The sequence below is a fragment of the Thermodesulforhabdus norvegica genome (genome assembly GCF_900114975.1).
In the GTDB taxonomy this organism is placed as follows: domain Bacteria; phylum Desulfobacterota; class Syntrophobacteria; order Syntrophobacterales; family Thermodesulforhabdaceae; genus Thermodesulforhabdus; species Thermodesulforhabdus norvegica.
The window spans coordinates 57672-113404 of record NZ_FOUU01000004.1 but is presented as its reverse complement, the minus strand read 5'-3'; the positions used below and the strand labels follow the sequence as shown (position 1 = coordinate 113404).

66 protein-coding genes, 4 tRNA genes and 1 pseudogene (2 of these 71 cut by a window edge) are annotated in these 55733 nt (G+C 50.3%); 38 read left to right on the top strand and 33 right to left on the bottom strand.

Annotation, left to right across the window (positions count from 1 at the left end):
- The 20 genes from BM091_RS07680 to BM091_RS07595 all read right to left on the bottom strand — a co-directional run.
- Nucleotides 1–908 carry the 5' portion of a glycosyltransferase family 4 protein gene (locus BM091_RS07680; RefSeq protein WP_093394743.1) on the bottom strand. 235 nt of this gene lie to the left of the window's left edge, so the window shows 908 of its 1143 coding nt (coding positions 1–908); it begins with the start codon at nucleotides 906–908; its stop codon lies off the left edge, out of view.
- The gene (locus BM091_RS07675; protein WP_093394742.1) at nucleotides 909–1793 is read right to left on the bottom strand and encodes an FkbM family methyltransferase; all 885 of its coding nucleotides are present in this window, start codon (nucleotides 1791–1793) and stop codon (nucleotides 909–911) included.
- The gene (locus BM091_RS07670) at nucleotides 1777–2835 is read right to left on the bottom strand and encodes a glycosyltransferase family 4 protein (RefSeq protein ID WP_093394740.1); all 1059 of its coding nucleotides are present in this window, start codon (nucleotides 2833–2835) and stop codon (nucleotides 1777–1779) included. The genes BM091_RS07675 and BM091_RS07670 overlap by 17 nt, the downstream gene beginning before the upstream one ends.
- The gene (locus BM091_RS07665; RefSeq protein WP_245735316.1) at nucleotides 2832–4322 is read right to left on the bottom strand and encodes a flippase; all 1491 of its coding nucleotides are present in this window, start codon (nucleotides 4320–4322) and stop codon (nucleotides 2832–2834) included. The genes BM091_RS07670 and BM091_RS07665 overlap by 4 nt, the downstream gene beginning before the upstream one ends.
- A gap of 221 nt (nucleotides 4323–4543) precedes the next feature.
- On the bottom strand, nucleotides 4544–4744 hold the full coding sequence (locus BM091_RS14490) for a type II toxin-antitoxin system HicA family toxin (RefSeq protein ID WP_342745460.1): 201 nt from the start codon (nucleotides 4742–4744) through the stop codon (nucleotides 4544–4546).
- 51 nt (nucleotides 4745–4795) lie between these two features.
- Complete coding sequence (locus BM091_RS07655) at nucleotides 4796–5104, bottom strand: type II toxin-antitoxin system HicB family antitoxin (RefSeq protein ID WP_218148838.1); 309 nt, start codon at nucleotides 5102–5104, stop codon at nucleotides 4796–4798.
- 191 nt (nucleotides 5105–5295) lie between these two features.
- Nucleotides 5296–5790: a DUF2283 domain-containing protein gene (locus tag BM091_RS14550; protein WP_245735306.1), complete on the bottom strand. Its 495-nt coding sequence runs from the start codon at nucleotides 5788–5790 to the stop codon at nucleotides 5296–5298.
- Between the two features lie 79 nt (nucleotides 5791–5869).
- Nucleotides 5870–6034, bottom strand: coding sequence for a hypothetical protein (locus BM091_RS13915; protein ID WP_177193572.1), 165 nt, complete (start codon nucleotides 6032–6034; stop codon nucleotides 5870–5872).
- Between the two features lie 231 nt (nucleotides 6035–6265).
- Nucleotides 6266–6763: a PIN domain-containing protein gene (locus BM091_RS07640; RefSeq protein ID WP_093394734.1), complete on the bottom strand. Its 498-nt coding sequence runs from the start codon at nucleotides 6761–6763 to the stop codon at nucleotides 6266–6268.
- Nucleotides 6763–7023: a UPF0175 family protein gene (locus BM091_RS07635; protein WP_093394733.1), complete on the bottom strand. Its 261-nt coding sequence runs from the start codon at nucleotides 7021–7023 to the stop codon at nucleotides 6763–6765. Before BM091_RS07635 ends, BM091_RS07640 begins: the two co-directional genes overlap by 1 nt.
- 175 nt (nucleotides 7024–7198) lie before the next feature.
- Nucleotides 7199–7450, bottom strand: a complete 252-nt coding sequence (locus tag BM091_RS07630; RefSeq protein WP_218148847.1) for a four helix bundle protein — start codon at nucleotides 7448–7450, stop codon at nucleotides 7199–7201.
- A 3-nt stretch (nucleotides 7451–7453) separates the two neighbouring features.
- Nucleotides 7454–7597, bottom strand: a complete 144-nt coding sequence (locus BM091_RS14545) for a four helix bundle protein (RefSeq protein WP_218148837.1) — start codon at nucleotides 7595–7597, stop codon at nucleotides 7454–7456.
- A gap of 135 nt (nucleotides 7598–7732) precedes the next feature.
- Entirely contained in the window at nucleotides 7733–8137 is a 405-nt protein-coding gene (locus BM091_RS07625) for a type II toxin-antitoxin system VapC family toxin (RefSeq protein ID WP_093394731.1), read from the bottom strand.
- Nucleotides 8134–8346 (bottom strand): DUF2281 domain-containing protein, encoded by a 213-nt coding sequence (locus tag BM091_RS07620; protein WP_093394730.1) that lies wholly within the window; start codon nucleotides 8344–8346, stop codon nucleotides 8134–8136. Before BM091_RS07620 ends, BM091_RS07625 begins: the two co-directional genes overlap by 4 nt.
- Nucleotides 8347–8544: 198 nt before the next feature.
- Nucleotides 8545–8973, bottom strand: coding sequence for a type VII toxin-antitoxin system HepT family RNase toxin (gene hepT / locus BM091_RS14540; protein WP_093394728.1), 429 nt, complete (start codon nucleotides 8971–8973; stop codon nucleotides 8545–8547).
- The gene (locus BM091_RS07610; RefSeq protein ID WP_093394727.1) at nucleotides 8973–9200 is read right to left on the bottom strand and encodes a type II toxin-antitoxin system HicA family toxin; all 228 of its coding nucleotides are present in this window, start codon (nucleotides 9198–9200) and stop codon (nucleotides 8973–8975) included. Before BM091_RS07610 ends, hepT begins: the two co-directional genes overlap by 1 nt.
- On the bottom strand, nucleotides 9197–9421 hold the full coding sequence (locus BM091_RS07605) for a type II toxin-antitoxin system HicB family antitoxin (protein WP_093394725.1): 225 nt from the start codon (nucleotides 9419–9421) through the stop codon (nucleotides 9197–9199). The genes BM091_RS07610 and BM091_RS07605 overlap by 4 nt, the downstream gene beginning before the upstream one ends.
- 50 nt (nucleotides 9422–9471) lie before the next feature.
- Nucleotides 9472–9630, bottom strand: coding sequence for a hypothetical protein (locus tag BM091_RS13910; RefSeq protein WP_177193565.1), 159 nt, complete (start codon nucleotides 9628–9630; stop codon nucleotides 9472–9474).
- A 77-nt stretch (nucleotides 9631–9707) separates the two neighbouring features.
- Nucleotides 9708–9845, bottom strand: a complete 138-nt coding sequence (locus BM091_RS14095) for a DUF2281 domain-containing protein (protein ID WP_218148836.1) — start codon at nucleotides 9843–9845, stop codon at nucleotides 9708–9710.
- Nucleotides 9846–10024: 179 nt separating this feature from the next.
- The gene (locus BM091_RS07595) at nucleotides 10025–10219 is read right to left on the bottom strand and encodes a hypothetical protein (protein WP_093394724.1); all 195 of its coding nucleotides are present in this window, start codon (nucleotides 10217–10219) and stop codon (nucleotides 10025–10027) included.
- Nucleotides 10220–11045: 826 nt separating this feature from the next.
- On the opposite strand from BM091_RS07595, the gene nusG reads away from it, so the two are divergent.
- The 7 genes from nusG to BM091_RS07560 all read left to right on the top strand — a co-directional run bounded on the left by nusG (nucleotide 11046) and on the right by BM091_RS07560 (nucleotide 18876).
- Nucleotides 11046–11585 (top strand): transcription termination/antitermination protein NusG, encoded by a 540-nt coding sequence (gene nusG / locus BM091_RS07590; RefSeq protein WP_093394722.1) that lies wholly within the window; start codon nucleotides 11046–11048, stop codon nucleotides 11583–11585.
- A gap of 211 nt (nucleotides 11586–11796) precedes the next feature.
- A complete protein-coding gene (locus tag BM091_RS07585) occupies nucleotides 11797–14406 on the top strand; it encodes a [protein-PII] uridylyltransferase family protein (RefSeq protein WP_093394721.1) in 2610 nt (869 codons plus the stop codon).
- A complete protein-coding gene (locus tag BM091_RS07580; protein WP_093394719.1) occupies nucleotides 14399–15184 on the top strand; it encodes an enoyl-CoA hydratase in 786 nt (261 codons plus the stop codon). Before BM091_RS07585 ends, BM091_RS07580 begins: the two co-directional genes overlap by 8 nt.
- Before the next feature lie 117 nt (nucleotides 15185–15301).
- A complete protein-coding gene (locus tag BM091_RS07575; RefSeq protein WP_093394886.1) occupies nucleotides 15302–15976 on the top strand; it encodes a TerC family protein in 675 nt (224 codons plus the stop codon).
- On the top strand, nucleotides 15973–16767 hold the full coding sequence (locus BM091_RS07570; RefSeq protein ID WP_093394718.1) for a DUF169 domain-containing protein: 795 nt from the start codon (nucleotides 15973–15975) through the stop codon (nucleotides 16765–16767). The genes BM091_RS07575 and BM091_RS07570 overlap by 4 nt, the downstream gene beginning before the upstream one ends.
- A gap of 125 nt (nucleotides 16768–16892) precedes the next feature.
- Entirely contained in the window at nucleotides 16893–18071 is a 1179-nt protein-coding gene (locus BM091_RS07565; RefSeq protein ID WP_093394716.1) for an acetyl-CoA C-acetyltransferase, read from the top strand.
- Between the two features lie 10 nt (nucleotides 18072–18081).
- Nucleotides 18082–18876 (top strand): enoyl-CoA hydratase/isomerase family protein, encoded by a 795-nt coding sequence (locus tag BM091_RS07560; protein WP_093394714.1) that lies wholly within the window; start codon nucleotides 18082–18084, stop codon nucleotides 18874–18876.
- A 65-nt stretch (nucleotides 18877–18941) separates the two neighbouring features.
- On the opposite strand, the gene BM091_RS07555 is transcribed toward BM091_RS07560, so the two are convergent.
- Nucleotides 18942–19136: a hypothetical protein gene (locus BM091_RS07555; protein WP_093394713.1), complete on the bottom strand. Its 195-nt coding sequence runs from the start codon at nucleotides 19134–19136 to the stop codon at nucleotides 18942–18944.
- Between the two features lie 261 nt (nucleotides 19137–19397).
- Between BM091_RS07555 and BM091_RS07550 the strand changes: the two genes are divergently transcribed.
- The 14 genes from BM091_RS07550 (at nucleotide 19398) to BM091_RS07485 (ending at nucleotide 28151) form a co-directional block, all read left to right on the top strand.
- Nucleotides 19398–19475, top strand: a tRNA-Pro gene (locus tag BM091_RS07550).
- Nucleotides 19476–19542: 67 nt separating this feature from the next.
- Nucleotides 19543–20682 (top strand): hypothetical protein, encoded by a 1140-nt coding sequence (locus BM091_RS07545; protein ID WP_093394711.1) that lies wholly within the window; start codon nucleotides 19543–19545, stop codon nucleotides 20680–20682.
- A 9-nt stretch (nucleotides 20683–20691) separates the two neighbouring features.
- Nucleotides 20692–21396, top strand: a complete 705-nt coding sequence (locus BM091_RS07540; RefSeq protein ID WP_093394710.1) for a DVU0298 family protein — start codon at nucleotides 20692–20694, stop codon at nucleotides 21394–21396.
- Nucleotides 21351–21833 (top strand): tRNA adenosine(34) deaminase TadA, encoded by a 483-nt coding sequence (gene tadA / locus BM091_RS07535; RefSeq protein WP_177193571.1) that lies wholly within the window; start codon nucleotides 21351–21353, stop codon nucleotides 21831–21833. Before BM091_RS07540 ends, tadA begins: the two co-directional genes overlap by 46 nt.
- Before the next feature lie 5 nt (nucleotides 21834–21838).
- A tRNA-Ser gene (locus tag BM091_RS07530) sits at nucleotides 21839–21934 on the top strand.
- A 23-nt stretch (nucleotides 21935–21957) separates the two neighbouring features.
- Nucleotides 21958–22050: transfer RNA gene (locus BM091_RS07525), tRNA-Ser, on the top strand.
- 34 nt (nucleotides 22051–22084) lie between these two features.
- Nucleotides 22085–23788, top strand: a complete 1704-nt coding sequence (gene dnaX, locus BM091_RS07520; protein ID WP_093394707.1) for a DNA polymerase III subunit gamma/tau — start codon at nucleotides 22085–22087, stop codon at nucleotides 23786–23788.
- Nucleotides 23775–24098, top strand: coding sequence for a YbaB/EbfC family nucleoid-associated protein (locus tag BM091_RS07515; protein ID WP_093394705.1), 324 nt, complete (start codon nucleotides 23775–23777; stop codon nucleotides 24096–24098). Before dnaX ends, BM091_RS07515 begins: the two co-directional genes overlap by 14 nt.
- A 20-nt stretch (nucleotides 24099–24118) precedes the next feature.
- The gene (recR, locus tag BM091_RS07510; protein WP_093394704.1) at nucleotides 24119–24721 is read left to right on the top strand and encodes a recombination mediator RecR; all 603 of its coding nucleotides are present in this window, start codon (nucleotides 24119–24121) and stop codon (nucleotides 24719–24721) included.
- An 11-nt stretch (nucleotides 24722–24732) separates the two neighbouring features.
- A complete protein-coding gene (locus tag BM091_RS07505) occupies nucleotides 24733–25299 on the top strand; it encodes a cysteine hydrolase family protein (protein WP_093394702.1) in 567 nt (188 codons plus the stop codon).
- Between the two features lie 14 nt (nucleotides 25300–25313).
- On the top strand, nucleotides 25314–25640 hold the full coding sequence (locus BM091_RS07500; RefSeq protein WP_093394701.1) for a hypothetical protein: 327 nt from the start codon (nucleotides 25314–25316) through the stop codon (nucleotides 25638–25640).
- An 82-nt stretch (nucleotides 25641–25722) separates the two neighbouring features.
- Nucleotides 25723–26172 carry an NIL domain-containing protein gene (locus tag BM091_RS07495; protein WP_093394699.1) on the top strand — a complete coding sequence of 150 codons (450 nt, stop codon included), beginning with the start codon at nucleotides 25723–25725 and terminating at the stop codon, nucleotides 26170–26172.
- 9 nt (nucleotides 26173–26181) lie between these two features.
- On the top strand, nucleotides 26182–27246 hold the full coding sequence (gene mnmA, locus BM091_RS07490) for a tRNA 2-thiouridine(34) synthase MnmA (protein ID WP_245735314.1): 1065 nt from the start codon (nucleotides 26182–26184) through the stop codon (nucleotides 27244–27246).
- Entirely contained in the window at nucleotides 27243–28151 is a 909-nt protein-coding gene (locus tag BM091_RS07485) for a YkgJ family cysteine cluster protein (protein WP_093394696.1), read from the top strand. Before mnmA ends, BM091_RS07485 begins: the two co-directional genes overlap by 4 nt.
- A gap of 73 nt (nucleotides 28152–28224) precedes the next feature.
- On the opposite strand, the gene BM091_RS07480 is transcribed toward BM091_RS07485, so the two are convergent.
- The 9 genes and pseudogenes from BM091_RS07480 to BM091_RS07440 form a co-directional block, all read right to left on the bottom strand.
- Nucleotides 28225–29589: a heterodisulfide reductase-related iron-sulfur binding cluster gene (locus BM091_RS07480; protein ID WP_093394695.1), complete on the bottom strand. Its 1365-nt coding sequence runs from the start codon at nucleotides 29587–29589 to the stop codon at nucleotides 28225–28227.
- Nucleotides 29590–29758: 169 nt separating this feature from the next.
- Nucleotides 29759–31357: an IS200/IS605 family accessory protein TnpB-related protein gene (locus BM091_RS07475; protein ID WP_093394693.1), complete on the bottom strand. Its 1599-nt coding sequence runs from the start codon at nucleotides 31355–31357 to the stop codon at nucleotides 29759–29761.
- Nucleotides 31354–31924: pseudogene (locus BM091_RS07470) on the bottom strand (IS607 family transposase). Before BM091_RS07470 ends, BM091_RS07475 begins: the two are co-directional and overlap by 4 nt.
- A 333-nt stretch (nucleotides 31925–32257) precedes the next feature.
- Nucleotides 32258–32542, bottom strand: coding sequence for a TMEM165/GDT1 family protein (locus BM091_RS07465; RefSeq protein ID WP_093394692.1), 285 nt, complete (start codon nucleotides 32540–32542; stop codon nucleotides 32258–32260).
- A 3-nt stretch (nucleotides 32543–32545) separates the two neighbouring features.
- On the bottom strand, nucleotides 32546–33940 hold the full coding sequence (locus BM091_RS07460) for an FAD-binding oxidoreductase (protein ID WP_093394690.1): 1395 nt from the start codon (nucleotides 33938–33940) through the stop codon (nucleotides 32546–32548).
- A 1-nt stretch (nucleotide 33941) separates the two neighbouring features.
- Entirely contained in the window at nucleotides 33942–34616 is a 675-nt protein-coding gene (locus BM091_RS07455; RefSeq protein WP_093394689.1) for an amino acid ABC transporter permease, read from the bottom strand.
- Nucleotides 34613–35374 carry an amino acid ABC transporter ATP-binding protein gene (locus BM091_RS07450; protein WP_093394687.1) on the bottom strand — a complete coding sequence of 254 codons (762 nt, stop codon included), beginning with the start codon at nucleotides 35372–35374 and terminating at the stop codon, nucleotides 34613–34615. Before BM091_RS07450 ends, BM091_RS07455 begins: the two co-directional genes overlap by 4 nt.
- A gap of 8 nt (nucleotides 35375–35382) precedes the next feature.
- Nucleotides 35383–36063: an amino acid ABC transporter permease gene (locus BM091_RS07445; RefSeq protein WP_093394686.1), complete on the bottom strand. Its 681-nt coding sequence runs from the start codon at nucleotides 36061–36063 to the stop codon at nucleotides 35383–35385.
- Nucleotides 36064–36133: 70 nt separating this feature from the next.
- Nucleotides 36134–36877 (bottom strand): ABC transporter substrate-binding protein, encoded by a 744-nt coding sequence (locus tag BM091_RS07440; protein ID WP_093394684.1) that lies wholly within the window; start codon nucleotides 36875–36877, stop codon nucleotides 36134–36136.
- A 273-nt stretch (nucleotides 36878–37150) separates the two neighbouring features.
- On the opposite strand from BM091_RS07440, the gene yedE reads away from it, so the two are divergent.
- The 4 genes from yedE to BM091_RS07415 are packed head-to-tail and all read left to right on the top strand — an operon-like array spanning nucleotide 37151 to nucleotide 39916.
- Entirely contained in the window at nucleotides 37151–38245 is a 1095-nt protein-coding gene (yedE, locus tag BM091_RS07430) for a YedE family putative selenium transporter (protein WP_093394681.1), read from the top strand.
- Nucleotides 38246–38247: 2 nt separating this feature from the next.
- Nucleotides 38248–38472 carry a sulfurtransferase TusA family protein gene (locus BM091_RS07425; RefSeq protein ID WP_093394680.1) on the top strand — a complete coding sequence of 75 codons (225 nt, stop codon included), beginning with the start codon at nucleotides 38248–38250 and terminating at the stop codon, nucleotides 38470–38472.
- A gap of 2 nt (nucleotides 38473–38474) precedes the next feature.
- Nucleotides 38475–39029, top strand: a complete 555-nt coding sequence (locus tag BM091_RS07420; protein ID WP_093394678.1) for a putative Se/S carrier protein — start codon at nucleotides 38475–38477, stop codon at nucleotides 39027–39029.
- Nucleotides 39017–39916, top strand: coding sequence for an NAD(P)H-hydrate dehydratase (locus BM091_RS07415; protein ID WP_093394677.1), 900 nt, complete (start codon nucleotides 39017–39019; stop codon nucleotides 39914–39916). The genes BM091_RS07420 and BM091_RS07415 overlap by 13 nt, the downstream gene beginning before the upstream one ends.
- Here the strand turns inward: BM091_RS07415 and BM091_RS07410 are convergent.
- The 3 genes from BM091_RS07410 to BM091_RS07400 all read right to left on the bottom strand — a co-directional run bounded on the left by BM091_RS07410 (nucleotide 39913) and on the right by BM091_RS07400 (nucleotide 44063).
- Entirely contained in the window at nucleotides 39913–42828 is a 2916-nt protein-coding gene (locus tag BM091_RS07410) for a PAS domain-containing protein (RefSeq protein ID WP_093394675.1), read from the bottom strand. The two genes, BM091_RS07415 and BM091_RS07410, sit on opposite strands and share 4 nt — an antisense overlap.
- A gap of 237 nt (nucleotides 42829–43065) precedes the next feature.
- Nucleotides 43066–43141 (bottom strand) — tRNA-Arg (locus BM091_RS07405).
- A 67-nt stretch (nucleotides 43142–43208) separates the two neighbouring features.
- Nucleotides 43209–44063 carry a deoxyribonuclease IV gene (locus BM091_RS07400; protein WP_093394674.1) on the bottom strand — a complete coding sequence of 285 codons (855 nt, stop codon included), beginning with the start codon at nucleotides 44061–44063 and terminating at the stop codon, nucleotides 43209–43211.
- A 16-nt stretch (nucleotides 44064–44079) separates the two neighbouring features.
- Between BM091_RS07400 and BM091_RS07395 the strand changes: the two genes are divergently transcribed.
- The 13 genes from BM091_RS07395 to BM091_RS07335 form a co-directional block, all read left to right on the top strand.
- On the top strand, nucleotides 44080–44538 hold the full coding sequence (locus BM091_RS07395) for a (deoxy)nucleoside triphosphate pyrophosphohydrolase (RefSeq protein ID WP_093394672.1): 459 nt from the start codon (nucleotides 44080–44082) through the stop codon (nucleotides 44536–44538).
- Complete coding sequence (locus BM091_RS07390) at nucleotides 44519–45787, top strand: HD-GYP domain-containing protein (RefSeq protein WP_093394671.1); 1269 nt, start codon at nucleotides 44519–44521, stop codon at nucleotides 45785–45787. The genes BM091_RS07395 and BM091_RS07390 overlap by 20 nt, the downstream gene beginning before the upstream one ends.
- Nucleotides 45788–46079: 292 nt before the next feature.
- Complete coding sequence (locus tag BM091_RS07385; RefSeq protein WP_093394669.1) at nucleotides 46080–46619, top strand: hypothetical protein; 540 nt, start codon at nucleotides 46080–46082, stop codon at nucleotides 46617–46619.
- Nucleotides 46620–46841: 222 nt separating this feature from the next.
- Nucleotides 46842–49046 carry a sigma 54-interacting transcriptional regulator gene (locus BM091_RS07380; RefSeq protein ID WP_093394668.1) on the top strand — a complete coding sequence of 735 codons (2205 nt, stop codon included), beginning with the start codon at nucleotides 46842–46844 and terminating at the stop codon, nucleotides 49044–49046.
- 471 nt (nucleotides 49047–49517) lie between these two features.
- The gene (locus BM091_RS07375) at nucleotides 49518–50993 is read left to right on the top strand and encodes a CaiB/BaiF CoA transferase family protein (RefSeq protein ID WP_093394666.1); all 1476 of its coding nucleotides are present in this window, start codon (nucleotides 49518–49520) and stop codon (nucleotides 50991–50993) included.
- Entirely contained in the window at nucleotides 50993–52405 is a 1413-nt protein-coding gene (locus BM091_RS07370) for a CaiB/BaiF CoA transferase family protein (RefSeq protein ID WP_093394665.1), read from the top strand. Before BM091_RS07375 ends, BM091_RS07370 begins: the two co-directional genes overlap by 1 nt.
- A 19-nt stretch (nucleotides 52406–52424) precedes the next feature.
- Entirely contained in the window at nucleotides 52425–52892 is a 468-nt protein-coding gene (locus BM091_RS07365; protein WP_093394664.1) for a hypothetical protein, read from the top strand.
- A gap of 16 nt (nucleotides 52893–52908) precedes the next feature.
- A complete protein-coding gene (locus BM091_RS07360; RefSeq protein WP_093394662.1) occupies nucleotides 52909–53145 on the top strand; it encodes a hypothetical protein in 237 nt (78 codons plus the stop codon).
- Nucleotides 53123–53404 (top strand): hypothetical protein, encoded by a 282-nt coding sequence (locus BM091_RS07355; RefSeq protein ID WP_143083119.1) that lies wholly within the window; start codon nucleotides 53123–53125, stop codon nucleotides 53402–53404. The genes BM091_RS07360 and BM091_RS07355 overlap by 23 nt, the downstream gene beginning before the upstream one ends.
- Entirely contained in the window at nucleotides 53394–53831 is a 438-nt protein-coding gene (locus BM091_RS07350; protein WP_093394659.1) for a hypothetical protein, read from the top strand. Before BM091_RS07355 ends, BM091_RS07350 begins: the two co-directional genes overlap by 11 nt.
- Nucleotides 53832–53959: 128 nt before the next feature.
- Entirely contained in the window at nucleotides 53960–55144 is a 1185-nt protein-coding gene (locus BM091_RS07345; RefSeq protein ID WP_093394658.1) for an MBL fold metallo-hydrolase, read from the top strand.
- Complete coding sequence (locus BM091_RS07340; protein ID WP_093394656.1) at nucleotides 55134–55556, top strand: response regulator; 423 nt, start codon at nucleotides 55134–55136, stop codon at nucleotides 55554–55556. The genes BM091_RS07345 and BM091_RS07340 overlap by 11 nt, the downstream gene beginning before the upstream one ends.
- A 171-nt stretch (nucleotides 55557–55727) precedes the next feature.
- Nucleotides 55728–55733: the 5' end (the start) of a class I adenylate-forming enzyme family protein gene (locus tag BM091_RS07335; RefSeq protein WP_218148834.1), read on the top strand. The gene runs 1524 nt beyond the window's last position; only the first 6 of its 1530 coding nucleotides appear in the window; its start codon is at nucleotides 55728–55730; its stop codon lies beyond the right edge, outside the window.

Genomic DNA, 55733 nt, shown 5'->3' with positions numbered 1-55733 from the left:
ATCTCAGCTACCGCGATGCCAAAGTGCTCATTTTTCATTCCGTGGATACCATATTTATGACTTGCTACGAGGTTTGCAAGGCGTTCTCTCTCAAGTCGCCCTTCGAGAAACACCCACGACGCATTTTCTTTTGCCATTTTTTCTATCTTCTTTGCATAATTGATATCCCATCTTTCGCCAACAACATGGAGATGTATATTCCACCCCAATTCCCTCACACGCTTCAGTATTCGAATAATCATATCGATTCGCTTTGAGGGTGCTATCCGTCCGATACATACAAATCCGTCTTCTCTTTCCTCCCAAGGAATCCGAGGATACTCCATTGACACTGGTGGGTAAACTACAATCGGTTCAACACCATAAGCCCGTTTGATGAGTTGTCCTGTCCACTTTGAGTTTACTAAGGTAACATTTTGTCTTATTTTGTCAACGGAAAAATGGAAGATATTTGCCGCCAGCTTCCTATAAGCCTTCTTAAGAAGCGATCGTTGAGGTTCATCTAAAAAATCATTTAAACCGCTAACTATCCCAGCCGCAACTGCGGGAGAATGGACATACTGAATCCCTCTTCGCCCGAAATCCATTTCGTAGTAAGTGCTAATACATAGATCATATTCATTGACTCTTTTTTGGAAACGGGACATCAACATAAGTCGCCTCAGATACCAAAACGCCGATGTTTTGTGAAGCCCGAATGGCAGAGGAACTACAATGGAGCGAAACTCACCCGGATCTAGAGATGTACCATAATACTGATTGATTTGTTTAACGGGCAATTCACTTGTTGAAACTACGGTAACTTCATAATCACGTTTAAGCGCTTCTAAAGTCCAAACAGCAACCGCTTCAGCCCCTCCTATCCACTTCGTTCCACTGTGTATAACGGCTATCTTAGGGCGCCCCATTTAATCCCCCTGAATCTTTGAGCAGTACAGATTTACAGACCAAGTAGGACCTTTTGCATTCTTTGCCATAGCGTAAATCTCCGAAGACTCGACCATTTCCAATCTTTCGAGCTCATCATTTATTACCTTAACTTCAAAACCTAGTGAATGTAACTTTAGGAGCAAATCTTCGACGCTTGATCCTGCCTTGTGAAGCATATCAGGATTACATTCTACAAACATTTTTACATCGCTACTTCTCTTGAGTACATTTTCCATCCCCTCTAAGGCAACCGTTTCTCCTCCTTCTATATCCATTTTTATAACATCAACCTTTACTTGATTTGGCAAAAAATCATCTAGCTTGATACTTTGGACTTCTATAGTACGTCCTGAAGTGTCACGGTGAAACAAGCTTGTGTCTCCACCGGTAACTTCATCTAAGTGGAGCCTTAAAACTCCCTCCTGATTTGATACAGCCTTTTTAACCGGCACAATAAGTTCAGAAAAGCCATTCTGCTTAATATTACGCACTAAATATGGAAAAGTACGAGGATCTGGCTCAAACGCATACACCCGCCCTCGTGAACCAACTTTCCGAGCAGCTATTAATGAATAAAAACCTATGTGAGCACCGATGTCACATACAACCATCCCCGGAGCAAGTGTTTTTTTAAAGAGTTGCATTGTAAACTTTTCATAGTAGCCCTCTTGCATTTTCCAAAGTTCACGACGATGCCAAAACGAACCAGTTAAGTATAATCCCTCTACTTTAATGGTCAGATCTCCCACAAGCGCACTAAGTACTCTAAAGAAATACCTGCCGCCTGGGAGCTTCGAAGGACGTATACCCAAGCTCCTTAGAATTCGCCCAGCCCTGTTTAGGACATCAGCTTTGTTTCTCATGTAAAACCTCCTGATAAATGTCAATAAGAAGATTTGCTATATGGTCCCAAGAGAAGTTACTTAACACGTATTCTCTCACTCCTGGCTTTGGTCCTTCCTCATAGGCTTTAAGAACACTCTTTCGGATAGAATTAATATCCATAGGGTCACAATAAAGGATACGATCTCCCAAGTACTCGTAAATAGGAGGATATCGACCAGATATCGCTGCAGTCCCTGCTGCACAAGCTTCTAGTGTTACCATGCCTAGAATTTCCCATTGACTAGGAAGCACATGAACCTTGGCTGCTGCATAGGCTGATGCAAGAAGAGGATCATCATTTTTGAGTTCCCCAACATAATGAACCCAGGGAAGCTTCTTGACCAACCGTAAAAACTCTTGTTGCTCTTCCGGATTCACCGTTTCACCTACTGGAACCAAAGACCCTATAAAAACCACATCAAGCCCCGTTCCTTCTAAAGCGTGTATAAGGCGTACTTGTCCCTTTGCACGATTAATGCGCGCGACCTGAAGGACAAAGTCACTTATGCCGAAATGTTTGATAAAAAGCTCAGGATTGGCATTAGCAAAAAGCTCTTTATCAACTCCGTGGGGCACTATTCGCACTTTCGATGTGTTAATACGGAAGCGCTTGGAAAGTTGCAGTGCCTCACTTCTTGAAGAACAAATAATTCTGTCAACGATATCATAAATCGTTTGTCGCATACGATACATAGTAGAGATTGGAATGAGAGGGTCGATGGTGCGGGCAAGATACCACTTCCATAAAGGTTTAGCCGAAAAATCGTTAGCTGTTACGACGACAGGGATGCCTCTCCATTTTGCCATTTTTATAAATTTCTCAATTTCATATCCTGCGCCAAATATGTGCAACAGATCGAAATCTTGCTCTCGTTCCCATAGATCAAGATGTAAAACTTCAATGCCTTTTCGTTCTAGTGCTTCCTTGGTCCTGGCGGCGGGAATACCTTGTGTTTCGGGAAGCGATGTTCCGTAACCTAACCACCATCTTGATGCAGGGAAAAAGAAAGCGACTTTCATCTCTTTTCCCTCCTCTCTTTCAACAAACTCCCTCCAAAAATTGTCGGATTGATCCCTGTCTTCCTATAAACCCATACCGCTAGTAAGGTGTTTAAAAGCACAATACTAATAGTGGTAGCAATAGCCGCGCCTTTTATCCCCCAAAGAGGAATAAATAATGCGTTCAAAATTACATTGGTACCTGCTGTAATACTTAACCCTTTTGTTACGTAATTTTCATATCCCGTCATAATCAAAATTATATCTGTAGGTCCCACGATTACACTGAAAAGCTGTCCCAAGCTTAGTATAGCAAGAGTTGCAGCCCCAAGTGCAAATTCCTGACCAAATATAATAACTAAAACTTGTTTTCCTGCTATTAGAAAGATGAGCGCCAAGGGCAAACCTGAGAAGACGGATAAATAAACAGCTCGGGTAATCACACGTTGCAATCGGTCCCTTCTGTCTTCGGTGGTGTATAAAGCAGAAATTGTGGGACTGATCACCGTACCTACAGAAAGGAGACCAAAAGAAATGAGCAGTGCAAGTTGAAACCCAACTTTGTAAATGCCGACTGCTTCGGCTCCCTTAATACCCCCTAGCATGAGGATGTCTGTATGGTGGGTGACTACTCCCAGAACGCCAATTCCCAGTAAAGGCAGTGCGCTCTTCACCCAAGGTCTTATTTCAAACGCTGGAGAAGACTCTTCAACGGGCTTGGGAAGGTGCTTTTTAAGCAATAGTGCCCCGGTCAAAAAGGCTATCGCGAAAGCAACAACTTGCATTCCCATTGCCAAGGAGGGAGTTATCCTTTCAGCGAAAAGGAGGTAAGCACTTGCTATCAAGAGGATGAAAAGTGTTGGTCGCACAAACAAAGCTAGCATCTGACCTTGAACAACGCGGCTAAGTCCCTGCAAGGACATTTGCCTTATCTGAAGTAGAGCCATAAGCACTAAAAGAGGTAGAGCTATAAGGAAGGTGTCCTTTGTCTGAACATCGATGCGGTCCGACAAAAACCACATACCCAAGCCCAAGAGTGCTGTCAACGTGAGAGAAGCAACCAGCACTGTCTGATCAGCAAAGTGCAGCAAGCCCCTTATGTGACCCCACCTTTCCTTCACCTGGTACGCAGCGATATTGCGGACAAGCAGCTGAGGAAGGCCAAAGGTTGCTGGGATACTCAAAAACGTGACCACTGACCACACATAAGCATAGACTCCGTAACCTGCTGCCCCAAGCATTCGCGCTAGCACCACGCTGATGAGGAAGCCGAGGCCCATTGAGATGGCCTTTAAGACCATCACGCCCACCGTGTCCCGGGCCAGGCGGAAGCGCAAACTCCCAGGTTTCCCGATCGCCCTGGCAACCGCCCTGCCCAACCGACTGCTAAGAAAGCCCTCTTCGATTCCTTTCATAACCCTCTGTATGTTAATTGCTATATTATGCCACAAGTAGACTCGAGAACCGCCCGCGGCTAACCCCACATACCCCGTGCCGATAACGGCCACCTTCAACGGTTGAAACCTCCCCTGCCCATCTTCTTGCCCTGATCCCAGGCTGAACTTCTCCACCCCGCAAGCCCAAATGCCCCGAGGCCCCGGCCCAAAGGTCATTTCCCGGGCATCGAGAAGACCGCCCATGCGCTTGATGGCGAAACCTTTCCACGGTCCTCTGGGCACATGTAGATCCTACGACCACTGAGCCCGCTTTGCCCAGCAGGAATGAGGTTTCATCCCAGCCGATTTAGTAGGTCAAGATACCTTTCACGCGAAATCCCGGCTGTGCGGAGGTTAGTTAGGATATGGGTTACCGGTACCTCACGGGGGCTTGTCTTTATCACCACCGGCCTCTTCATACCGGGTTTCGTCATGATCAAGTGGTCTCCCTTCCGCCGCACCACTCTAAAGCCTTCGTGTTCGAAGATCTTCACAAGGGTTCTATAATCAACCGGTGTTATCTTTTCGGGGCGCACCTCCGTTCCTCATTGGCCCACGGTCAGAAGTTCCGCGGCCACGGGTTGACGGGGAAGCCATGTGTCGCCCCGACGCACGAACCCGGCCTCTTCCATCACTTCCTCCAGGGTGCCCATGCGCTCACACTCCTCCAGGAAAGCCTCCACAGCTTCCTGTAGAGAAGCTCGGGCCTCGTCCAGTGATTCCCCGTAGCTAGAGACATCGAGCTCAGGTACAACACCCACGTAAAGATCCCCTTCTCGGAAGAACTCCGCGCGGTAAACCACTTTCCATTTCATCTCTATCGCCCCCAAAATTATCGCTCCACCCCAAGGCATGTAAAACCGCATGCCGGGTAAGGGATAGAAATGAGCTTAGGCTCCCGAACATAAGAAGTGCCCACAAGGTCGGCTCGTGGATCGGGCACCTCCCACGCTACAGCGACTCAATTTTCGCGGGATCTATGTCCACAAGTGACCCGATGTCCAACGTGAGCCAGGGATTCCTAGGCTCCCTGGAATTCCGGCCCTCACTTTTTGCCCTGAACTACGGCCGGGCGGGTCACCAGAAGATCCTGCAAGGGTAGGGCCGATAGTTCCAGCCGGCCAAGCTCCACTCTCCGGCTAGCCTCCTCGATTTCTATACCCACCACGTTTCCCACGGTGTCAAAGTCCAAAACAAAGCCCGGGGCAATTTCCTCCGATTCTACGCTGGGCCCACTCCGGAGACCGATGTAGAGCATATCGGTCTCTGGATCATAACTGAGACGCATCCTTTCACCTCCTTTCATGGCTTGAACCCCCGGTCGAAAAAAGGCGTTATGCACCGTTTCGCCATCCGGCTCGGTCACCACCGGGAGATACTTCCCTGCCTCTTGAATATACACCCAATATCGAACGCGGCCATTCTCTTGGACCTCCCGACGTACAGGATGGCGAAGTGCCTGTTCAACCCATTCCATCTTGAGATAAGGGCGGCGCACAAGCACGCTGTTCCTAAAATAAGCCGTTGTCTTCACTCCCACCTCTCGCCTCCTAAGACCTGGAGTCTGGATCCAGGAGATCGGCTTTTGAACATGGTGCAAGGGCACCTACATACCTGGCTCATGGATCGGGCTTTTCCGTCGTTGTAGCAATTCGATATTCGCGGGATCTATGTCCACACATAAACCGTCGCTCGATACAGGCGAGGCTTATGCCGGTGGTGAGCCCCAGGTAGCCCGTGCCGATAACGGCCACCTTCAACGGCTGAAAACCTCTCTTGCCCATCTCCCCCTGATCTCAGTGTAAAGCTCTCCACCCCGCAAGCCCAAATGCCCCGTGATCCCGGCCCGTAAGTCGAGCGTGATGAAGCCCCTTCCGCGCACCGGGAAGATCAACCGTGCGCTTGATAGCGAAGACTTCCCACGGTCCCCCGCACCATGTGGGCCTTGAGGACCCCCCGGCCCTCTTTGCCGAGGAAGGTTCGGACAAGGTTGGCTATCCTTTTAATGCATTGATTCATTTATTTAGCTCACCGGCTTCTTTCAAAACTCGCTGGTAAAGTTCAGGACTGATTCGGAATCCCGCTTTCTCCTGCAGGGCATCCAACTGCTCATGGACGCTCCTGATAAGCCCTGCTTGTTTTGCCCATATGAGTAAACCCACCGTCCCCAGGACCTTAAGGCCCAACCGCTCAGCAAGCTCTCTCGCTTCTTTTTCATCGAGGAGGACCAAGGCGGCTCCCTTCTCCTGGGCCAAGGCAATTACCTCCGCCTCCCCATGGTCCAGCTGTGCAAGGAGCACTTCCCCTACCGCTCGATTTCTCACCTCTTCCACCTCAATCCAGTCAGCGGTCGCCACCTCTTGCGCACCGGGCTCTCCCTTCCCTTCCTCCACCACCTCTCTCCAGACGGCCTTGGGGATCATCAGCTTCGTGCCCTCACACCGCTTTTGCAAAACATCTAACTGGCCGATCGCGCTCAAGGCGATCAATACCGAAGAGTTACAGACTACCATCAACCCAGCTCCCTCAAGGTCCTAAGGTCTTTTTCGAATTCCTCAAGGTCATAGTGGCGAAGGATCCCCTCTTTTCCCAAGAGCCGGGAAAACTCCCATTTGGTCATCCCGGCGAGCTCGCGGGCTTTCCCAAAGCTGAGCAGGCCTTTCTCATAGAGCCGCAGAGCCAACTCCTGCTTCAGCCTCGCTGGCACTTCGTCTCTAGGAAGCTTGAGTGATTGGACCAACTCCTCAGGTATCTCCAGGTTGAGCTTCGGCATAATGTCACCTCCTCTATCCCCAAAAGGCCGCCATCTTCATGCGCAAGGGCACCGCCTGCCGGATGAAGTTAAGTAGAGTGTTCCGGGCCAAATGGCTTCCTGTGATGAAACGTGAGACGTGAGACGTGAGATGTGAAACGTGAGAGGTGAAATGTGAGAGGTGAGATGTGAGATGTTATCGTTGTTTGGCATTCTTATTACCTCGCAGGTATTTTATCAATCCTAAAAGCTTGTATCGCTCTTTCTCGATCAAGGAAAAGATACTCCTACCGGGCAGAAAACCTAGCCTATCAGCTATGATCAGCTGGGTTTCCAATTCCGAAATTGACCCAAGGGAAATAAACAAGAACTGCAAAAATTCTTTCTTTGAGTTCCGAGCTGCTCCTTCAGCGATGTTGCTCGGTATCGAGATGGCAGACCTTTTTATCTGTTACACCAAACCGTACCTCTCCTCCTTTGGAAATTTCTGAACAATTTCATAAACTTTTACAACAAGTTCTATCCCCTCCTTCCAGACATCCAAATCCCTATGCGTCTTCACACCCCCGATCCCGTCCCTCCCCTTACTCCTCACATCTCACCTCTTACTCCTCACGCCTCACTTCTCACTTCTTACGCCTCACTTCTCACTGGGCACCGCCTGGCCCACGAGGTTAAAGAGGGTGTCTCGGGCCAAGAGGCGGCCGCTCTGAGCTCCAGTCGTGCCACCCTATCCCTCCAGTAAATCTTTCGGGGTCTTGCGCCCTCTTTCTGTCCGATCAAAGTCGCTATCGAAGCTCACGATGGTGAGGTTATAGTCAGCTGCAACCGCATATTGATAAGCGTCATCGAAATCAAGGCCGAACTGCTGTGCAGCCTGTATAATATCCTCCATTTCTTGGGCTGCGAGAGCGATGACCGTAACCCCTGCCTCGAGGATCATGTCTTTTAAGAACCGTCGGAATACCTCATGTTGCCTTCTGCGGAAAAGCAAAAGCCCTATTGAGTGGAGGGAATAGTCGGAGATGAAAAACTTATGTTTCTCGACTTGTGACAGGAGAGCTTGAGCTTCCTTGACCTTCTCTTGCTCTAATATCACTTCCAGGAAGATATTGGTATCGATCAGTAACTTCATTGCTCGCCGATCCTCCACTCCGCAATCTTGTGCTGGAGCTGTACGGAGGTATAGCGATCGCGCAGATCCCTGAGGGCTCCTGCCCAATCGAACTTCGGCTTCCTCCTGGGCCTCCTTGCCCGTTTCTCCAGAAGGAACTCCACGAAGTCCCGCACCTCCTGCTGGAGTTCGGGCGGCAGTTCATCGATCAAGTCCTTCAGTGCCCGCATGCTTTACCTCCTTTGGCCCCGCAGGAAGGCCTGTAAAATAAGCTCCCTAGACCCTCTGATAGTAGTCCACATACTCTCCCGTGATCACGATCTCAGGTACCACTCCACCGTCCGCCGGAGGCCCTCCTCCCAACCGACTTCCTTTTTGAAGTAATCACGGGCATAGCAGTTGTATCCCTGCGCGACCACACATCTCCTTCATAACAATTCCCCGATCGCCCGGACAAATTTGCGTAAGTCGTCTGGATGTCCCTGGAGGATCTCGTACATTCTATCGTAATCTATCTCCCAATACAGGTGTACCAACATGTTGCGAAAGCGCACCATCCGCTGAAGATTCCGGTTCAACTCCGGGGGCACAATTCCAGCCTCGCCTAGAATCGCAAAGCACTCGGCATATTCCTCGGGCACCCGGTGTAACCGCTGCGCGCAGATGTGAAAGCATATATGTATCGCAGCTTCTATGGCTATAAGCAAACGATAGCATGCCAGATCAAGCGCGTCCTGGTCCGCAAGGAACGCATCTTTTGGCAGCGCTCTGATTCGTTCCAGCCGCTCCAGAGAGCGTCTGATATCCCTCGAAACTCGCCTTTGGCTCCCTACGGAGCTCCTTCGGGATTTTTTCATCAAAGCAGTTCCTTAAACCGTTCCAGCGTAAGCCCTGCATCTTTCAGAATGCTTTTCAAGACCTTAGGATGAAGGGTCTTCCCCGCATGATAGGGCACAGTGACCCGTTTCCCATCTGGATTCTTGTAAATCCTGTGACTTCCGCTCTGACGGCTAAGGAAAAAACCCACGCGCTCCAAAACCCTGATCACCTCCTCGACCGTCACGCGGGGAAGCTTCTTGCTCATACCGCCACTTCCAAGGAGGTGAGGCTGATCGAATCAACCTGCGGGATCTCTTCCCCGCTCTCTAAGCGATCCAACACGTGTAGCCGTATGGCATCTTTAATGTTCTCAAGGACCTCCTCGTAGGTGTCCCCTTGGGTGTAACACCCTTGTAACTCGGGACAGAAGGCGAAATAGCCATCCTTATCCCGCTCAATCACCACCGAAAAGCGATACGTTCTCATAGTGTCCACCTTCGTCTCACCTTAGGTTCTACCCAGAGCCATAGACTCTTTTATAGTATTCCAAATACTCTCGCCTGATCACCATTTCCACCCAATCCTGATATGTGAAGCTTCCCCCCGGGAATGGATCGCAAAAGCTTCTCGACCTCACCGGCTTCATCCTGATCAAGGAGAAGTTCTAAAAGACTGTTGGTATCAAGCAAATACATAAATCCCCCCACCATTCAAGTACTTTGTGCTGAAGCTCCACAGAGGTGTATTTATCCCGGAGGTCACGCAGAGCTCCTCACCAGTCAAATTTTAACTCACCCTTCTTCGCTTTGGGCTTAGCAACTCGTTTCTCCAGCAGGAACTCCACGAAGTCCCGCACCTCCTGCTGGAGTTCGGGCGGCAGTTCATCGATCAAGTCCTTCAGTGCCCGCATGGTTTACCTCCTTTGGCCCCGCACGAAGGCCTGTAAAATAAGCTCCATAGACCCTCTAATAGTAGTCCGAATACTCTCCCGTGATCACGATCTCAGGTACCACTCCACCGTCCGCCGGAGGCCCTCCTTGAAACCATGGCAAAGCCTTTCCCCGAGCCTTGCATGGAAACAACGAGGATTCAGACCCTTTCGCTTTTCGAGAGTGTCTCTTCCAAAGTAACCCACCCTTCCTTAATGGCTCTGATAGCCCGGATTAGGTGAAGCTCGAACATCATCTCATCGCCTTCAAATTCCCGCCGGATTTCTTCCTCCAGCCTAGTAAGCTCGCCTGCGGAGAGGCCGCTCGCCCTTTTAACTTCTTCTAAATTGAACACAATCTCCTCACCTCCCTAAACCTCTGGAGGAGCCAGAATATCGATCGTCCGGGGGCCCTGCCCGGCATTGATATAGTTTACCAAAAGCCGGGTACTGCGTTTGACCGGATGATTAAAATTCCAACTAACCAGGATGCACCGCCGGGCACCGCTGCGGCAATGTGAAGGGCCTCTGCAAATACAATACTTAGACGATACAACCCCTTCCTCGACATAGAGCCTTACCCGCTTTATCATTTCATTCGGTGAGACTGAGGACCTTGAAATTTCGGGTAAGAGCGAGCAGCTTCTCCCTTAGACCGGAACGAGCTTGACGGAGTTCCTCGATGGTCAGGTCAGAGCAAAGCTTCCCGTGCCTTTCCAGGACCGGCCAGAAATCCCGCGTCCTTCGCATACGCTCAGGTATCATTTTCACCGTTGATCACATCTTCAATCCAATCCCGGTTCGGAAATACCACTCCTTTTTGTGGTAACGCCCGGGTTCTTATCCCGGTCTCAGAGGCAACCACGAGGACCGGACTTTATTGGCTACACTTCAATCCCGAGGGGATATCTGACCCTCCGGGAGATTTCCCCCTGGCGTACCACAGCATCCGCTTCTAACCTGCGGAGGAGCCGGAGCAGAGGCTACAACGTGCTCCCCCTATGTAAGCACCACTTCGAGCCGATGCTATTATATTATCAGTTAAGGCTCGTAAAGCCCGTTGTTCTTCATTTCACTATTTTGTATAGTATTCGTCTCATTATCACGAAGCATTTCGGCAGCAAAGGATAAAGTAAGGTTTTTTGCTTCGTGACAGGTGCATGTACAGGTGGAGAATATTCCATGTGGTACGTTGTTCACACTCTGGCAAGGTTTGAAAAGCAGGCCATTGCAGAGCTAATAGATAAAGGTTTCGACGTATACTATCCAAAAGTACCCGAGGGCATTCCCCCAAAGGAGCAACCTCTTTTCCCCCGCTATATTTTCATTCGCCCGACCGTTCGCATCTGCCCGGCAATCGCAAGAGAAGTGAAGGGTGTTATAAGATTGCTCGGATACGACGACGGAGGAAATCCTTTAGATGATTGGACAATTGCAAAGATCAGAAGATTTGTCCATCAGGTGAAACAACAGGGAGGGCTGTCGATTCCCCGGGCGGGAGACACGGTGGAAATCAAATGCGGTGTATTCGAGGGACTCTCTGCCATCTTCTGGGGATTCAAAAAGGGAGGACAAAGGGTAACCGTGCTCCTTAAGCTTATGGGATACAGCGTTCCGGTAGAGCTACCCGCAGAGGCAATTAAAAGCCCGCAAAAGATCAAGCTCCCAAGAAGAACACGGGGGAAAGGGCGGATTATACGAGGTGCCTATAGCCTCCTGTAGCCTTTGATACCGGCCCAAATAAATTCTTTGATCTAACAGCCAAAAACAGCTTTTCGGGGGGTCAGAGCACAACCCGTTAAAAGGGCGGCCTGCTCTATTAAGTTTCTTCGGGGGAAACGAAAAACTCGACAGCTTTAAACGGTTGGGCTATGGTCAATGGTGAATCGCTAGGGTGTCAGATAATCGCTTGTCGATCCGGAGGAACTTTAAAATGGTCCTTTACGAACACCTTGTGGATTCGCTCAAGACCCAGAGACAGAAATATGCCGACAATTTCGGCGAAGAGAGCATCACAGGGCATACCACGCTGGTGGAGATCTCGCTAATTTCGCTTTACAACCGCCTTATAAACGTGCTCGACCTTGATGCCGAAGCCTTCAGAGCAAACGGCGCCCTTGTAGCAACAGGCGATCTGGGCAAAAGCTTCATCGGCCCCCACCAGCCCATTACCCTCATATTCCTGAAAACCCCGGAATGCCGGCTCCAGGAAGAATGGCTCAGGGAAATAATCGACCCTTTGATCGAAGCCGGCTGGAAGGTCGATTACACCGCCGGTACCGTTCAGGACATCATCGCCGAAGCCGAGAAAAACATCGGGTTTTTGCAAAATCTGATCACTTCACGCTACATATCGGGAAACAGAAAGATCTTTGAAGACCTGGACGCTGCCCTGGAGGACCTTTTGAAGGGAAGAGGAGAAGAGATTGAGGGGCAGCTCAGAAAGGAATGGACTGCCGGAATGGAGCTTGTGGACAGGCCGGGAGCCTGGATGGAACCCGACCTTTTTGCCTTCCCCGGTGGAATCAGGAGCATCACGACCATAAGAACCGTTTTAAGGCTTTCGGGGTTCAGGAAGATAGACGAGGCCGTCAGAGACGGATTCCTGAATCATCGGGAAGGCGAAAATCTTCTTAAGGCCGAACGATTTCTTACAAGAGTTTTAAATGTCCTGATGTCCCTGGAAAACCGGTCTGAAAGGGTGATGGGCTTTCCGGTTCAGCGGCGGGTTGCCGAGCAACTGGGTTATTCCAATCGGGGAGCTTTTTCTGCCGCCGAGGTTTTCATGCAGGAACTCCACAGATATTTCTTTGAAACCTCGCAGACCTTAAGGCTTCTGTTTGAGAAAAAAGCAAAAATTCCCGTCTCCTATGAATCCGTCGAGCTGGAACCCGGCGTCTTCCTGCGGGACGGGCGGGTGGAGATAGACGATCAGGGTGTAGAGCTATCGCCCGAGCTCTTCGTTAGAATATTTCTCCACGCCGCAAAAAACGGGGCTCTGGTGGGAGGAAAGACTCTTGATTTGCTCAGAGGCTCACGGCACATCCTCGAAACCTGTTCGGGAAACCGCAGGGTCCTGGACGAGCTTCTCGAACTGGTCCACAGCGACTCCCCTGTCCTGCCCGTCTTTCGGCTTTTTCACGACATGGGCTTTTTGGGAGACCTGATTCCCGAGTGGAAGGGCATTCTGGGGCTTATGCAGTGCGACGGATTTCACGAATATCCCTTTCACGAGCATGCTCTGAGAACACTCCAGGAAGTGAAGAAGGTTCTCGGCGAAGCCTATCGTTCCGATGAGCCGGAACTTTCGTCCATAGCCCGCAGAATTAACGACCCCCGCTGGCTGTATCTGGCAGCCCTTCTTCACGACATAGGTAAAAGTGCAGGACGCGACCATGCTTTAAGAGGCGGGGAGATGATTCCGGCCATAGCCCGTCGCCTCGGGATGCTCCCGGAAGAAAGCGATATGGTTCAGTTCCTCGTGGGCCAGCACACTCTCATAATGGACAGCGCTTCCATGCGGGATATAGGCGACGAGGAAATGCTTGCTCACTGTAGCCTTCTTGTGGGCGATACGATTCGACTTGACAATCTACTCGTTTTGACCTTTGCCGATCTCAAGGCCACGGGAGAAAAAGCCTTCAGGAAGTGGCATCAGAGCCCCATGATCTTTCTCCACGAAAGGCTTTCGCAGATTCTTGAAAAAGGCGAACCCCGCCCGGGGTTGATCGCCGAAAGAATCGAACAGATCAAGCAGATAGTGCAGCGTGAAGTTTCCGATCTGATGGACGAATCTCAGGTTGTGGCGAGGCTCGAAGACGTCGGACCGAGATACCTTCTTTCCATGGAGCCGGCAACAATAGCCCGACATCTCAGAATGGAATGGGAGCTGCTCCACTCCCCCGAACCCTTTGTTCTCGACGTGACGGCTCAGGACAAAACCTGGACGGTTACCCTTCTGAGTGAAACCGCACCCTGGCTTCTCTTCAAGACCGCCGGACTTCTTACCCTTCACTCCATTGACATATCGGCCGCCCAGGTCTTCGTAAAGAACAACGGTACGGCCATACTCATATTCAACTGTTCCCCCACAAAAGCCGCCACAAGGCCGGACTGGGAAAGCTTCAGAGCGGATCTGAAACGCCTGATGGAGCACAGGTTTTCTCTTGACTTCAGGCTCGCAAAGCATGCGGCACTGACCAGGCCTGCGGCAGTAAATCACAGACCGGGCGACACCAGGGTGATCATCGACAACGAATCTTCTGCCCACTACACTATTCTGGAAGTTCACACCGCCGATAGAACGGGATTACTGTACCTGATAACTAAAACCCTTGCCGATCTGGACATCCGCATATACGTTGCAAAGATAACCACCCGTGGAAGCCGGGTGGCGGACGTTTTTTACATAAGAGACCATCTGGATCGAAAGCTTTCGGACTCCGAGCAGATAGAGGAGTTGAGATCTGCCCTTCTTTACTGGCTGGACGAAGCCTACCGGCAGAGTAACGAAGGTTTTCGTAAGGAGGCTGCAAATGGGTGAAAAGGATCCCGTGGTGCTGGAGAAGGACGGCCCTATCGGCTACATAACCCTGAACAGGCCCGAAAAACGGAATGCCCTTTCGCTGGAAGTAATGAAGCGAATTATTGCCATTTTAGAAGCCCTGAAGGAGGACCCGTCGGTACGGGTGCTGATTATAAGAGGCAGGGGGCCCGCTTTCTGTGCCGGTCATGACTTAACGGAGCTAACCGGAGGCGGCGATCGGGTACACCGGTTTCGAGAAATTTTCGGAATATGCTCTGAAATGATGTACGGAATTCACAGGATACCTCAGCCCGTCATTGCCCAGGTTCACGGGATTGCCACTGCGGCAGGATGCCAGCTTGTTGCGGCCTGTGATCTCGCCGTTGCCGAAAGGGGGGCTCGCTTTGCCACGCCGGGCGTAAAGATCGGACTTTTCTGCACAACGCCTATGGTTCCTCTGGTAAGGGTGGTGGGCAGGCGTCGGGCCATGGAGATGCTACTTACGGGTCGCTTCATAAGCGCCGAAGAAGCCCTGGAATGGGGGCTCGTAAACAGGGTGGTGGCCCCTGAAAACCTTGAAGAAGAAACCCTGAAGCTGGCTCACGAGATCGCCCAGTACAGCAGGGCCACAATTGCACTGGGAAAGAAGGCCTTCTACGATCAGATAGACCTTCCGGAGTATTCAGCTTACGGGTATGCCCGGGAGATAATTTCTCTAAACGGAACCTTTGATGACGCCGCAGAAGGGATCAGTGCATTTCTGGAAAAGCGTAAACCCCTGTGGAAGGATAGCTGACCGGTATTACAACAAACCTTCAATGTAGCCGACTGAAGGAAGGAAACCCCGGTGGAATTCCCTGGAGGCGATCTCTTCACCCTCGAAAACGGGGCCGCTTTAGTAACCCTTACGGCAATGGAGCTGGTTCTTGGTATCGACAACATCGTCGTCCTGGCCATCGTCACCGGGAAACTTCCGCCGGAAAGCCAGAAAAAGGCTCGTTTGATCGGACTTTCCGGAGCTCTGGTCCTCCGTATCGCCCTGCTTTCGGCAATAACGGCCATAATGAAGCTTACGACGCCCCTGATAACCCTTCTGAATCATTCTTTCTCGGGCCGGGACATAATCCTGCTTCTGGGAGGTTTCTTTCTCATCGGCAAGGGAACTTACGAAATCCACGAAAGGATTGAAAGACCCGGAGGTGTTCCTTCCGCCGGACCCGGAGCAAAGGCTTCTTTTGCCGGAGCCATAGTCCAGATCATGTTACTGGACATGGTATTCTCTCTGGATTCCATAGTGACCGCCGTTGGGATGGCCAGAAACATAGTTGTGATGATTACGGCCATTCTTCTCGCCGTAGCCGGCATGATGATTTTTGCCGGAGCCGTAAGCGCTTTCATCGACAGACACCCCACGATCAAAATACTTGCCCTGAGTTTCTTAATTCTAATCGGCGTACTTCTGGTTGCGGAAGGCTTCGGGAAGGAGATCGAACGGGGCTATGTGTACTTTGCCATGGTATTTTCACTCTTTGTAGAGATGATAAACATGAAAATTCGAAAACAAGAACCCGGGGGAGGCATAACATGAGTAAGACTTCAGAGATCCAGGATTTTTTGATGCAGCTTCTTCGTCTGAAGACCTTTCCGGTTGCGGCAAGGCTCTGCAGGGACGATTCGGAAATGCCGGAAAAAGTAAGATTCCCTTCGGCTTTTCTGAAGAAAAAAGTCACGGTCTGCCAGGCCGTAACGATGGCCCGCAACTATGGATGGACTGTGGGCATGAGAGAAGAGGATTTTCAGTGCGTTCCTGCGGCAATAGGGTTTGGCTTCTCAGGGACCGATAATCCGGGAGAAGCCATGGTCGAGCTTTTCTGTAAGGTGGATTTTTCACAAAACGCCGAATCGGGATTGTCGGAAGTGGAATCGATGGCCCTGGCATCGAAGGGAGAATTCAGGAGCCTGCTTTTTTCGCCTCTGGCCAGAGCATCCTTCGAACCTCAGGTATTGATTATCTACGGAAATGCCGCCCAGATGATGAGAATAGCCCAGGCCTGGTCATACTCAACAGGACGCCGCGTATCCGGAAATTTCGGCGGTAAGGTTGAGTGCGTTGAATACCTGGTAAAACCCTTAAAAAACGGAGACGCCACAATTGTTATCCCCGGGAACGGAGAGCGCATATTTGCCGGGACTCAGGATGACGAACTGGTATTCGCCGTTCCCTGGGAGCAGGTCGAAAATCTGGTGAAGGGTCTCGAAAGGGCCGGAAAGGCAATCGGTGCAAGGTATCCGATAACGCCCTATGTGAACTACGAACCCCAATTCCCGCCGGTTTATTCGGAAATGGGAAAGCGCTTCGGTGCCGTTTTTAAAGAATAGCCCGGAAATTAACAATTCGCCCGAGTCTAACATGTTTTGATTCTGGTGAACCTTTGTGCTAAAAGTCTCGTGTATTTTGTCAAAGTCCTGCGAGCTTCACAAACCCGTTAAAAGGAGGGGATCTGATGACGAGGGCCGTTATAGCGACTGCCGTCAGAACGCCTGTGGGGAGTTTCGGAAAAACGCTTGCATCGGTATCGGCCGTGGATCTGGGAGTGGTTGCTCTTAAAGAAGCACTGCGGCGCATCAACCTGACGCCGGAGATGGTTGATGAAGTGATACTGGGAAACGTTTTGCAGGCCGGACAGGGGCAGAATCCGGCACGTCAGGTTGCCGTAAAGTCGGGGATACCCTACGAAGTGCCGGCCTTTACGGTTAACAAGGTGTGCGCTTCGGGGTTGAAGTCAGTGATACTGGCTGCCCAGGCCATCATGGTTGGTGAGGCGGAAATAGTGGTCGCCGGGGGAATTGAAAACATGAGCCAGGCTCCCTATGCCGTCCCCAAGGCCAGATGGGGTCATCGAATGGGAGACGGAAGTCTTGTGGATCTGATGATCTTCGACGGGCTCTGGGATATTTTTAACGGATACCACATGGGGATCACGGCCGAAAACGTTGCCGAGCGATTCGGGATTTCAAGAGAGGAACAGGATCGGTTTGCCCTCAGAAGCCAGCAGAAGGCAGAAGCCGCGATAAAAGAGGGCAAATTCAGGGAAGAAATCGTCCCCGTTACGGTACCTCAGCGCAAGGGGGATCCGATAATTTTCGACACCGACGAACATCCCCGATTTGGAACAACCCTTGAAGCGCTTTCCAAGCTCCCGCCGGCCTTTAAGAAGGAGGGAACGGTCACGGCGGGAAACGCCTCGGGAATAAACGACGGAGCCGCCGTAGTTATCGTAATGTCGGAAAAGAAGGCATCGGAGCTGGGTATCGAACCCATGGCACGGATCGTATCCTATGCTTCTGCCGGTGTTGATCCCGCGATCATGGGTACCGGGCCTATACCGGCCAGCCGCAAGGCTCTCGAGAAGGCCGGATGGAGCGTTGATGATCTCGATCTAATAGAAGCCAACGAAGCCTTTGCCGCTCAGGCCATTGCGGTGAATCGCGAAATGGGCTGGGACGTTGAGAAGGTCAACGTAAACGGGGGTGCTATAGCCCTGGGACACCCCATAGGGGCATCGGGTGCAAGGATATTGACCACGTTGCTCTACGAAATGAAAAGGAGAAGTGCCCGAAGAGGGCTTGCCACGCTGTGCATTGGAGGCGGCCAGGGTTGTGCCTTAACCGTTGAGCGATAGGAGGGAGGAGATGGCGTACGAAAACATCATCTTTGAGGTGAAGGACCCGGGCGTCGGATTGCTTACGATAAACCGGCCAAAGGCGTTAAACGCCCTTAATCCCGGGACTCTGGACGAAATTAACGACGTGATCGACACTGTAGAGCGAGAGGGAAACGTTCGGGTTCTGGTAATTACGGGAGCCGGTGAAAAGGCTTTCGTTGCCGGAGCGGACATCACGGAATTTCCCAAGATGAACGCTCTTGAAGCCTATCTGTTTGCCCTGAAGGGCCAGAAGCTTTTCTTCCGCCTGGAGCAGCTCCCCGTACCGGTAATTGCCTGTGTTAACGGGTTTTGTCTCGGGGGCGGCTGTGAACTGGCCATGAGCTGTGACTTCATCTTTGCATCGGAGAAGGCAAAGTTCGGCCAGCCGGAGATCAACCTCGGAATAATCCCGGGATTTGGTGGTACTCAGAGGCTCGCAAGGCTCGTGGGGCGTGCAAAGGCCAAAGAGTTATGCATGACCGGTGAAATGATAAGTGCCGAGGAAGCCAGAGCGATAGGTCTTGTGGCCAGGGTTTTCCCCGCAGATCAACTCCTGGAAGAAACCTTAAAGGTTGCGACGGCCCTCGCCCAGAAGAGCCAGATAGCCCTCAGGTCAATCAAGAAAGTGATAGATGAGGGAGTGGGTGTTGATCTGAGAAGTGGCTGTGAGCTCGAAGCAAACGCCTTCGGACTGGTCTTCACCAGTGAAGACGCCCGTGAAGGTGTTAATGCCTTTCTGGAGAAGCGAAAAGCTCAGTTCAAGGGTGGGTTCACCGCCTAGGTGCTTGAGGGGGCTTTATGCCCCCTGAAAGGTAATGCCGAATGCAACCAGCCCGTGGTTATTTCTTATGCCTTTCCTGCCAGGCGGCGTTCACGACGCTGTAGCCTTTTTATGGCCTTTTTGCGCTTAATGCGGCGTCGCTCACCTTTTGATAAGTAGTAATTGTGCCGTCTCAACACAGGTTGGACGTTCTTTTGAAAATCTTTGCGGAGTTTACGAATCTTTTTTTCAAAAGGTTCTTTGACTTCGGCTTCCGCCATTAACTTTTCACCTACCTTTCGTAAAATATGCGTCCAACAACACGAGCTGGTTGCATTACCGGCATATTATAACGGGCAAGGGCATATCACAGATGTCTCAGAGCTGACAAGAAAAATGTGCCTTCTGAGAAGACTTTCGACAAACAAGGATATTTGTTAAAAACGCCGGCAGAGAAATAAATTTTTCGATAATCTCATCAACCAAGTTGACTAATAGGAATGATCGAGCTAAAAGTGAGGCATAGTTTAAGGCGATGCAGTCGGGGCGTGGCGCAGTCTGGTGAGCGCACTAGCATGGGGAGCTAGGGGTCGGCGGTTCAAATCCGCCCGTCCCGACCATTGTTCTGCTTTAAAAGGGGCTGGTTTCCTGCATTTGTGTGCACCTCAAGACGTGGAGGGTACTGTCGTGAAGTCACTGGTATATAAGTCGGTCACGATAGCCATGGTGGTGGCCTTTGCGGCTCTGTGTCAGAGTTGCGGTCACTCGACGGTTGAGCTCGTTTCGCCGGTGGTTCCCGAAACCGATATAGGCAATCAGCAGAAGGTGGTAATCCTTCCCTTTGCCGATTACACAACCTCCGGTACTCCTTACGATTACTGGTGGCGTAACGTTATGATCATGGAAGCACTTCAGGATGAGCTCAAAAGATACGGCTACCATCCGGTAATGGAAGAAGACGTTATTGCTTATCTCCTGGAAAGAGGGATAATTCGTGAAAAAGAAATCAACCTGGGGGAAGGGCCGGAAATCCAAACCCTTCGCGAAGAGATTGCGGCCGAGTGGAGTGATACGATCAAGGCAGAGATTGCGAGGGCTTTATATCACAACTTGAGTTTGCAGAAGAGCGAGGAGAAGTACTGGGACGAGCAAAGGCTCATTGCTTTAGACCATTCGACGGTTAAGGAGATAGGCGCGCGCTTTGGTGCAAAGTACATTATCCGGGGCCGCATTATAGAGATCGACACGGGTCGAGATGACAGCTTCAATCCCGTTCAGACGGGGCTTCTGCCCTTTTTCTTTAAAGTGGGATCCAGAACGGTTTTCGGCATAGCAGAATCGGATACCTACGAGATGATAGATAAAATGGCCATTGGAGGCTTGATTGGAGCTCTGGCCGGACCTTCGGACTTCCCCATCGAAGGAGACGAGGAAATAGAAGGCCATCCGAGATTCGGAGGAGCCATTGTTGAGTCCAATGCCTGGAGCGGTTTCAATGCGGCCATCTGGGGAGCTGCCGGAGCAGGGGCCGCCTATCTTGCTCACAAAGGCGGTAGGGTGGACAAGGCGGTCGTACACCTCAGGATCGTTGTCCAGGATGCCGAAACGGGTGAAATAGTCTGGGCTAATCGTGCCGAGGTCAAAACCACTCCAAAGTCCGTTTACGGTGAGCACGATGCCAGGGTGTTGATGGCCCGGGCAATAGAAGATGCTGCCGCAACGCTGATGCAGAGCTTTGTCCTGTCTCAGCTTGAAGGAAAGTACGTGACCTACGACCGCTACGGTACCATCTCGGTACTGCCAAAATCTGCCGTAAAAAAGAACTGAGCGGTGTGGGTGGAAAAAAGACGGGAAAGCTACAGGAGCGTTAAGCGGAAACTGCATCAGCTTCTGAAAGAGGTTCCTTTTAAAGAAGAGAAGTTACTGGAGCAATTCGAGAACCCGGGGGTTTTAATAAGCCCCCTGTTTTCTTTTTTTTGTTCTTCCGATCTTCTGGTCAGATGGCACGCCGTAACCGCACTGGGGGTTGTGGTTTCCGCAATTGCAAAAAGTCAGGCCGAACAGGCCCGGACGGTCGTAAGGCGTCTCATGTGGCAGCTTAACGATGAGTCCGGCGGGATTGGCTGGGGATGTGCCGAAGCGATGGGAGAAATCCTTGCCCGGTGTGACTGGCTCGCCGAAGAATATCACCGGATATTGATTTCTTACATTGATCCCGAAGGGAACCTTCTGGAACATGAACCGCTTCTCGAAGGTGCAATGTGGGGAACGGCAAGGCTTTGCAGTGTTCGGCCGGAATTGTGCAAAAGGGCAATTGATATTTCCGTCGCCTACGTTCAGAAGGACCGACCGTACATCAGGGTCTGTGCCGGGCTGATGCTGTGCTTTTCCGGAGAAAGCAAACTCGTTGAGATGGCCGTTGAAGAAACGAAAAGAGACGACCGGATTATCGATTTCTACTGGCAGGGCGCAATACACAGATGCAGAGTATCGGAATGCTTGAAGTCAGTGGGTTGTCAAAAGATGACGAGCACTTCATGAGGCTTGCTCTGGCTTATGCCAGAAAGGCTGCCGAGAGGGGAGAAGTCCCCGTGGGGGCCGTTATAATCGACGGCGAAGGGAGGCTCGTTGCGGCAGATCATAACCGTCCGATAGAGCTTTGCGATCCTTCCGCTCATGCCGAAATACTGGTCATACGCAAGGCGGCGCAACGACTGGGAAACTATCGGCTGGAGGGATGCATTCTGTACACAACCCTTGAACCCTGCGTCATGTGCTTCGGTGCGATGATTCATGCCAGGATCAAATGCCTGGTCTACGGAGCACCGGATCCAAGAGCCGGGGCCTTTCATGTCGGCCTTGACTTGACAACACGGGGGTTTTTTAATCATTATATGGAGGTTCGTGAAGGAGTTCTCGGCACAGAAGCGGCGGAAATTCTGCGAGGCTTTTTTCTGGAACGCCGTAGAGCTCGATAGAGGGCGGAGAGGTACCGAAGTGGTCGTAACGGGGTCGACTCGAAATCGACTTGTCCGGTGATGAGCCGGGCACGTGGGTTCGAATCCCACCCTCTCCGCCACATGTCTGCATAGGACGCATTGCGGAGAGATGCCCGAGTGGACGAAGGGGCACGACTGGAAATCGTGTGTACGCCCACAAGGCGTACCGAGGGTTCGAATCCCTCTCTCTCCGCCATTTTTTATTTTTTCAGGAGAGGCAAACCGATTGTATGTCCTACATCGTACTCGCCCGCAGGTGGAGACCTCAGAGCTTTAAAGAGGTTGTAGGTCAATCCCACGTAACGAGGATTCTTCAAAATGCCTTATCGACCGGACGGATAGCTCATGCATACATATTTGCGGGTCCCCGGGGAGTGGGAAAGACTTCCGTTGCAAGGATTCTCGCCAAGGCCCTTAACTGCACCGAAAGAAACGGATCAGAACCCTGCAATAGCTGTCCTTCCTGTCGGTCCATAACGGCAGGGAAATCGCCGGACGTGATCGAAATAGACGGTGCATCCAATCGGGGTATAGACAGCATAAGATCACTGCAGGAGACGGTGGCCTACAGGCCCATCACCGGAAAATATAAGGTCTACATAATCGACGAAGTACACATGCTAACCCCCGAAGCCTTCAATGCCCTCCTCAAAACCCTTGAAGAACCACCGTCTCACGTTCGATTTATCTTTGCCACGACGGAACCGCACAGGATACCTTCCACCGTCGTAAGCCGTTGTCAGCGATTTGATTTCAGGCGAATCCCTGTGAGAGATATAACGGAGCATCTGAGCTCTATATGCCGCACCGAAGGCTACGATGTCGCCTCTGACGTCATAGAAGCGATAGCCGGTGAGGCGGACGGTAGCATGCGTGATGCCGAAACCCTGCTGGAGCAGGTGGTCTCATTTCAGGACGAAAACCTCAGACCCGAAGAGATCCTCAACCTTCTGGGTATCGTCGATCGATCCACACTTATCCGGGCAATGGATGCCGTTATTTCGGCAAACTTTGAGGAGTGCATTGCCGTCGCTTCGGACGTTTACGAAAGAGGGCTGGACTGCGCAAAATTCTGTCAGCGCCTCGTCGATCTGTGCCACCATCTGGCCTGTTTCATAATTGCAGGCAGAAGTGGAAGGGTAACATCAGACGAGATGACCCCGATTTTGCAAAAGTGGACAGACAGGACATCTCTTCAAACCGTCCAGATTTATTACGAACTCCTGATTCGGGCCATGGACCAGATACGCCGATCGTCTCAACCTCATCTGGTGCTGGAGGCGGCTCTCCTCAGACTCGCCCAGGTACCTCACTTCGTTATGCTTCCCGAAATCATAAAAAATCTGGAAACACGCCGCCCCGGAGCTGAAAAGCCTCAGCCCGGCGCTTTTCGGGAAAAACACCCTGCCCTAGCGGAATCGGCGGAATCAGAATCAAAAAAGGTTCTGGACATCCGGCCCGAGTCTCCCTCCGGGAACCCCGAAAAAGACTGGCACAAGTTCGTTTCATGGGCGGCAAAGCAGGACCCTTTACTGGAAACCCAGCTAAAGGGAAGCTACGTTGACACATCAAAGGAAACGATATGGACAATCCATGTGCTTTCTGCCTACGCAGAGGTTTTGAAACGCAAAGAAAACAACATACTGGAGCTGTTAAGTCGTTTCTTTTCAAGCCCTCCGGAGAAAATCCTTCTGGAAGCCCATGACGGCAACAATCGGGCGGACAACGGTAAAGGGTCCTTTAACGATAAAAAGGAAATAGAAAGAAGAGCTCTAAACCATCCAGCCGTCAAAGAGGTTCTGGAAATATTCGGAGGCCGCATAGTAGCGGTAAGGCCACTGAAGAAGCCGGCTCAAAGGCCCGGTATGATGAACCATGACGATGAGGAAAAAGGTGATTCCCTTATAACGGGAGGTGTGGATGAAGATCTTTAATTCTCTGGGCAACCTGAAACAGCTTCAGGAAAAGGTCGAACAACTTCAACAGGAACTGGAGCTCAAGACGGTGGAAGCTTCGGCCGGTGGAGGTATGGTAACGGTTGTTGCTAACGGAAAGCAGGAAATCGTTGAGATAAGAATTGATCCTCAGGTGGTAAACCCCGATGATGTGGAAATGTTACAGGATCTTATCGTTGCGGCGGTAAACGAAGCCATAAAGCGATCCCAGGAGCTAATGGCTCAGGAAATGGCAAAACTGGCAGGAGGCCTTAACATCCCGGGATTAAAAATACCCGGACTGTTCTAAAATAATTCGGAGTAACCGGTATGAAAGCCTTCCCATCCTCGGTAAGAACGGTCATCCGCCTGCTCGGCTCTCTTCCCGGACTGGGAGAAAAGAGTGCAACCCGCATAGCCATGTATCTCATCCAGAAGCCCGAAAAAGAGGTCCTCGCCCTGGCCGAAGCCATCATAAAGATGAAAAAAAGTGTGACCCTCTGCAAAGAATGCTTTCATCTGGCCGACGACGATCTCTGTGCCATATGCCAGGATCCAAAAAGAAGGAGTGATCAGATTTGCGTGGTGGAAACCACAACGGATGTGATTGCCATCGAGCAATCAGGGATTTATGGCGGACGATACCACGTGCTCGGAGGAGTTATAAACCCTCTTGAAAACGTCGGACCGGAACGACTTAACATAGAACCCCTTCTAAAGAGAATCGAGCGCGGAGGTGTTGAAGAAATCATCATTGCCACCAATCCCACATCTCAGGGTGAAGCCACGGCCCGTTATCTTTACGATCTTCTGAAAGATCGGGGTATAAAACTGACCCGTATAGGCGTCGGCATACCGGCAGGCGGGGACATTAAATACGCCGATCCGCTGACCCTTAAACAGGCAATAGAAAGCCGAAGAGTTTTTCAGTAAGGAGTTAAAAAGTGAAACCGGCCCTTATTATTGTGGACATGCTGAAGGACACCTTCAGGAGGCATCCCGAATCACCCATTGTGCTGGAGTGCAAAAAGTTCATTCCCTTTCTAAACGACTTTATCGACCTTTTTCACGCAAAAAATTATCCTGTCGTGTTTGCCTGTGATAGTTTTCTACCGGAGGATTTCATATTCAGAGCAGGGTTAAAACCTCACAGTTTGAGAGGCACGGAGGGATCTGAACCCATTGACGAGCTTCACAGATCTCCATCAGACCACATCGTTCAGAAACGCCGCTTCAGTGCCTTTTTCAAGACGGATCTGGATCAGACCCTGAGAACCCTTGGGGTGGATAGGATCTTCGTTTCAGGGATTGCAACGAACATTTGCGTTCTCACCACCGCTCTGGATGCGGTGAGTAATGATTTTTCGGCGGTGATTATGGAACAGTGCTGTGCCGCCCACAACCCGGAAGCACACCTTGCGGTAATAAAGGCTTACAAAAAAACTCCCCTCCATCCACTTTTACAGGTACTCAACAATAAAGAATGTCTTGAACTACTCAAAGCACAGTGATCCGGAGGGCAAAAGTGTCCTGCTCGATTCGAATTGCCCGATTAAACGACGAAGAAGTAAGGGTAATCCGTGAGCTGGAGAAAAACCTCGGTGACAGATTCTGTCTTCTCGCCGTTGAGAAGCTGAAAGCTCTTTACGTTCTGGAAGCGAAACTGGGGCCAAACCGGTGGGAACGTGTGGATAGGGTTTATCCGGAGATCGAGGGCCTTAAGGCGTTTTACTGTTCGGAAGAAGACGCCCGACTTGCAAAATCCGCCCTCAAATCACTGCTTACCGGCAAAATGAAACACTCGTTGACGAAAAGACCCATTCGCATCAGAAAAATCCAGGACTATGAGTAGGGCAACAGGTTGCCCTGCCCTACGATTTTCGCTAAAACTTCACTGCGGTAGATAATACCAAAGGGTTGAAAGGAACAAGAGCATGTATGCAAAGATGCTGGTTTTGAGATTCCCTTCCGAAATTGTGGACAAACCCATAATCACTAACCTCGTCAGGAATTACAACCTGACGTTCAATATTCTAAAGGCTCAAATTTTCCCCCGACGAGAAGGCCTTCTGGTTCTGGAACTCCGGGGCAACAAAAGTGATTACGATAGAGGCATCGAGTACTTAAAGCGGATAGGGGTACAGGTCGAATCGATCGGTCAGAGCATAAGACGCGATGAGGAGCTCTGCCTTCAGTGTGGTGCCTGTACGGCCGTTTGCCCGACGGGAGCGCTCCACATAAAGCGGCCCGAGATGGAGGTTCTGTTCGATCCCGAACGGTGCAGTGCCTGTGAATGGTGCGTGAAGGCCTGCCCTGCTCACGCCATGAGGGTCACCTTCGACCGCAATATGGAAGAGGAAGTACTTCAGGAGGAGCTGGCGTAGGCGTTGAGAGTGGGAATTGCTCTGAGCGGAGGAGTGGACAGCCTCTATGCCGCATATTGCCTTATAGAGGAAGGGCACGAAGTAGTAGGGCTTCACATGAGGATCCGGAAGGACGGTGAAGACCGTGAGGAGGAAGAGCATCTGGCTTCCAGAGCTCGCTTAATAGGAATTAACGAGGTCTATACCGTCGATCTTCAATCAGAATTTCACGATCGGATTGTAAGGCCCTTCGTAGAAGCATACTTAAAAGGGATAACCCCAAATCCCTGTGTTCACTGCAATCCGCTTATAAAATTCGGCCTCTTTGCAGAAATCGGATTTAACCTTTACGGTATTGAGCGGTTTGCCACGGGTCATTATGCCCGGATAGTGCCATCCCCGTACCGTAATGGCCGTTTTGCCGTGGCCCGGGGCAGGGATACAAAAAAGGACCAGTCTTACTTTCTATTTGCCCTTTCTCAGCTTCAACTGGTCAGAACTATTTTTCCTCTGGGCAGGGCAACAAAATCGGAAGCAAAGAAGTGGGCTAAAGAATACGGCTTCCCGGACCTTGCCGGGAAGGAAAGCCAGGAGATATGTTTTCTGGGTAACAGGTCCTATGTGGATTACATAGAAAGTATCGGTCTTGAGAAAGGCAACGAGGGTGGCCCCATAAAGGACCTTGAAGGAAATGTGTTGGGCTATCACAGGGGAATCCATCGTTTCACCATAGGTCAGAGAAGGGGAATCGGTATCCCCTCTACGGAGCCCTATTATGTCGTGCGTCTGGACGGGGCAACAGGAACCGTTTACGTGGGACGCAGGAAGGACGTTTATCGCAGAGACTGCACGGTGGGTCGGGTCGTCTGGGGGGCTCTTGAGGAACCTTCGGAGGCCTTCAAGGCTTTCGTTAAGATTCGGCAGCAGCACATCCCCGCCGAAGGAAACATCATTCCCTGCGGACAGGGAACGGTCAGGATAACATTTCGTGAGCCCCAGCCTGCAATAACTCCCGGGCAGGCCGCGGTATTTTACGACGCCGACGGGGTAATACTGGGAGGCGGTATAATTCAGGGCGGAGAAGAAGATCAATGAGCAAGAAACACACCACAAACCCTTCGGAATGGAGCCTGGACCAGCTTCTTGAAGCCTGGAAAGAGCAGATGAAAAACATCGTGGCCGACCTTGAGTCGCTGCTACCGGTCAGAAGGTTGCAACTACAGGTGGAATCACACCCCGAAGCCTTACAGATCTTCAGAAACTGGGAAAGCGCGGCACCATCCGAGAAGGTTCAATTCTGGAAAGAACTCATCGAAATAACCCGGAAGGAGTCTCTTAATCCCCTGCCCGCCTGTGTTCAGTGCGGTGAATGCTGCCGCGGGGGAAGCCCTTCGCTTTACCTGGAAGACCTTGAACTTCTGAGATCCGAAAAGATCCCCATGGATCGGCTCGTGACCCTTAGAAGAGGCGAACCGGTAAGAGATCCACGACGGGGCAAGGCTCACTTCCTGATAGACGAGCGAATAAAGATCAAGGAGAAACCCGGAAGCAATGAGTGCGTTTTCTTCGATCCCGTTTCCTGCCTTTGCGGAATATACGAAAATCGCCCGCTTCAATGCCGTGCTCAGGCCTGCTGGGATCCTTCATACTTCAACGAATTGAGCGAGCAGCCCTATTTGACGAGAAGAGATGTCCTTGGGGATGTCGAGCTTCTTATGGACCTATTGCAGGAACACGATAGAAAATGTAGCTTCGAGAGGTTACACGCTCTGTTTCAGAGGCTTTCACGGGGTGAAGAGGTGGCCGCGGAAATTATCGACCTCGTGTCTTACGAATCTCATTTCAGAAACTTTGTGGCCAGCCAACTGAACATCCCCGAAGGGGTTCTGGACTTCGTCTTCGGGCGAAGCCTTGAGTCCCTGCTGCCCTTGTTCGGGTGCAGGCTCAGAATCGAAAACAACGTGAAGTATCTGGAAGTTCTTAACGAAGGGGGCGAGTAAGTGGGGGGATTTTTACCGCCTTTTACCCCGGATCCGGTGTTAGAAAGACCACATCAGGAATGGTCTTGTGTTTTTAGAAAATAATCATCGCTTCTGCCAATAGTTCAAGAGGATGAAGCACAGGGTACGGAAGGCTATTTTGGAACTGGAGGCGGCAACTGAGGCAATCCGTAATTATACCGGCGGGATTGAGTTTCTTTATTTTTTCCATTAGCGGCAGTCCCAGCTTTAAGGACAGGCCGTTGAAATCCTTTTTAAATCCCAGGCTACCGCCCATACCGCAACAATCGGTGGTACTCCCCACAGGCTCCACAGAGAATCCCGGAATTTTCGATAGGATTTCGTAGTAGGGCTTACCCATCCCCTGTTCTCTCTGATGGCAGGGTGCAAAGTAAACCCACCTGCCTGCCGGGGGCTTAAGAGATCCAGAAAGAATGGCGTCCTTAAACCGAACCAGATATTCTCCCACGTCCTTTACAAGAGCAGAAATCCTCAAACGGGCTTCGACGTCCAGAGTCTGAAAAAAATCATCGGAGAAGTAATAAGGAGCGTAGGCCCGTCTGTTGCCGGTAGACGAAGCACCCCGCAGAGGGAGTGACAGTACCTCCGAAAAAGATCTCCTCACTACCGCATCATCGTCGTCGCAATCGACGCTGAAACAGGCATTTTCTTTAAGGATGGCCTTGAAAAAGTATCCACAGGTTGGACAAGAACAGACTATTTCGTAACCCTTATCGGCAAGCGTCAACAGCGCCTGTATATTCCGATTAACTCGATCCATCATTCTTTTTTTGTCGCCCTCAACGGCCAGAGGCATGCCACAACAGTTCTGGTCCGGTATGTGTACAAACACTCCGAGACTTTCGAGCACTTTCACGGCGGCTCTGGCAACTTCGGGGAAAATGTAAGCCGCCGTGCATCCCACGAAATAGGCTACTCTGGGCCCGGTTTCCGAATGTTCTTTTAGCCCTTTTTTCCTGGCCCAGGAGAAGAAATCCTCCACGGCCGGAGAAGGAATTCGTCTTTCCGAACAGATACCCAGCATCTCAAGGGCACCGTTACACAAGGGTGCTTTCAGAAGTAGGGACAGCAAGAGGCGTCCGGCACTCCCCAGTTTTTGCAGGACCTGAAGATCGGAAAGAAGTCGAGATGCAGGATTCAAACCTACTTCACGAGCCTTCTCGGCTTTGGCCCAGAGGATATTTGTCCTGACATCCGGGCAAGGACAGAGCCCACAAAGCGTACAGCAATCAACGAGGTTCAGAAACTCTTTATCTTCAGGAAAATCGCCCGTTTGCAGGTACCTGTCGTAGAGTTCGTAAAGTCTGGGGAAAAGCAAACAGCTATCCTCCATGAGGAATCTGCAAACATCGCAATCGGTGCATCCGTCGAATATTTTCCTAACATACTGTACGGCTTCAAAGCGTCTTCCGGCCATCTCGAAAATCCTTTCACGCCCAAAAGTCCCGGAATTATCAACTGTAAACTGACTCCCATCGGCTGTGTGGCAAACCGAAAAAGATCAGTCCAGATGGGATTTAAGAGCTTTCCGTTCTTCCAGTTCCAGCCGTTTCAGGAAGTTTTTTATGAGTCTAAGGGCTTCCTGGTTACCAGAACTGCACATTAGCGTATTGTGCAGTCGTCCCTGCACCAGGTACAGGAACTGATCTTCTCACCACCCTCTTCCAGTCCCCTGAAACTAAAACTGTCTTCAGGGGAGAAAAGTCCCTTACGAAGGACTTTCCAAGAATAGGGAAGGTGAGGACTGCCCTGAGAACTTTCCAGCTTTTTTGTCTCTTATCTAATAGACCCCTCACAGGCTTGTTCCCTCCAGAGGCCTGCTGTCGGGTAGCTGGATTACTCTCAGGACTTTGTATATCTTTAAGCTGTTTGTTTGCCATTTTTATCTCTATGTTAATAGTCCTAAGTTCAGTTTTTATGGCGTTCTTTTTCCAGTTGTTGTTTTCTTTTTCCAGCCTTTCTTTTAATTCCCTTTTCTTTTCTTTCAGCATATACAGAGAATATTCAAGAATTTCTTTTTTGCTTAGAAGCTTCAGGTAATTCTCAGGAATTTCTTCTTTAAACCCCATTCCTCTTCTGCCTATAACAAAAGCCCCGGCAACGTCTTTATCTATGCCATACTGAGGACTGTACTTAAGCTGGCCTATTACCGAGGTAAAAGCTGGATTGACCTTAACAACTTCTATTCCTTCTCTCCTTGCCAGAATTTCTATTTTTTGAAGCAACCCCTTGTAGATAAACTGCTGAAGTCTTCTTCTCAGCTTTCTCCTTCCATCTCCTTTTTTACCTTTAGGCAGCTTTTTGAGGTTCTCTATAGCTATTGCTCTTTTTCTCTCCCTGGCAAGATTTACTATTTGATGAGCAACCTGCCACGAAAGGAGTTCTCTTGTTTCTTTGCTTTTGCCTATAAAGTTACTCAGGTTTATTTTTCCATAGGCCCTGAGGTTACCGTCTCTTTTTACTTCTGCATAGGCTATGTGAAATGGACTGGCATTTACGTCTATACCAATAATCCCGCTTTCCTTCGTTATTGAGACTTCGGGAAGCTCTTCATTAAAGCTGACAAAGGCATAAATTTTACCGCTTCTTTTTTTGAGCTCCACTGAATAGGGAATATATTTTTTTGTGGATTCCCCTATGGCCAGACTTTCAACAAAATTAACCCATTTATCCTTTTGTGCCCTTCCTTTTTGTACATTTCGATGAACTTTTGTATATACATACCTGCCTTTACCGGTGTTAATCCTGAGATAGAGAGTTTTTTCTAAAAACACAAATCTGATATTCAGATTACCTTTCTTTGTTTTATCTCCTCTTGAGTAAACCGTCCCCTGCCTTTTTTCTTTCCACTCTTTTATGAGCTCTTTTCTTCTTTTTCCGGTAATATGTCTTTTCTTCAGCTTCTCAAAAAGATGCCTGGTCCCAAATATAAGTTTTTTCGGATTTTGTTTTCTCTCTATGCAGGCATTTAATGTCTCCCTTGCCTTCAGTATTGCGTCATCGCAATACCTTGAATTAAGAGGAAACACGCTTTGCAAATGTTTTTTTAAATCTTTCCTATTCCACCCTTCAAGTAGCCTGTTGTAGGCATATCTTATACATGCAGAAAAATTCCGCATAAGGTTTAGAGCCTTTTGCTTATCTTTCTTTGTTTCAAATTCTAATAAACACTGAACTGTAATCACTTCTTTTTTTCCCCACGAGAACCATAAACCCGTGCAGCAAATGAATTTACTATTGCTATTAAATCCTCTGCTAACTCCTTCATACGGTCTTCTTCATGTTCCTTACCATTAATTGTTATCAGCTCCACTCCATGGCTTTCGAAAAAGGTTTTAAGATACTCGAAACCGAAACGAGCTAACCGGTCCGGATACTCAATAACCACTTTTTCCACAGTACCTTTTTTGACCCGGTTAAGAAGTTTCTTGAGTCCACGCCGCTTTTCATTAACTCCACTCGCTATCTCCGATATTACTTCGTAGTTCCATTCTTTTTCATCAGCATACTTCTTCAACCTTTCTATTTGACTTTCAAGATATTCCTTCTGCTTTCGTGTAGAAACCCTGGCATAAAGCACTACTTTTAATGTCTTGTTTTCAACTTCTTCCTCAAACATTCCCGGCAATCGCTTATCTACGCCTCCCACCAGGTGTTCTGACCGGATGTAATAGTCCCCGCTTTTCCCGGAGCAAAAGAGTATTGCGATGTATTCCATATAGTCTCTTTATATTTTGTGCACTTAATAACACCTGACTCATTTCTGATACTAATATGCACTATTATATGCTAAAAGTCAACTGTTGTAACCTCCTTGTCGTCATCAATTACCACAGCCTTCATGGTCATGTATTCCTCCGGAGTGATATTCAATACCGGCATAAGTCCTCCTAGTTTTCTGTAATATTTCAACTTTTCAAAAGGTCTGAATACTCAATTACCGCCGGACAATCCGGGAATATAAGCGCATCTTTTCCACGGATCTCTTTCCCTGAAACCCGAGAGCCTCACGACAGGTCTCAGCCCAAAGCCTTACACTGCAATTGCTTTGAAGTAACAGGAGCTATCCGAAAATTCCCTTTTTATTATATACTCTTACTTTTCCAGCTCAACAGCATCCAGAGGCCCACAAGAATGAAAAGAAGTCCTGACACAAGTTGAAGAGTCCGGGGGGAAACCCATTTCTGGACGACCTCTGCCGCCACAACCCCCAGTGCGGAAGTGCACACAAGGGCAAGGGAGGCCGCAAGAAAGACAGCCAATCTTGAACCCGTTCCGGCAGCAAAGCTAAAGGTGGCAAGCTGGGTCTTGTCCCCAAGTTCGGCAATAAAGATTGCGAAAAAAGTCGTGAAGAAAACTTTCCAGTCCATTGCTCACTCCAGATCATGCTGATGAAAAATCTTTCCGGGGTTGAGAATATTCTTCGGGTCGAAAAGACGCTTTAACCCTCGTTGCAACTCCAGGCTTCTTTTCGATACCTCAAGGTCGATGTAATTTTTCTTCACGTACCCGATACCATGCTCACCCGATATGCTTCCGCCAAATTCAACCACCCTCCTAAGAATGTGCCTTATTCCCTCCTCCAGGCGAGTTTTTTCCAGAGAAGCCGAAGCCGTGATGTTCAAGTGAATGTTACCGTCTCCCGCATGTCCGAAGGTGTAAATGGTGAGGTCGTATTCTCTTTCGAAAAAGGGCAGTTCCTTCACGAAAGCGGCAATGGAAGCCAGAGGAACAACGACGTCTTCGGGGATATAGAGTTCATGAGATCGCTCTATGGTTAGCGAGATCATACGCCGTATTTCCCACAGGCTGGATCTCTTGGCCGAATCCGTCGCCAGAATAATTTCGTTTACACCGTGCTTTTCAAAGATATTTGCAAGTCTTTCAAGCAACCCATGGCGAAGTTCGGGCGGGTCGTCTATTTCAACAAGTAATGCCACAGCATTCTCTTCAAACCTGAAAGGAAGGGGCTCTTTCACCAGCTCGAGGCATCGACCGTCCATGAACTCTATTACAGACGGCAAGATCCTGCTTCCAAGAATTCCCGACACACTCATCATGGCCGACTCCAGATCGGGAGCCAGGGCCAGAATTGTGTCGGCAGGAAACGGCAGGTGTATTAACCTGAGGGTGGCCGAGGTGATAATTGCCAGTGTTCCTTCGGAGCCCGTTATAAGCCCTGTCATGTCGTAACCGACAACACTCTTCCTGGTGCGTGCACCAGTCTTGACGAGATCTCCTGAGGGAAGTACGGCCTCAAGAGAAAGAACGTAATCACGGGTGGTACCGTACTTGACACACCTGGGGCCGCCCGCATTGGTTGCTACATTGCCTCCAATAGAACAGGTTTCAAAGCTTGCAGGATCAGGCGGATAAAAAAGGCCTCGTTTTTCAACTTCGATCTTAACGTCCCCGTTTACAATCCCGGGTTCAACGCGTATCAAAAAATTCTCCTCGTCCAGTTCCAGCACCCGGTTCATCTTCTCAAAAGAAACAACCACACCGCCGCATACGGGGACGGCACCACCGGCGAGTCCCGTTCCCATTCCTCTGGGTGTTATGGGAAAATGGTATTTTTCCGCAAGTTTTACCAGTCTAACGATCTGATCGACCGAACGGGGCTTTACCACGGCTTCAGGAAGGCTGAAAAGGGTCGATGCGTCCCTTCCGTAAGGTTGCAGCAAATCGGGGTCGTCGACGTACTCATCATCGGGAAAAAGGCTTCTGAGTTCGCCAAGCGCAACCCGGCTTACTTTCGAATACCTCATATCAGTTCCGCACAAGATCAAACCCCGGAATGGTGAGAGCCTTTTCAACGCGATGAAGTATCCACGAGGCAACACTTACCAGAGCCAGGTATATCGCTCCCACGATAAGAAATATCTCCAGATATTTAAAGGACTGTGATGCCAGAGCTTTAGCCCGGCCGGTAAGCTCAATGCAGGTGATCATGTAGGCCAGAGAAGAGTACTTAATGAGGTAGATTATCTCATTGCCGCACCCGGGTAGGGCTCTTCTCAGCGCCTGAGGGAGAACAACAGACCTGAGGATTTCAAAGGTCGTGAAACCCAAAGCCTGAGCCGCCAGAATTTGCCCTCGCCTTATAGAGAGAAGAGCTCCTCTGACATACTCCGAGTGGTAAGCAGCACTGCAGAGGGTAAATCCCATAACGGAGGCACCGTAGGGCGAAAGGAAGATCCCTACATGGGGCAGGCCGAAGTACCAGGTAAATAACTGCACCAGAAGTGGAACACCTCGAAAAAGGGCCACATACCCATCCGCTATAATCCTTACAGGCCTGACCCCGTAAACCCTCAAGGACCCGACAATAACTCCCAGAGCCAGCCCCAGAATCGCGGACGGCACGATGAGCTTTATGCTCATTATCAAACCGCCCAGCAGGGCGGGAAAAACATCCCGATAGAAATAGGCCAGATCAGTCACAGCCCACCGTAGAGTTCGTTTATTCTCGAGCAAAATTCCCGCGTTCGTTCACATTCGGGGTTTCCAAGGATCTTTTGAGGAGGCCCCTGTTCCACTATGGCTCCGTCCTCCATGAAGATTATTTCATCGGCAATGGCCGCCGCAAAGGCAATCTGGTGGGTCGCCATCAGCATGGTCATTCCGCTTTCCACAAGATCTTTTATAACGGCAAGAACCTCTCCGACGAGCTCTGGATCCAGAGCCGAAGTCGGCTCATCCAGAAGCATCACCTTGGGATCCATCGCCAGAGCTCTGGCAATGGATACCCTCTGTTTCTGCCCTCCTGAAAGCTGTGCAGGATACTTATGGGCATGCTCTGCCAATCCCACTCTCCTGAGCTCTTCCATTGCCCTTGCCCGAGCTTCATCCCGGGGCATTTTCTTAACCCTGACGAGCCCAATCGCAACATTTTCCAGAGCGGTAAGGTGATCGAAAAGGTTAAACTCCTGAAATATCATCCCCACCTGCTGTCTGTACCTATGAAGATTTTTCTTACTGCGATAAGGAATGGGCTGACCTTCGAGAAAAATCTCTCCCTCATCGGGTATAACCAGCAGGTTAATGCACTGGAGCAGGGTGCTCTTTCCTGCTCCCGAAGGACCTATTAGAACCTTCACGGCACCTTTGCTGATTTCAAGAGACAAACCCTGCAGAATCTCCCTGTCACCGTAGCGTTTCACCAGATTTTTCACCTGCAAAACGGAACCATTACCGCTCATTTCTCCCTCTAACCACCCCAGCTTCTTCCGTATCCCGGTATCCGGACTTTTTCTTCCAGCATCCTCAAACCCTTCGTTCCTGCATAGGTCAGCACCAGATATACCAGACCGGCCATGGCATAAAGCAACAGATGCTCATAGGTTCGGGTTGCAACGAAGTGTGTACGGGCCATTATTTCCGGAACCCCCAGGGCATAAGTCACTGCCGAGTCCTTGAGGATAATCGAATATTCATTTGACCACCCGGGGATGGAAAGCCTGAGGGCCTGGGGAAGAACGATGTAGAAGATTGCCGCAGAGTCTCTCATCCCAAGCGCCCGGGCGGCTTTGAACTGGCCTTCGGGAATGGACAGAATGGCGCCCCGGAAGATCTGAGATTGGTACGCCGAACTTATAAGGCCAAGCACGATCACACCTACCGCAAAAGGCGGAAGATCAATGCCCAGAAGGGGGAGGAAGCCGAAGTAAAACAGGAAGAGTAGAACCAGTAACGGAATCCCCCGGAAAAACCACACGTAAAGACCCACCGCTTTTTTCCAGGAAGGTTTTCCGTAAACCTGTATCACGGCAATGGGCACACCGAGAAACATCCCGAGAAACAGAGCCCCCCAGACGACACCTATCGTTACAATAGATCCCTCCAGAACATAAGGCAAAGCCTGCGTTACCACATGAATTTTATCTGCCACCGATGTGCCCCCGCATCACCTCAATCAAAGAAGCCGGACGATTGGGCAAATCATCCGGCCGCCAGCACTCCTATGGATTGTATTTTTCGATCAATTCCTGCCATTTCGGCGAATTCATAAGTTTCTTCAGCCCTTCGTTCAATATCTGAAGAAGTTCCGTATCTTCCTTTCTCACCGCATAGGCGAACTTTTCGCTGGGCATACCAAAGGTGCCCAGTATCTTAACCGGTTTTTTGGAAACGGCATCTTTGGCCGGTGCATCGTCCATTGCCGCCGCATCAATACGGCCAACCACGAGGTCTTCGATTGCGAGAGGTGCGGAGTCGTAATAAACGAGTTCGAACTTCTTACCCTGTTTCTTTATGAGATTTTCTTCAATCCACTTGGCCTCGCTGGTCCCCCGCTGGACTCCTATTTTCTTTCCCTCACTAAAGGCTTCTTCCACAGTCAGGTTACTGTCCTTCCTTACGACAAGTACCTGCGTGATTTCCCAGTAGGGAATTGTGAAGGCGACCTCCTTTGCCCGCTCTTCCGTAACGCTGAGGCCCGAGGCAATCATGTCGATCTTTCCGGCTTTTAGACTGGGAATTATGCTGTCCCAGTCCATGGGCTGATGCTTGACCTTAAATCCCATCTGCTCTGCAATCCAGTTGACCGCCTCAATGTCAAAGCCGCTTGCTTCACCTCTTTCGTTCACGAAGGTAAAAGGAGGAAAGTTGGGATCAATACCGTTTACGACAACCCTTTCCTCCGCAAAAGCCCCCGTAACCCCCACGACCATCACAAGAAAAAGTATTCCAAACAATCTCCTCATGGTCAGGCCTCCTTTTTCAAAAGATTCAACCGTTATCACAACTTCCCATCACAGCCAGCACCTCATAACAAAACTCCTTATTCATAACAAGATGAATTGTTTATCACGAAAAAATCTAAAAACCCAGGTCTTCAAGGGGCAATCGGCCGATACCGGTGTCTGGTTTGATTATTTTTTCCTATTTGCTCCCATTCACGGCGATTCTTAAAAAAGAGCCGTCAAACCTCCCTCAGGCATCGCGAGAAAACCGGAAAAGGGTAAGGAGGCCTTATCGTGAGCAGGTGGAAACATCTGTTTTCGACGACGGCGGGCATACTTCTCTCGGGAGCTTTTATCGGGGTCGTGGCCACAACCCTCCAGAAACTGGGCAATCCGCCCAACATGGGTGTCTGCGTTGCCTGTTTTGAACGAGACATAGCCGGTGCCCTCGGGCTTCACGGAGCCGCCGTCGTTCAATACCTGCGGCCTGAAATTCCCGGGTTCGTTCTCGGCTCTCTCGTTGCGGCACTCCTTACCGGCGAATTTCGTCCCCGGTGCGGCTCGACCCCCGTTGTCAGGTTCTTCCTCGGAGTTTTCGCAATGATAGGGGCTCTGGTATTTCTCGGATGCCCCTGGCGGGCACTGCTCAGGCTTTCTGCCGGTGACGGCAATGCTATTCTGGGCCTTGCCGGGCTGGCCTTCGGCGTATGGATCGGCACCCTCTTCTTCCGAAAGGGTTATTCGCTGGGCAGAAGCAAAGCGGCGGTACCGACGGCGGGCTGGATTTTCCCGGCGTTCATGTTGCTGTTGATCCTGTTTAGAGTCCTTTTCCCGCCTCTACAGGACCAGGTACAGAGCGGCATTTTGCGCTACAGTCTTAAGGGTCCGGGGTCTCAGCATGCGCCCCTCGTGGTTTCGGTGACGGCAGGACTAATCGTCGGTTTTGTGGCCCAGAGGAGCAGATTCTGCACGATGGGTGCCTTAAGGGACCTTTTTCTTTTCAGGCACTTCCATCTTTTTCTCGGGATTACGGGCCTTTTTGTTGCGGCTTTTCTGACGAACCTGATTTACGGACAATTTCATCCCGGTTTTGCACAGCAACCCATCGCCCACAATCAGCACCTCTGGAATTTCCTGGGTATGAGCCTTGCGGGTCTTGCCTTCGCCCTTGCAGGTGGCTGTCCCGGAAGACAGTTAATCCTTGCCGGGGAAGGCGACGGAGATGCAGCGGTTTTCGTGCTGGGTATGATAGTAGGAGCTGCCTTTTCTCATAATTTCGGTCTCGCAGCGTCGCCGAAGGGAATAGGCCCGCACAGCGTGGTAGCTTTGATCCTGGGATTTTTGTTCTGTTTGTGGGTTGGTTTTACTTCCAGGGAAGAGGAGGTTTAAAGATGTCCGAGGTTGTAGATGCAAGAGGATTGAGTTGCCCTCAACCGGTAATACTGGCTCTTAAGGCAATGAAGAAGGCATCCGGAGGAGAGCTGGAAATTCTCGTTGACACCGATACCGCCCGTGAAAATGTCACAAGGGCCGCCAGAACCGAGAAGTGGCAGGTAAAGAACATAATGAAATCCGGCAGGGACTACAGAATACTCCTTGTCAGGGAGGCTTCCTGAAATTGAAAGCTCTTTTACGCCGATTCGGCCTTACCGGAAAAAGGCGTCCCAAAAAGCCGGACACAGCGAAGGTCCTTCTGATTTTTGCCCATACCGGGGATGTAATTCGTGCCGAAAGTCTGCTTAAATCCAGCGCAAAACCGGTGCGAGCCGTAGGCCCGCCTGCCCAATTCAGAAAAGGATGCGATCTGGCTCTTGAAATTCCCGCCGTGGAACAGCCCGAAATACTTGAGATTCTCAGGGTCGCAAAGATCCACCCCGTTGATGTTATCACAACCGGCGGAGCGGAGCTTAAACCCACAGAGCTATTTCAGATAAGGCACTTCGGAAACTACCTTATGGTTCGGGCGGCCAACATGAAAATCACGGTGGATAAGGACTCAGGAATCATAGTAAACGTCTCGGGTGGCGGCTGTCCCGATGTACCCTATCTCGCAAAGATCCTCATCGGAAAACCAGTAGATACAGCACCGGATCCGATGGTAGCCGGACGCACGCTTTGTGGATACACCCTCGGGCTGGCATTCAGGGAGGCCAAAAGGCTGTGCTCGCAATAGTCGGAACCGTTCCCGATGAATCGCTGGGCATAACGGAAGGGAGAGTTTCCCTTTCTTCAGGAATCCTAAAGATTGACGCCGTGGAAGTAGAGGTATGCCGTGGCACACCCGCTCTTATGGCTGCTGCCTGTGTGGTGTCGGAAGTTCTTGGACTACCGAAGCCCTATGCCCTGATCGCCGGCGATATCGGTTCCGGCAGCGGAAGTCGAAAACTCTACCGCCATCTCACCTCTGCCCTTCCCTCTCTTTCGCCGGGGGTCGTGGTCTTCCACTATCTGCTCCCCGATGTGGACTGGCATACAAGAATAGCCTTTGCAATAGAAGAAATAGCTCCGAGACCTGTACTTATAGCCGACGCCGGATACATGTATGCCGCAAAGATGAGCGGACAGGCATCAATCTACGACCTCTTTACCCCCGACGCAGGCGAGCTGGCATTTCTGGCCGATGAAGATGCTCCGCATCCTTCCTACACCCGGGGCTTTCTTCTGCAGTCCCATCTCGATGTCCCTGAACTCATATACAGGGCATATTCAAAGGGAAACGCCGCAAAATTTCTTATGGTCAAAGGACAACCGGATTACATCGTAAGCAACGGTGAGATAATCCACAAGGTCGAATCGCCCTGCGTGGAAGTGATGGAAGCTATTGGAGGAACGGGAGACACGCTAACGGGGATCGCGGGCGCCCTGATTTTTGCGGGAATCCACCTCCCCACAGCCTGTCTGCTTGCCGCAAAGATCAACAGGCTTGCCGGTTTCCACGCCAATTTGACCCCTGCATCCCAGATAAGGGAACTCATTTCGGCAATTCCAGCTTCAACGGAAGCACTCATTAAAGAGCTGCAAAAGAACAGCCCCACCCTGTCTGCCGGGAAAAAGAACTAGCCCTCGACACCGGCAAGCATCAGGGCCACCCTGTCAAGCAAATCTCGAGAAGAAAAAGGCTTTTCCAGAAAAGAAATGCCTTCTCCGGGCAGGTCAAAGCGCCTGAGCTCCTCTGCGGGATAACCGGAAACGAAAATGCATCTCAGGCCCGGAAAGTAGTCCTTAAGCCGTTTCCACAGATCTACCCCACTCATCTGAGGCAACACAACATCGGTTATCAGCAGATCCACATCGGCCCGGCCTTCGGCAACCTCCCGAGAAACCCACGAAAGCACATCTTTCGGGCTGGAAAAAGACACAACCCGGTACCCGTTCATCGTAAGAACTTTCCAGGCGTACGAAAGAATCATCTCGTCATCTTCCACGAGGAGCAGGTTTTTTCTGCCTGGCTGAGCGATGGGGCTCTTCGGGGACGCGTCGACATGTTCCTTTGACAGGTCACCGGTATATCTGGGAATTAAAATATCGAATCTAGTTCCCCTGCCCGGCGTACTTTCCACGGTAATCCAGCCGCCGTTCCGTTTAACAATCCCGTACACGGTGCTCAAGCCGAGCCCCGTGCCTTTACCCGCTTCCTTTGTGGTAAAGAAAGGTTCAAAAATAAGATCTTTAATTTCGGGATCAATCCCACATCCCGTGTCGCTCACGGAGATGAGCACATAGTCTCCGGGCCGGATTCTAACACCGTTCTTTTCTCTTTCCGAACCCACCGTTACATTGGACACGGAAAGAGTTATTATCCCATGCCCTTCAATGGCATCTTTTGCGTTAACTATGAGATTCATCAGCATCTGATCGAGCTGAACGGGATCCATCCACAGAGGCCACACATCTTCTTCGATACTGACCCTGAAATCAATATTTTCCCCGACAAGTCGGCGATACATGGGCACCGTCTCTTCGAGATAAGCGCCGAGATGAATAACTTCCGGTCTTATGATGTCCCTTCGTGCAAAGGTCAGAACCTGCTTTACGATGCGAGCGGATCCCTGAGCAGCCCGTTTGATTTTTAGAAGGTATTCTCTCACCCGGGTATCAGGAGAAGCCTCACGAAGCCCAAGATCACCAAAGCCTATTATGACCTGTAGCGTGTTGTTCAGATCGTGGGCAATTCCTCCAGCAAGGCGGCCTATTGCCTCAAGCTTTGCCGCCTGCTGAAGCTGTGCTTCGAGATCAAGGAGGCGTTTTTCCGTCTCCTTCCTCTCGGTAATGTCCATAACTATGCCCGTGTACCAGAGTGGATTTCCATCCGGATCTTCGTCCACCACACTCCCCCTTTCATAAACCCAGACCCACTTGCCCTTTTTGTGCCTCATGCGATATTCCCGCTCAAAAAAAGGAGTCTTTCCGAGGATGTGATCTTCAAAAGCCCGCCTGACCCTATCACGATCCCCGTCGTGAATCAGACCCAGCCAGAAGCTCACATCAGGAGATATTTCCTCAGAGGTAAACCCTAACATCTCACACCATCGGGAATCTCTTAAAACGGTTCCGGTCGGCACGTGCAGCCTGACGATGGAGCATCCTGCGGCTTCCAGAGCAAGATTGAGTTCGCTGTTCATCCGCTCAAGCCTCGTCCTGTAGGCTCTTTCCTCGGTTTGATCCCTGAATATTACCACCACCCCAAGCACATTCCCCTGGGAATCGCGTATCGGAGCAGCGCTGTCGGCAATGGGGCGCTCCGTTCCGTCTCTGGAAATAAGCAGGGTGTGGTTACCCAGCCCAACGATGGCACCTTCCTCCAGCACCCGTTTCACCGGATTGCACACCGGAGTACGGGTTTCCTCGTTGAGTACGTGAAAAACCTCTTCGAAACTCCTGCCGACAGCGTCCTCTTCCGTCCATCCCGTTAGCTTCTCTGCCATTGTATTCATTCGGGTAATTTTTCCTGTGGCGTCGGTCGTAATTACACCCTCTCCTATGCTGTAAAGGGTAACACTCAGTGTCTCTTTTTCTTCTTCGAGTTCCTTCATCAGCAACAAATATTCTTCTGTTTTACGGGCTACGGCTCTGTTGAGAGAAATACTCCAGGCCAGGATAACCAGAATCAGCAATACCAGGCCTGAACAAGTCCACATTAAATATTTCAGGACTTCGGACTTCTCCACAGGTTCTCCAAGCCATTTCTGCTCCACAGCCTTCAATTTAGCTTCAGGGATCCGTTCAAAACCATCTTCCACAATCCGGAAAACATCGGGATTGCTCCGAAGAACCGCTCTGTGGAATGCTCCTGTGAAGAGCACCAGCGCCTTACGGAATCTCTGTACGGCCCTCTCCCGGTACAGGTAATAAAGGGCCGGAGGTTCGTCCATGCAAAAAACCTGTATGTCGCCTTTCACGGCGGCTTTGATTATCGAAGCATAGTCGGGAAAGTAAACGAGGTCGGTCAGTCCCCGACTCCGCAAGTAAGCCGCATCGGCATCTCCGGCCTTTACTCCAACAGGGATTTTTTTCAGCGCTTCGATGTCAACGATCCCGGAAACTTCTCTGCTGTGAAATACGGCAGCGGGAATCTTTGCGTAGGGTCTGGAAAAGAGGAAGATTTTCTCCCTTTCCGGCGTTTTGAAGATGGTATCAATCACTTCGGCTCCACCGCGAAGGATCATTTCCTGAGCGCTGTGCCAGTTTGTTCCCATAAGTTTCACGGAAATGCCCGTTTCTTTTTCCCAGAGCCTCCACCATTCGGGAAGAATCCCCACCAGATTTCCCTTTTCATCCCGGAAGGCATAGGGAGGATAAGCATCGTCCATAACAACTCTTATTTGATCGGGACCTGCACCTTGGGCAGTATAAGAAAGGCATAAAAGGAACGACGACAGACAAAGCGCTAAAATAAGGAGCTTTCTCAGGCCCACCAACCCGAGAAGACACTTAACCCGACTGAAGCGGTTGCCGGAAAAAACATTATCCATAACCCCTCCCTGAACTTTAAGGGCCTTTTCCCTCGGCAGTCCTCGAATATACTGATTTGTAAATTTTTTTCAGTATCAAAACAATTCAAAATGCAGGGCATAGGGTTTCCCTTTAACCTATTTTCCATAAGTCCTGTGATAAAGGAAAGTGTTCTGCCCGGTTAAGGCACTTTAAATACGATGAATTTAAAGACGAGGAGATATGTAAAGAAATCACGAGGGTACTTCGGCAGGTTCTGGAGGGCGACCCGGGGATCGAACCCGGGACCTTTGGTTCCGGAGACCAACGCTCTCTCCACTGAGCTAGTCGCCCCTTCCACATACAAATCTTTAGCGAAAAAATGGGACTTAGTCAAATACGCAACCCGATAATCGGACCTTCAGGAGCCCTTCACAAGGCTTTTCAAAAGAGATATGTTCTCTCGATCCCTTTCCAGTCCACCGCCTTTTGGAGTTTCTATAATCATGGGCACCTTTGCAAAGGTCGGATCGTTCACAATCCTTCGAAAAGCTTCAAGGCCTATGCGTCCTTTTCCTATATGTTCGTGCCTATCGATCCTGGAGCCGCAATCCGTGCGAGAATCGTTCAAATGCAGTAGCCGCACTCTGTCAAGCCCGACAAGGTCGTCAAGCCTTTTCAGGGTATTCTCATACCCGTAAGAGTTACTTATGTCGTAGCCTGCAGCGAAGACGTGGGCAGTATCAAAACAGATCCCCAGACAATGGGAGTATGCCGATTTCTCCATTATATCGGCAAGTTCTTCAAAAGTAGCACCGATGGAAGTACCCTGACCTGCCGTGGTTTCCAGAAGAACCCAAAGAGGCCTGAGGGACGCAGCAGAAATAGCTCTGTCCAGGTTGTATGCCGTTCGGCGCTGGGCTTCCCGCGGGTCTGATCCCCTGTGAGCCCCGGGATGAAGAACTATCACGGAAATTCCCAGAGAGGCCGTTCGTTCCAGCTCGTCCGAAAAGGCCCTTACAGATAGATCGGCCAGATTAGCATCGGGAGACGCAAGATTTATCAGGTATCCCGCATGTACTGCAACGGGAAATAAACCCTGATCTTGCCAGGCCGACCTAAATGCGATAACGTCCTCAGGGGTAACGGGGGGTCCGTCCCACCGGCGCTGATTTTTGCAAAATATCTGAAGGGCGTCTCCGTTGACCCGGATGAGCCTTTCGATAGCCCGGTGGTAACCTCCTACAATAGACATGTGAGCGCCGATAAGTGCCATAAAGCTAAACTCCGCCATGGTAAAGCAAAGGACGGACAGGGATAATCGGATAGTAGGGGTAACCGCAGCCGTAATCGTGCGGGACGGCAAAATTCTCATCGCCCGCAGGAAACCCGGCAAAAAACGGGCAGGTTTCTGGGAATTTCCCGGTGGAAAGATCAGAGACGGTGAAAGTCCTGAAGAATGCCTGAGAAGGGAACTCCTTGAGGAACTCAACATTCAGGTTGCCGTGAAGACCTTTCTGGGATCCTTTGTACATTCCTACCCGGACATTACCGTTGAGCTCAAAGCCTACCTCTGCACATGGACGGATGGCGAAATAACCTTTCGAGATCATGATTCGATCAAATGGGTCAACCCGAAAAAAATTGCACGCTTTCGACTTTCCCCTGCCGACATTCCCATAGCAGACCGCATCTTAACCCTTTTAGAAGAAAATTTCGAGGACGATAATCATGAAAACCGGAACGGATAAGACCCTGGACGTTATGAATTTCATCATAGAAATCGCCAGAATCATCGACGACGTTAGCCCTGAATTTAAGGGTCATCACCTCAGGGTTGCGTACACTGCCCTGAAGATAGGAACTGTTCTCGGGATAGAGGAAGACCGGATAAGGCAGATTGTTGCGGCTTCCTGCCTGCACGGCATAGGCTGTTTCACCTTTCAGGAACGATTGCAGGCCCTAAATCCCGAAATCAAGACAACCCTTTACAGAGAGAGGGCTTATGCCTTTCTGGCTCAATCAGGGTTTTTGACCCCCTGCGCAGAAGTTATAGGTCGAAGACAGAACGGCAAATCATGTGACACAGCCTACCTGTCCGACATTGTGGAACTTGCCGAACGGATAGACCTTTTATCGCACTCTTATCCCGGAAATGCGGAAGCCAATGAAAGCCTTCAAAAACCCGGAGAAGCCCTGGACTATTTTCTGAGAAGTAAAGCTTCAAAAGACTTCCCACCGGAGACCCTTTCGGCAGCTAAGGAAGCAACGGAACCCGAAGCCTTCTGGTTCGGGCTTGAATACGAATCCCCCAGGCTCAACGGAACCCATCCCATTACATGGATTATAACGTGGAAAGATTTCCAGGAGTTTGCACGAATTTTGAGTGAAGTTATCGACTGGAGAAGCAAATTCACCGTTTCTCACTGTGCAAGTGTAAGGGCCACTGCACTAGCGCTCGCAAAGGAGTTCGGTTTTACCGATGACGAAATATCGTTGATTTCCGTGGCAGCCGATCTGCACGATCTTGGAAAATTGGGTATTCCACTGGAAATTCTTATGAAGCCGGATACCCTCACCCCGCAGGAAGTCCACGTTATGAGAAAACACGCCTATCTCACGTACATGGCCCTTAAGGAACTGGGAGAAATATCCCCCGCACATCTCTGGGCATCTCAGCATCATGAAAGGCTTTCAGGAGACGGTTATCCCTTCAGACTGCAGGGCTCGGAGATATCAACGGAAGCTCGCATAATTGCAGTATCCGATGTCTATACGGCCCTGACCGAAGTCAGGCCCTACAGACCTGCCGTGGGAGCCGCCGATGCCGCTTCGATTGTAAGAGACATGGCAGCAGAAGGTAAGCTGTGCCGTGAAGTCTCGGACAAACTGCTCCGGAACCTGAAAACCGTTGAAGATGCCAGAGCGGAAGCAATCAAAGAGACCATGGAAAGATACAAAAAATGGAAAGAATTGCTCAACGGGGAGACCGAAGAATAACAGGACGGTGAAAGCGGCTTTTTAATGCCCAAGAACACCACATCAGAATACCACTGTGATGCTGCGGCCGGTCTTCAACACAAAGGAAAATCTTGGACGGCAGGGATTCTTATTGCAAAGCTCTGTTTTTCTCAAGATCTTGAGATTACATCAAACTGTTCGGCGATCTTGTCGATGCAGGGAAGTTTGTCAGGTACGGTGTTGCGCCGATTGACTTCCCCGATCCAAGATGTTAACAGCAATTTAGATCTAATAGCTGGTAATTGCACCTGTAACAACGGAGGTTTTCCGCGTGCCGTCCCAGATTTCCAACAATGAGCAATTCTATCAGAAGGTTGCCGAGCTTGTCAGGAAGATATTGCACGAGGAGGCGGAGAATCTTTTTGCCGAAAAAATCGCCGATTTCGTGAGGAATAACGAGCTTAAAGCAAAGGAGCTTTCGCTGATTGAGCGGGTAATTCGCGTCGAAGAGGAGCTGAAGTCTCTTCGGGTTATAGAGACGGAGCGGTTTGAGGTTACGGAAAAGCGTTTTGAAGCTCTTCAGCGGGAGTTAGATGCTCGCCTCAGTGCTCTTCACAATGAAGTGAACGCCCGCTTTGAAGCCGTAGATAAGCGACTTGAAGCCCTGCATCGTGAGATGAATACCCGCTTTGAAGCGCTGCATCGTGAGATGAACGCCCGCTTTGAGGCTACGGAAAGGCGTTTTGAAGTTCTTCAGCGTGAGATGAATACCCGATTTGAGGCTATGGAAAGGCGCTTCACGATGCTTCAGTGGACAATGGGCATTGGTTTTTCTTTCCTTGCAGTGCTAATAGCCGTTATAAAATTTTAACTCAATAAACCGTCCTTCCCGCATGCCTCCTTGACAAGCCCTGAGCCATTAAGGCAATGTAAATGTTGAGGTATCAGGTCCGAACCCGGCGCGTGCTCCGGATGTTGTTATCGTTCTGTGTGTCACAAAAGATGCTGATCCCGCTGAAAACCCTCAAGAACCTGTATCATTTATAGGGTAGTGTCCAATAACACACAAAGCACATGAAGGAAGGAGACGACTATGAGCCTTCCGGCATGGTTCCGGACGCTCATGGAATCACTTCCGGTCCCGGCAATCTTTTACGATCTTGGTTGCCACATAGCCGGTAGTAACGAAAAAGGAAAAAAGTACATCCTTAAAACCTACAATGACCTCACCAGATTCAAGGCCTGTGAAATACTGGCTCAGTCAAAAAATAAAACCAACGGCTGTGAAAACTGTTTGCTTGCCAGAGTTCTGCAGGAAAGGAAACCTCAGAAACAAACCGGTGAGTTTATGTTACCCGACGGTCATTCCAGTATCTTCGAAAGGTATGCTGCCCTGTGGGAAATACCCGGCGGACCGGTCATAGTGGACATGTGGAAGGACATATCTCAGGAGGTTACCCTGCTGAGAGAGCACGAAAAAAAAGATCTTTATATACAGGGGTTTTTTGAGCTCTTTAACCTTCCCATGTTTATCACCGATCACCACTTCAGAATCACCGAGATGAACAGAGCCTTTGAAAAGTTCGCCAGGCTTCCCTTTTCACATCTTCTCGGAAGACCTATAGACGACATTATCAACCTGGATCTGGCCTCGATAAAAAGCTCGCTGAACCTTCAACCTTACGTTTTTTCCAGAACAACCCTGAAGCGGCACCCAGACTTATTCTGCGACCTTAAGCTCTACGCCGTATCTCACAACGGAAACTACCTCGGTTGCGTGGGCTTTGCCGTTGCTCATGCAGGAAGAAGTCTTTCGTCGTCTTTTCCCCACTATCAGATGGAATATCTCTTTGAACTGACCCGAGAGGCCTCCCACAAGGAAAGTTTGAAGGAGTTTTTCGACTATTTAGACGTCCTTCTCAAAAAGCACTTTCTCGGTCATGCGGACCCTCTGGTTGTATTGATTGACGAAGATCGGAAATCCTTCTTCTGGCTTAAGGAGAAAGAAAAGGAGTGGCCTCTTCAAAAAAGCTTTCGTGAATCCGCCTTCAGAGACGAAGCATTTCAGCACTTCTATTCCGTTGCGTCCATGCCAACTTCTCCGGCCGATGCCATAGCTACACCGGGCAAGCCACGCTTGCTTCCCAAACCCCTATTGCCTTTTTCCGCAAATTATCCCGAATGGTTCGGCTTCCCCATCGCAACTCACAGACGCCTTCTGGGCTACGTCTTTGTGGGCCTTTCTGAGGTCTTTCCTCAGGTTAAGGAGGCAATGTACCTGATACATGCCTTTTTGACCCAGATGGCCGGCCACATCAGGCAGTTGATGCTGAGGGAAGCTGAAACGGCGTCTCTGTGGGAAGGAACAAAACCCACCCGCTTTGGACGGATCATAGGACAAAGCGAAAAGATGCTGGAGGTTTACGAACTCATCGAAATGGTGGCGCCGTCGGAGGCCACGGTGCTGATCACGGGCGAAAACGGAACAGGAAAAGAGCTTGTAGCTCTGGAAATCCACAGCCGAAGTAACAGGTCCAACGGTCCCTTTGTTGTGGCTCACTGTTCGGCCTACTCTCCAACTCTTCTTGAAACCGAACTATTCGGTCATGAGAAAGGAGCCTTTACGGGAGCCATAAAGCAGAAAAAGGGAAGAATCGAAAGGGCTCAGAAGGGAACCCTTTTTTTAGATGAGATTGGTGACATATCACCGGCCACACAGGTGCTTCTTCTGAGATTCCTTCAGGATAGAAAATTCGAACGCGTAGGAGGCGAACAAACTCTTGAAGCCGATGTTCGAATTCTTGCGGCAACGAATAAAAATCTTTACGAAGAGGTGAGGGCCGGAAGGTTCAGAGACGATCTCTATTATCGGCTAAACGTCATCAGCATACACCTTCCACCCCTCAGGGAGCGGAAGGAGGATATCCCGTTACTCTGTGAACACTTTGTCAAAAAGTACAGCCTTCGGGAGAAAAAGGAGATTTCCTCCCTATCGCCGGAAGCGCTCCAGATTCTCATGGAATACGACTGGCCCGGTAATGTAAGACAACTGGAAAATGCGATAAGCCATGCGGTAATTCTTGCGACGGGTGATGAAATCAAACCGGTTCACCTCCCTCGATTTCTCCGCCGCGGATACGATGACGGGCAATCCATGTCTCTTGCAGATTATGAGAAAAATCTGATCTCTAAAGTTCTCAAGGAGTGCAACTGGAACAAGCATGAGGCTGCAAGAAGGTTGAAGATTACCCGGAGCACTCTTTACAGCAAGATAAAGAGGTACAATCTCCATCCCTGAGGCCTTATGGGTCGTATAAGATACATAGGGTCGTATTTTATACAGATGCCGTTAAGTACCTTGTTTATGAGCTTACGGGCAGATTAAGGCCTCTCCTCTGGGTCGTATTTTGTACAGAGTGTCGGGAACATCACAAATACCAAAGACATCAGGAAACGGGTCTTTTAGGGGAACGGAAAGAATTCGGGCTGGTGGCACCGACTTTGCATACTAAAGATGGTGTCTGTTCCGGAATGGGTTTCGTTAGGGTTTTTCCGCTGAATACTCGCCAGTTTCTCTGATGGAATAGCGTATCTACTTCCTGGCTTTCGCCCTTTTAAGCCTTCTCCGTTGGCTTCGGCTAATCCAATCTTCCCGTTCTCAGGCTTCTGTAAGGCTCGATGGAATTTCGGGCAGGTTAACAGGTTTCTAACTTCCCGGGGTAATGCCCTGATTGTATCAAACCGAACCGTGTAAAGGAGGGAAGCAAGAATGACGAGGGAACCACGAGAAATTGAAATCAAGAGCAGGGCGGACACGTTAAAACCGCGTCCGTGGCCTGTGACGCCTCCCCCGTCGAGGGAAGAGGTGGCGAAGGTTTACGCAAAACGGAAGGCAGAGGAGTTTGGAAAGTGGTGTGAGGACAACCTCTGGTTTCAGGATTCCTGGTCTAAACCCGAGGCTCTTCAGGGCGTAAGGATCCTTGAGGTGGGGCTGTGGCGATTGGGCCATAAGTTTGCGGCTTCTCTTCTGGCAGAGCTGGGAGCTGAGGTGATTAAAGTGGAGCCGCCCGAAGGCGATCCTATGAGGAAACTCACACCCTTTGGGCGTGAAGAGTACATGCTGGCCGACAGCGAGACGGGGGAGCTTTGCGGTCTGGAGTTCATCCATGAGATGCGGAACAAGTACTCCATTACGTTGAACCTGGAAACCCCTGAAGGTCAGAAGCTTTATAAAGGTCTTGCGGCCAGGGCGGATATTATCATCGAAGAGTATCCGCCGGGCTACATGGATGAAAGAGGGATAGGTTACAGGCAACTATCAAAAATCAATCCCAGGCTGATATACTGCTGGATAGGTATTCTCGGTCAATGGGGCCCCATGAAAGACCGGGTCTCCAAGTTCGGTCAGTGGATGCTTGAGCCTTTTGCTCAGGCAGCCTGTTCTTACATTCATAACACGGGTTATCCTGAGGACTTCATGCCCAGAGGTTCTGGTGGCGACCCGACGAGGTCGGGAGTGTGGCTCTGTGACTATGTCGCAGGTGAACAGGCGGCCGTGAACATCCTGGCGGCGTTGTATTATCGTGAAGAAAAGAGCGGCAGAGGTCAGTTTATTGAGGTGACCGGTGCCGAGGCAATGATGGACATTCTCGACTTTGACATTGCCTGGTACGGTTTCAACGAGAGCATTAAAGCCCGTACCGGTTCCTGGGATCCCAACCTGAACCAGTATGCCTGGAACCCCTGTAAAGACGGTTACATGATGATCGGTGGACAGACCGACCGTCTGTGGTACCGAATCGGGATGTGCATCGAAAGAGACCTGCCTCAGTTCGGTCGTCTGATCCACGAGGATCCCTTCCTGAAGGAAGTGGCCGCACGGAATGCTCTGCAGGCCCTCATAAAGACATATACCCTCACGGCCATGTGGCTCCGTGATACTAACCGTGTTGAAGCCGAAGAGAAACTTCTGGAATACGATATCGCCGCAGGACCACTGCTCTACATCGACGAAGTATGCGAATTTCCTCACTTCAAATACAGACCCTGGGTGTACACCATTGAGGATGAACACTACGGTACCCTGCTTTATGCAGTTCCACCACAGGCCTTCCAGATGAGAACTCCTGCAAGGGTAAAGTGGCTGGGAAGGCCGTTAGGAAAAGACAACCCTGAGATTTACCAGAAGTACTTTGGCATTGGTCCTCGTATGCAGGAAGTATTGAAAGAAAAGGGGGTGATCTGATGGCTGATCCAAGAGAAGTCCGGCTTGAAGATCTTCCCGGTCCCAAGAGTCGGGAAGAACTTGAGGATATGAAGGCTCCTTTTGAGGAGTACTGCAGAAAAATCTTCGATGTAGGTAACGAGTTCGTAAAACCGGGAGCCCTTGAGGGCATCCGCTGGATGAGTTGTACCATGTACATCTTTACGCCCCATGCGGTGGCGAACCTCGGGGAATTGGGGGCTGAGATTATAAAGATAGAATTCCCTCGAATTGCCGACCCCATGAGGCACACATCACCTTTCAACGAGTGCTACTTTTACCCGTTACACGACACCCGTCCTCATTCCGGTACCGGAATTGGTGTTCTCAACGCAAACGTAAATGAATATTACATCTCCCTTGACTACCACCATGAAGAAGCCAAAGAAATCTTTTACAGGCTCGTAAAAATGAGTGACGGTCTCACAGAGTGCTACCGCCCCGGTACTTTTGACCGCTGGAAACAGAGTTACAGGTTTCTGCAGGAGCTGAACCCTCGTTTTATCTACGTATGGGGTGGCGGCTTTGGATACGGCCCGAAGGCATTCGGAGGATCCTACGACATTCTGGGACAGTCTCATGCGGGTCTTGCCAGCATCACGGGGTTCCACGAAGACTTCGGCGGGCACCCGGTAAAGCACACCAACTGGTGCATTGACTGGTATTCAGGGACTCAGATTACCGTAGCAATTCTGGCGGCTCTTTACTGGAGGCGTAAGACCGGGCTCGGCACGATGATTGAGTTCTCCCAGGTACAGGCGGCCACCAGGTGCTGCGGATACGGTGTTCCTCTCTACGGGCGTTTCGGCGTTGTCCGCCAGCGCTGGGGTAATTGGGACACCCAGCTCTGTGTCCACGGGATTATAATCTGCGGTAAGTCCGACTACCCCGACGAAAAGAATCCCCAGCTCAGGAATGAAGCCCGCTATGTGATGGTCAGTGCTTTCAATGATCCCGACTTCAAAGAGCTCTGCTCGGTGATCAAGAGGAACGATCTTTACGAAAAATACAAGACCCACAAAGAACGAGTCCGTGCTGAAGCTCAGGTCGAGATTTATCACGAACTTGAAAAGTGGGCTGCCGACAAATCCCGTTCCGAAGTGGTAAAGATTCTCACAGATGCCGGTCTTCTGGCCATGCCCGTGATGAATGACAAGGAAGTTTACGAGTCCGAGCATTTCCGCCAGAGGGGTACAATACGCTGGATCGACGACCCCATGTTTGGAGATATGGTGGTTCAGAGCACTTACAGTTGTGGTCTCATGTCCGAAACTCCTCGTCGCAAATTCTGGGATTTCCGTCCTGTCGGAGCCGACAATGTGAAAATTTACCATGAGCTTTTGGGTTACCCCATCAGCAAAATTAAGGAATGGTATGAGAAAGCCATAATTTAAACGGTCATGGAGGTGTACCGTGTGTGATATCATTTGGTGCAAGAAGTGCAACACGGTTAATTATCTGGATCCCTATTGTTTCTGGAATTGGGAGGGGAAGGTCCAGTGTGCCGACTGCGGCGAGGTTTACTATATCTATATGATCCAGGGCCACATGTATAAGGGTCCGGAGCCTCGCCCGGGCGAGAAACCCGACATCCTTCCCCTGTATGCCGATAAACCTCTCGATGGGTACACGAAGATTCTTCCGGGAACGGAAGGAAAGACCCGTCCCTACAACTGCACGCCGAGACACATATATCTCGGCAAAGCGGATCACAGGAAGTTCAGCATTAGAAACCGTCCGATGCGGGCCTGGGCTCCGCAGCCGCCTTCTGCGGGAATTGCCGGGTCCCAGGGGTTTTACTGGGATATCAAGAAGCTGAGCCCCGAAGTGTGGGAAGAATATCAGGAAAAAATCAAACGAGGAGAAGTGAGAGACTGGTAAAGAGGGGGGATTGCCCATGGAACATGCAAAGGATCTCAAGCCGCACGAGTTTCTCGCCAAGGTTCTCGTGCCGGAAAAAAAGACCGATCATATATGCTGGAGCTGTAAGTACTTCAAACCCGTGCTCAAAGGATCGAAGTTTCCTCCGGCAGATCTCGTCGGGTGGTGTAAAAAGATTCACTGGCCCTTTTACTGGTGTGTCTCCGAATATGATGTGGTGAAGAGCTGCTATGCATACGAGAAGCTGGAGTAGGCCCGAGCTCGCTCACGTAGAGCGGATGCTCATAACCTGGAAAGAGTCCTACTATGCTCAGGTAGGCCCCGGGGAGGGATGGGAGGTACTCTGTGACGAGCTTCGCTACGAAATACACGAGTACGTCCATCCCTACCTCTGGAGGCTATACAGAACGAAAATGATTGAACCGGAAGAATTCGAAGCCTTCCTTCACTTCTGTGAAGAAGTGGTGGAGGATCTTCGAAGGATGATAGAGGAGAGGAGTTATGCCGGCTAAGTGCAGAGTTAACGTTTGTGGATTTGACCCGGCGCTTGTGCGGGGGTACGTGAAGACCGGAGTTAGAGCACTCTGGTGGTACCTGCCCGACGAAATCTTTGAAGAATTCAAGGTCGAATCGGGGGATAAAGTAAAAGGTAAGCTCCTGGCGGTTTACAATGCCGACGCAGAAAAGAAGGATGTCGGTGGTGAGGCCTTTGAATGGCCGACATCCAAGGAAACGGGGTTGGCCGTAGTGCTTCCTTCCGAAACGATCGTCGAACATCAATTAACGGCATTTCACTTCCTGGAGCTGGTTATAGAGGCTATTGTCAAGGCCGACGGTAGTGTAGTTGAAGTGTATCCCGGTGAGGAGCGTATGTCTTCTAAGTGGTGGCCTGAAGAGCGAATGAAGCTGACTTACAAGGTACCCTTTGCGGCACCCTAAGGGGAAAGGTGGAGACGGTGTAAAAGGAGGGGAGGGATATTGGCATCTCTCCCCTTTTTAGTTCGATTTTAGCGTGCCTTTTCTCACCCGCTAAATCCAACTCAACAAGAAACAGAAAGGATCTGCCCATGATGGAAGAGCAAGTGGCCGAGGTACAGGCATGGAGTCGCATCAGTGACGCCTTCTCTATTGACCATCCCTTCTTCAAAAATCTCTATTACTGGGAAGGCTTTGATATTTCCTCCAATGTTTACCTCCTGAAAACCGGAAGCGGTATAGCCCTGATAGATCCGGGAAACGACTATACCGCCTTCCATTATCTCTTTTCCCGAACCGGCCTGGTGACTGCACCAACCGATATCAGGTACGTGATACTCACGCACGGTCACAGCGAGCATGCCCTTGGACTCTTTGAACTACTGAGGAGTTATCCTTCTCTTCGACTGCCTGAAAATTCCTTAACCGTTTACCTTCACGATCATGCACCAGGGGCTTTGAAAGAGCTGGCCGGACAGCTCGGCTGTCGGCTGGTTTTCCTGCAGGATGGGCAGGAAATACCTCTGGGGGAATTTACCCTAAGGGCAATTTATACCCCCGGCCACACCATGGACAGCCTCTGCTATTTTCACGAAGATACCAGAAGCTTATTTTCCGGCGACACGGTTTTGCCCTTTGCCGTGGCTTCACCCGACCCGGTAGGCGGTGGTCGAGGTGACTACCACCTTCTGGCCATGCGTATACTCAGGGGTCTCGGGGTAGAACATCTGTTCCCGGGTCACGGAGAGCCCGTTAAAAACGAGGCAGCAAAGGTTCTGGACGGTAATTACGCCGGTCTCATCAAAAAGGCTATAGGCCTTCAATGTCCGTGGATTGAAGGAGCTCAGATGCTTCTTCGCAAAGGATATCTGGACGAAACAATCTTCTGCTGTGAAAAGGTTCTGGAGGAGGATCCCGGAAACAGAGCTGCACTCTACCTGAAAGCCTGCTGTTTGAACGACCTGGGACGATTCGAAGAGGCCCTGAGCGTTTTTAAAGAAATAGAAAAAAGCGGCGCCTCGGATAACCCTCTTTACTTCGTGGGATATGGCTGTGCACTGATGGGCCGGGGTCAATACGAAGAAAGCCTTGCATACTTCGATAAGGCACTGTCTCTGGCTCCCGGTCTTGAAAACGCCCTGATTTACAAAGGGCTTGCTCTTTATCTCTCAGGCCGGGTTGACGAAGCCATGGATATAGAGGCCTTTGCCAGGGCTTTCACAGGCCATCTGAAAGAAGAATTGTTAAAGACATACGGCTCGAAAGATGAAAAGTAATGTCACCGGTGCCGAAGCAACGGACCTAATTCCTGTCGTTATTATTGCCCGTAACATGGCCATCGTTAAAAGACTGAAGTCAATTCTGGACCATGAAGGTAAGAAATCCGTTCATTTTTCCGACCCCTTTGATTTTTGCAGAGAGATGAAGGGCACCACCCGATCGGTTGTTTTTCTCGAAAGCGGTTTTGTAAGAGAGTACGGTCGAATTCTTTATGAAAGACTATTCAGGGTATGCCCTTTTCTCAAGATAGTGCTCGTCTGCAGTCCGGAGGACAGAGATCTCATAAAGGAAGCAATGGAAAACGGCGTTTACGGTTGTGTGGTGGAGCCTTTCGACGCCTGGGAGGTCTCCACCATGCTCCGCCATCTTCTAGCAGACCTTGCCTTTAATGTAAGAAAGGTTGAATAACGAAATTGCCCAAGATATAGCCCTTTATGTTCCTACCGACCGGGTTATAATGGCCTGTTGCCTTCGTCGTAACCACTGATTTTGATTGCACCGCTTTCACCATTTCTGCAAATTGCCAAACGGCTATACTGAGTACATGATGGGTCAATCGTAAAGCGGGGGAGGTCTGTAGTGAAT

Bases quoted from the DNA above. Each gene is read 5' to 3' on its own strand.
- BM091_RS07675 (WP_093394742.1), bottom strand. From the start codon at position 1,793: ATGAGAAACAAAGCTGATGTCCTAAACAGGGCTGGGCGAATTCTAAGG.
- BM091_RS07670 (WP_093394740.1), bottom strand. From the start codon at position 2,835: ATGAAAGTCGCTTTCTTTTTCCCTGCATCAAGATGGTGGTTAGGTTAC.
- BM091_RS07655 (WP_218148838.1), bottom strand. From the start codon at position 5,104: ATGCCTTGGGGTGGAGCGATAATTTTGGGGGCGATAGAGATGAAATGG.
- BM091_RS13915 (WP_177193572.1), bottom strand. From the start codon at position 6,034: ATGGGCAAGAGAGGTTTTCAGCCGTTGAAGGTGGCCGTTATCGGCACG.
- BM091_RS07640 (WP_093394734.1), bottom strand. From the start codon at position 6,763: ATGGTAGTCTGTAACTCTTCGGTATTGATCGCCTTGAGCGCGATCGGC.
- BM091_RS07635 (WP_093394733.1), bottom strand. From the start codon at position 7,023: ATGCCGAAGCTCAACCTGGAGATACCTGAGGAGTTGGTCCAATCACTC.
- BM091_RS07625 (WP_093394731.1), bottom strand. From the start codon at position 8,137: ATGAAGTTACTGATCGATACCAATATCTTCCTGGAAGTGATATTAGAG.
- BM091_RS07620 (WP_093394730.1), bottom strand. From the start codon at position 8,346: ATGCGGGCACTGAAGGACTTGATCGATGAACTGCCGCCCGAACTCCAG.
- hepT (WP_093394728.1), bottom strand. From the start codon at position 8,973: ATGAAAAAATCCCGAAGGAGCTCCGTAGGGAGCCAAAGGCGAGTTTCG.
- BM091_RS07610 (WP_093394727.1), bottom strand. From the start codon at position 9,200: ATGAGCAAGAAGCTTCCCCGCGTGACGGTCGAGGAGGTGATCAGGGTT.
- BM091_RS07605 (WP_093394725.1), bottom strand. From the start codon at position 9,421: ATGAGAACGTATCGCTTTTCGGTGGTGATTGAGCGGGATAAGGATGGC.
- BM091_RS13910 (WP_177193565.1), bottom strand. From the start codon at position 9,630: ATGTATTTGCTTGATACCAACAGTCTTTTAGAACTTCTCCTTGATCAG.
- BM091_RS14095 (WP_218148836.1), bottom strand. From the start codon at position 9,845: ATGCGGGCACTGAAGGACTTGATCGATGAACTGCCGCCCGAACTCCAG.
- nusG (WP_093394722.1), top strand. From the start codon at position 11,046: ATGTGGTACGTTGTTCACACTCTGGCAAGGTTTGAAAAGCAGGCCATT.
- BM091_RS07585 (WP_093394721.1), top strand. From the start codon at position 11,797: ATGGTCCTTTACGAACACCTTGTGGATTCGCTCAAGACCCAGAGACAG.
- BM091_RS07580 (WP_093394719.1), top strand. From the start codon at position 14,399: ATGGGTGAAAAGGATCCCGTGGTGCTGGAGAAGGACGGCCCTATCGGC.
- BM091_RS07575 (WP_093394886.1), top strand. From the start codon at position 15,302: ATGGAGCTGGTTCTTGGTATCGACAACATCGTCGTCCTGGCCATCGTC.
- BM091_RS07570 (WP_093394718.1), top strand. From the start codon at position 15,973: ATGAGTAAGACTTCAGAGATCCAGGATTTTTTGATGCAGCTTCTTCGT.
- BM091_RS07565 (WP_093394716.1), top strand. From the start codon at position 16,893: ATGACGAGGGCCGTTATAGCGACTGCCGTCAGAACGCCTGTGGGGAGT.
- BM091_RS07560 (WP_093394714.1), top strand. From the start codon at position 18,082: ATGGCGTACGAAAACATCATCTTTGAGGTGAAGGACCCGGGCGTCGGA.
- BM091_RS07555 (WP_093394713.1), bottom strand. From the start codon at position 19,136: ATGGCGGAAGCCGAAGTCAAAGAACCTTTTGAAAAAAAGATTCGTAAA.
- tadA (WP_177193571.1), top strand. From the start codon at position 21,351: ATGCTTGAAGTCAGTGGGTTGTCAAAAGATGACGAGCACTTCATGAGG.
- dnaX (WP_093394707.1), top strand. From the start codon at position 22,085: ATGTCCTACATCGTACTCGCCCGCAGGTGGAGACCTCAGAGCTTTAAA.
- BM091_RS07515 (WP_093394705.1), top strand. From the start codon at position 23,775: ATGAAGATCTTTAATTCTCTGGGCAACCTGAAACAGCTTCAGGAAAAG.
- recR (WP_093394704.1), top strand. From the start codon at position 24,119: ATGAAAGCCTTCCCATCCTCGGTAAGAACGGTCATCCGCCTGCTCGGC.
- BM091_RS07495 (WP_093394699.1), top strand. From the start codon at position 25,723: ATGTATGCAAAGATGCTGGTTTTGAGATTCCCTTCCGAAATTGTGGAC.
- BM091_RS07485 (WP_093394696.1), top strand. From the start codon at position 27,243: ATGAGCAAGAAACACACCACAAACCCTTCGGAATGGAGCCTGGACCAG.
- BM091_RS07480 (WP_093394695.1), bottom strand. From the start codon at position 29,589: ATGGCCGGAAGACGCTTTGAAGCCGTACAGTATGTTAGGAAAATATTC.
- BM091_RS07465 (WP_093394692.1), bottom strand. From the start codon at position 32,542: ATGGACTGGAAAGTTTTCTTCACGACTTTTTTCGCAATCTTTATTGCC.
- BM091_RS07460 (WP_093394690.1), bottom strand. From the start codon at position 33,940: ATGAGGTATTCGAAAGTAAGCCGGGTTGCGCTTGGCGAACTCAGAAGC.
- BM091_RS07450 (WP_093394687.1), bottom strand. From the start codon at position 35,374: ATGAGCGGTAATGGTTCCGTTTTGCAGGTGAAAAATCTGGTGAAACGC.
- BM091_RS07440 (WP_093394684.1), bottom strand. From the start codon at position 36,877: ATGAGGAGATTGTTTGGAATACTTTTTCTTGTGATGGTCGTGGGGGTT.
- BM091_RS07425 (WP_093394680.1), top strand. From the start codon at position 38,248: ATGTCCGAGGTTGTAGATGCAAGAGGATTGAGTTGCCCTCAACCGGTA.
- BM091_RS07410 (WP_093394675.1), bottom strand. From the start codon at position 42,828: ATGGATAATGTTTTTTCCGGCAACCGCTTCAGTCGGGTTAAGTGTCTT.
- BM091_RS07400 (WP_093394674.1), bottom strand. From the start codon at position 44,063: ATGGCACTTATCGGCGCTCACATGTCTATTGTAGGAGGTTACCACCGG.
- BM091_RS07395 (WP_093394672.1), top strand. From the start codon at position 44,080: ATGGTAAAGCAAAGGACGGACAGGGATAATCGGATAGTAGGGGTAACC.
- BM091_RS07390 (WP_093394671.1), top strand. From the start codon at position 44,519: ATGAAAACCGGAACGGATAAGACCCTGGACGTTATGAATTTCATCATA.
- BM091_RS07380 (WP_093394668.1), top strand. From the start codon at position 46,842: ATGAGCCTTCCGGCATGGTTCCGGACGCTCATGGAATCACTTCCGGTC.
- BM091_RS07375 (WP_093394666.1), top strand. From the start codon at position 49,518: ATGACGAGGGAACCACGAGAAATTGAAATCAAGAGCAGGGCGGACACG.
- BM091_RS07370 (WP_093394665.1), top strand. From the start codon at position 50,993: ATGGCTGATCCAAGAGAAGTCCGGCTTGAAGATCTTCCCGGTCCCAAG.
- BM091_RS07360 (WP_093394662.1), top strand. From the start codon at position 52,909: ATGGAACATGCAAAGGATCTCAAGCCGCACGAGTTTCTCGCCAAGGTT.
- BM091_RS07355 (WP_143083119.1), top strand. From the start codon at position 53,123: ATGCATACGAGAAGCTGGAGTAGGCCCGAGCTCGCTCACGTAGAGCGG.
- BM091_RS07350 (WP_093394659.1), top strand. From the start codon at position 53,394: ATGCCGGCTAAGTGCAGAGTTAACGTTTGTGGATTTGACCCGGCGCTT.
- BM091_RS07345 (WP_093394658.1), top strand. From the start codon at position 53,960: ATGATGGAAGAGCAAGTGGCCGAGGTACAGGCATGGAGTCGCATCAGT.
- BM091_RS07340 (WP_093394656.1), top strand. From the start codon at position 55,134: ATGAAAAGTAATGTCACCGGTGCCGAAGCAACGGACCTAATTCCTGTC.